This window comes from Mycoplana sp. BE70, from assembly GCF_031455855.1.
In the GTDB taxonomy this organism is placed as follows: Bacteria; Pseudomonadota; Alphaproteobacteria; order Rhizobiales; family Rhizobiaceae; genus Mycoplana.
In genome coordinates, this window is the sequence record NZ_JAVDTM010000013.1 from 1 (window position 1) to 57,370 (window position 57,370).

Annotated in this window: 51 protein-coding genes, 6 tRNA genes and 2 pseudogenes (1 of these 59 cut by a window edge); 25 read left to right on the forward strand and 34 right to left on the reverse strand. The window is 62.3% G+C overall.

The window, feature by feature from the left end; translation table 11 throughout:
* Positions 1-9 precede the first annotated feature (9 nt).
* The 10 genes from J2Y48_RS25405 (at position 10) to J2Y48_RS20950 (ending at position 10,851) form a co-directional block, all read left to right on the forward strand.
* Entirely contained in the window at positions 10-147 is a 138-nt protein-coding gene (locus J2Y48_RS25405) for a DUF982 domain-containing protein (protein WP_405030275.1), read from the forward strand.
* Between the two features lie 21 nt (positions 148-168).
* Positions 169-420, forward strand: coding sequence for a DUF982 domain-containing protein (locus J2Y48_RS25410; protein ID WP_405030272.1), 252 nt, complete (start codon positions 169-171; stop codon positions 418-420).
* 176 nt (positions 421-596) lie between these two features.
* Positions 597-1,091 (forward strand): ferritin-like domain-containing protein, encoded by a 495-nt coding sequence (locus J2Y48_RS20920; RefSeq protein ID WP_310421999.1) that lies wholly within the window; start codon positions 597-599, stop codon positions 1,089-1,091.
* Positions 1,092-1,658: 567 nt separating this feature from the next.
* Positions 1,659-1,745 (forward strand): potassium-transporting ATPase subunit F, encoded by an 87-nt coding sequence (locus J2Y48_RS25415; protein ID WP_405030276.1) that lies wholly within the window; start codon positions 1,659-1,661, stop codon positions 1,743-1,745.
* Positions 1,746-1,769: 24 nt separating this feature from the next.
* Positions 1,770-3,479 carry a potassium-transporting ATPase subunit KdpA gene (kdpA, locus tag J2Y48_RS20925; protein WP_310422003.1) on the forward strand — a complete coding sequence of 570 codons (1,710 nt, stop codon included), beginning with the start codon at positions 1,770-1,772 and terminating at the stop codon, positions 3,477-3,479.
* A gap of 14 nt (positions 3,480-3,493) precedes the next feature.
* Entirely contained in the window at positions 3,494-5,536 is a 2,043-nt protein-coding gene (kdpB, locus tag J2Y48_RS20930) for a potassium-transporting ATPase subunit KdpB (RefSeq protein ID WP_310422007.1), read from the forward strand.
* A 2-nt stretch (positions 5,537-5,538) separates the two neighbouring features.
* Positions 5,539-6,111, forward strand: coding sequence for a potassium-transporting ATPase subunit KdpC (kdpC, locus tag J2Y48_RS20935; protein ID WP_310422009.1), 573 nt, complete (start codon positions 5,539-5,541; stop codon positions 6,109-6,111).
* Positions 6,112-6,126: 15 nt separating this feature from the next.
* Positions 6,127-8,823, forward strand: coding sequence for a sensor histidine kinase KdpD (locus tag J2Y48_RS20940; protein WP_310422012.1), 2,697 nt, complete (start codon positions 6,127-6,129; stop codon positions 8,821-8,823).
* Positions 8,820-9,512, forward strand: coding sequence for a response regulator transcription factor (locus tag J2Y48_RS20945; protein WP_310422015.1), 693 nt, complete (start codon positions 8,820-8,822; stop codon positions 9,510-9,512). The genes J2Y48_RS20940 and J2Y48_RS20945 overlap by 4 nt, the downstream gene beginning before the upstream one ends.
* Positions 9,513-9,834: 322 nt before the next feature.
* Positions 9,835-10,851 carry a DUF4105 domain-containing protein gene (locus tag J2Y48_RS20950; RefSeq protein ID WP_405030273.1) on the forward strand — a complete coding sequence of 339 codons (1,017 nt, stop codon included), beginning with the start codon at positions 9,835-9,837 and terminating at the stop codon, positions 10,849-10,851.
* A gap of 111 nt (positions 10,852-10,962) precedes the next feature.
* Here J2Y48_RS20950 and J2Y48_RS20955 read toward each other — a convergent pair.
* From J2Y48_RS20955 to J2Y48_RS20970, 4 genes and pseudogenes are all read right to left on the reverse strand, one after another.
* Positions 10,963-11,370: pseudogene (locus J2Y48_RS20955) on the reverse strand (tyrosine-type recombinase/integrase); the annotation flags it as partial.
* Positions 11,371-12,039: 669 nt separating this feature from the next.
* Positions 12,040-12,113 (reverse strand) — tRNA-Cys (locus J2Y48_RS20960).
* A gap of 282 nt (positions 12,114-12,395) precedes the next feature.
* Positions 12,396-12,965 (reverse strand): NADPH-dependent FMN reductase, encoded by a 570-nt coding sequence (locus J2Y48_RS20965; RefSeq protein ID WP_310422019.1) that lies wholly within the window; start codon positions 12,963-12,965, stop codon positions 12,396-12,398.
* Between the two features lie 171 nt (positions 12,966-13,136).
* Positions 13,137-13,421: a hypothetical protein gene (locus tag J2Y48_RS20970; RefSeq protein ID WP_310422022.1), complete on the reverse strand. Its 285-nt coding sequence runs from the start codon at positions 13,419-13,421 to the stop codon at positions 13,137-13,139.
* A 164-nt stretch (positions 13,422-13,585) separates the two neighbouring features.
* Between J2Y48_RS20970 and J2Y48_RS20975 the strand changes: the two genes are divergently transcribed.
* From J2Y48_RS20975 to J2Y48_RS21015, 9 genes are all read left to right on the forward strand, one after another.
* Positions 13,586-13,660: transfer RNA gene (locus J2Y48_RS20975), tRNA-Asn, on the forward strand.
* Positions 13,661-13,843: 183 nt separating this feature from the next.
* Positions 13,844-14,149, forward strand: a complete 306-nt coding sequence (locus tag J2Y48_RS20980) for a helix-turn-helix transcriptional regulator (protein ID WP_310422025.1) — start codon at positions 13,844-13,846, stop codon at positions 14,147-14,149.
* On the forward strand, positions 14,149-15,594 hold the full coding sequence (locus tag J2Y48_RS20985) for a deoxyribodipyrimidine photo-lyase (protein ID WP_310422028.1): 1,446 nt from the start codon (positions 14,149-14,151) through the stop codon (positions 15,592-15,594). The genes J2Y48_RS20980 and J2Y48_RS20985 overlap by 1 nt, the downstream gene beginning before the upstream one ends.
* 129 nt (positions 15,595-15,723) lie before the next feature.
* Positions 15,724-16,764, forward strand: a complete 1,041-nt coding sequence (locus J2Y48_RS20990; RefSeq protein WP_310422031.1) for a cysteine synthase A — start codon at positions 15,724-15,726, stop codon at positions 16,762-16,764.
* Between the two features lie 3 nt (positions 16,765-16,767).
* Positions 16,768-17,511 carry an alanyl-tRNA editing protein gene (locus tag J2Y48_RS20995; RefSeq protein ID WP_310422034.1) on the forward strand — a complete coding sequence of 248 codons (744 nt, stop codon included), beginning with the start codon at positions 16,768-16,770 and terminating at the stop codon, positions 17,509-17,511.
* Positions 17,512-17,523: 12 nt separating this feature from the next.
* Positions 17,524-18,378, forward strand: a complete 855-nt coding sequence (gene sseA, locus J2Y48_RS21000; protein WP_310422038.1) for a 3-mercaptopyruvate sulfurtransferase — start codon at positions 17,524-17,526, stop codon at positions 18,376-18,378.
* Positions 18,379-18,382: 4 nt separating this feature from the next.
* The gene (locus J2Y48_RS21005) at positions 18,383-18,949 is read left to right on the forward strand and encodes a GNAT family N-acetyltransferase (RefSeq protein ID WP_310422041.1); all 567 of its coding nucleotides are present in this window, start codon (positions 18,383-18,385) and stop codon (positions 18,947-18,949) included.
* Positions 18,950-19,239: 290 nt separating this feature from the next.
* Positions 19,240-20,190 (forward strand): phosphotransferase, encoded by a 951-nt coding sequence (locus tag J2Y48_RS21010; protein WP_310422044.1) that lies wholly within the window; start codon positions 19,240-19,242, stop codon positions 20,188-20,190.
* Between the two features lie 91 nt (positions 20,191-20,281).
* Positions 20,282-20,746 (forward strand): DUF1203 domain-containing protein, encoded by a 465-nt coding sequence (locus J2Y48_RS21015; protein WP_310422047.1) that lies wholly within the window; start codon positions 20,282-20,284, stop codon positions 20,744-20,746.
* Positions 20,747-20,804: 58 nt separating this feature from the next.
* Here the strand turns inward: J2Y48_RS21015 and ald are convergent, their stop codons facing one another.
* Positions 20,805-21,923 (reverse strand): alanine dehydrogenase, encoded by a 1,119-nt coding sequence (ald, locus tag J2Y48_RS21020; RefSeq protein WP_310422050.1) that lies wholly within the window; start codon positions 21,921-21,923, stop codon positions 20,805-20,807.
* A 170-nt stretch (positions 21,924-22,093) separates the two neighbouring features.
* Here ald and J2Y48_RS21025 point away from each other — a divergent pair, with 170 nt between their 5' ends.
* The gene (locus J2Y48_RS21025) at positions 22,094-22,555 is read left to right on the forward strand and encodes an Lrp/AsnC family transcriptional regulator (protein ID WP_310422052.1); all 462 of its coding nucleotides are present in this window, start codon (positions 22,094-22,096) and stop codon (positions 22,553-22,555) included.
* 110 nt (positions 22,556-22,665) lie between these two features.
* Here the strand turns inward: J2Y48_RS21025 and J2Y48_RS21030 are convergent, their stop codons facing one another.
* Both J2Y48_RS21030 and ilvA read right to left on the reverse strand, forming a co-directional pair.
* Positions 22,666-22,980 (reverse strand): HlyU family transcriptional regulator, encoded by a 315-nt coding sequence (locus J2Y48_RS21030; protein ID WP_310422055.1) that lies wholly within the window; start codon positions 22,978-22,980, stop codon positions 22,666-22,668.
* A gap of 48 nt (positions 22,981-23,028) precedes the next feature.
* Positions 23,029-24,273 (reverse strand): threonine ammonia-lyase, encoded by a 1,245-nt coding sequence (gene ilvA / locus J2Y48_RS21035; protein ID WP_310422058.1) that lies wholly within the window; start codon positions 24,271-24,273, stop codon positions 23,029-23,031.
* Between the two features lie 112 nt (positions 24,274-24,385).
* On the opposite strand from ilvA, the gene J2Y48_RS21040 reads away from it, so the two are divergent.
* Both J2Y48_RS21040 and J2Y48_RS21045 read left to right on the forward strand, forming a co-directional pair.
* Positions 24,386-25,840, forward strand: coding sequence for a TrkH family potassium uptake protein (locus J2Y48_RS21040; RefSeq protein WP_310422061.1), 1,455 nt, complete (start codon positions 24,386-24,388; stop codon positions 25,838-25,840).
* 65 nt (positions 25,841-25,905) lie between these two features.
* Complete coding sequence (locus tag J2Y48_RS21045; protein ID WP_310422064.1) at positions 25,906-26,487, forward strand: hypothetical protein; 582 nt, start codon at positions 25,906-25,908, stop codon at positions 26,485-26,487.
* Positions 26,488-26,534: 47 nt separating this feature from the next.
* On the opposite strand, the gene J2Y48_RS21050 is transcribed toward J2Y48_RS21045, so the two are convergent.
* Together J2Y48_RS21050 and dnaE are read right to left on the reverse strand one after the other, a co-directional pair.
* Positions 26,535-26,619: transfer RNA gene (locus J2Y48_RS21050), tRNA-Leu, on the reverse strand.
* Between the two features lie 84 nt (positions 26,620-26,703).
* Complete coding sequence (gene dnaE / locus J2Y48_RS21055; protein WP_310422067.1) at positions 26,704-30,189, reverse strand: DNA polymerase III subunit alpha; 3,486 nt, start codon at positions 30,187-30,189, stop codon at positions 26,704-26,706.
* 388 nt (positions 30,190-30,577) lie between these two features.
* Here dnaE and J2Y48_RS21060 point away from each other — a divergent pair, with 388 nt between their 5' ends.
* Complete coding sequence (locus J2Y48_RS21060; protein WP_310422070.1) at positions 30,578-31,156, forward strand: hypothetical protein; 579 nt, start codon at positions 30,578-30,580, stop codon at positions 31,154-31,156.
* 72 nt (positions 31,157-31,228) lie between these two features.
* On the opposite strand, the gene J2Y48_RS21065 is transcribed toward J2Y48_RS21060, so the two are convergent.
* From J2Y48_RS21065 to J2Y48_RS21185, 25 genes and pseudogenes are all read right to left on the reverse strand, one after another.
* Positions 31,229-31,915, reverse strand: coding sequence for an ABC transporter ATP-binding protein (locus tag J2Y48_RS21065; RefSeq protein WP_310422073.1), 687 nt, complete (start codon positions 31,913-31,915; stop codon positions 31,229-31,231).
* A gap of 9 nt (positions 31,916-31,924) precedes the next feature.
* Positions 31,925-33,232 carry a lipoprotein-releasing ABC transporter permease subunit gene (locus J2Y48_RS21070; protein ID WP_310422076.1) on the reverse strand — a complete coding sequence of 436 codons (1,308 nt, stop codon included), beginning with the start codon at positions 33,230-33,232 and terminating at the stop codon, positions 31,925-31,927.
* A gap of 113 nt (positions 33,233-33,345) precedes the next feature.
* Positions 33,346-34,674: a proline--tRNA ligase gene (gene proS / locus J2Y48_RS21075; protein ID WP_310422079.1), complete on the reverse strand. Its 1,329-nt coding sequence runs from the start codon at positions 34,672-34,674 to the stop codon at positions 33,346-33,348.
* A gap of 144 nt (positions 34,675-34,818) precedes the next feature.
* Positions 34,819-35,619, reverse strand: a complete 801-nt coding sequence (locus J2Y48_RS21080) for an ion transporter (RefSeq protein ID WP_310422082.1) — start codon at positions 35,617-35,619, stop codon at positions 34,819-34,821.
* 779 nt (positions 35,620-36,398) lie between these two features.
* A complete protein-coding gene (locus J2Y48_RS21085; protein WP_310422085.1) occupies positions 36,399-36,668 on the reverse strand; it encodes a DUF1467 family protein in 270 nt (89 codons plus the stop codon).
* Positions 36,669-36,888: 220 nt separating this feature from the next.
* Positions 36,889-37,293, reverse strand: a complete 405-nt coding sequence (gene mce / locus J2Y48_RS21090) for a methylmalonyl-CoA epimerase (RefSeq protein WP_310422367.1) — start codon at positions 37,291-37,293, stop codon at positions 36,889-36,891.
* Between the two features lie 99 nt (positions 37,294-37,392).
* Entirely contained in the window at positions 37,393-39,060 is a 1,668-nt protein-coding gene (locus tag J2Y48_RS21095) for a ribonuclease J (protein ID WP_310422088.1), read from the reverse strand.
* A gap of 17 nt (positions 39,061-39,077) precedes the next feature.
* Positions 39,078-39,818, reverse strand: a complete 741-nt coding sequence (locus tag J2Y48_RS21100; RefSeq protein ID WP_310422370.1) for a biotin--[acetyl-CoA-carboxylase] ligase — start codon at positions 39,816-39,818, stop codon at positions 39,078-39,080.
* A gap of 23 nt (positions 39,819-39,841) precedes the next feature.
* Positions 39,842-41,284 carry an NADH-quinone oxidoreductase subunit NuoN gene (gene nuoN, locus J2Y48_RS21105; protein ID WP_310422091.1) on the reverse strand — a complete coding sequence of 481 codons (1,443 nt, stop codon included), beginning with the start codon at positions 41,282-41,284 and terminating at the stop codon, positions 39,842-39,844.
* A 17-nt stretch (positions 41,285-41,301) separates the two neighbouring features.
* On the reverse strand, positions 41,302-42,813 hold the full coding sequence (locus J2Y48_RS21110) for an NADH-quinone oxidoreductase subunit M (protein WP_310422094.1): 1,512 nt from the start codon (positions 42,811-42,813) through the stop codon (positions 41,302-41,304).
* A complete protein-coding gene (gene nuoL / locus J2Y48_RS21115; protein ID WP_310422097.1) occupies positions 42,813-44,810 on the reverse strand; it encodes an NADH-quinone oxidoreductase subunit L in 1,998 nt (665 codons plus the stop codon). The genes J2Y48_RS21110 and nuoL overlap by 1 nt, the downstream gene beginning before the upstream one ends.
* A gap of 6 nt (positions 44,811-44,816) precedes the next feature.
* Complete coding sequence (nuoK, locus tag J2Y48_RS21120; protein WP_310422100.1) at positions 44,817-45,125, reverse strand: NADH-quinone oxidoreductase subunit NuoK; 309 nt, start codon at positions 45,123-45,125, stop codon at positions 44,817-44,819.
* A gap of 26 nt (positions 45,126-45,151) precedes the next feature.
* Positions 45,152-45,766, reverse strand: a complete 615-nt coding sequence (locus J2Y48_RS21125) for an NADH-quinone oxidoreductase subunit J (protein ID WP_310422103.1) — start codon at positions 45,764-45,766, stop codon at positions 45,152-45,154.
* 139 nt (positions 45,767-45,905) lie between these two features.
* The gene (nuoI, locus tag J2Y48_RS21130) at positions 45,906-46,397 is read right to left on the reverse strand and encodes an NADH-quinone oxidoreductase subunit NuoI (RefSeq protein ID WP_310422106.1); all 492 of its coding nucleotides are present in this window, start codon (positions 46,395-46,397) and stop codon (positions 45,906-45,908) included.
* A gap of 37 nt (positions 46,398-46,434) precedes the next feature.
* Positions 46,435-47,481, reverse strand: coding sequence for an NADH-quinone oxidoreductase subunit NuoH (nuoH, locus tag J2Y48_RS21135; RefSeq protein ID WP_310422108.1), 1,047 nt, complete (start codon positions 47,479-47,481; stop codon positions 46,435-46,437).
* Positions 47,482-47,499: 18 nt separating this feature from the next.
* On the reverse strand, positions 47,500-49,578 hold the full coding sequence (gene nuoG / locus J2Y48_RS21140) for an NADH-quinone oxidoreductase subunit NuoG (protein WP_310422111.1): 2,079 nt from the start codon (positions 49,576-49,578) through the stop codon (positions 47,500-47,502).
* Positions 49,579-49,870: 292 nt separating this feature from the next.
* Complete coding sequence (gene nuoF / locus J2Y48_RS21145) at positions 49,871-51,175, reverse strand: NADH-quinone oxidoreductase subunit NuoF (RefSeq protein ID WP_310422114.1); 1,305 nt, start codon at positions 51,173-51,175, stop codon at positions 49,871-49,873.
* A gap of 13 nt (positions 51,176-51,188) precedes the next feature.
* Positions 51,189-51,938, reverse strand: a pseudogene (gene nuoE, locus J2Y48_RS21150) (NADH-quinone oxidoreductase subunit NuoE); the annotation flags it as partial.
* 15 nt (positions 51,939-51,953) lie between these two features.
* A complete protein-coding gene (locus J2Y48_RS21155) occupies positions 51,954-52,226 on the reverse strand; it encodes a hypothetical protein (RefSeq protein WP_310422117.1) in 273 nt (90 codons plus the stop codon).
* On the reverse strand, positions 52,226-53,416 hold the full coding sequence (locus tag J2Y48_RS21160; protein WP_310422119.1) for an NADH-quinone oxidoreductase subunit D: 1,191 nt from the start codon (positions 53,414-53,416) through the stop codon (positions 52,226-52,228). Before J2Y48_RS21160 ends, J2Y48_RS21155 begins: the two co-directional genes overlap by 1 nt.
* Positions 53,417-53,463: 47 nt before the next feature.
* On the reverse strand, positions 53,464-54,069 hold the full coding sequence (locus J2Y48_RS21165) for an NADH-quinone oxidoreductase subunit C (protein ID WP_310422122.1): 606 nt from the start codon (positions 54,067-54,069) through the stop codon (positions 53,464-53,466).
* An 18-nt stretch (positions 54,070-54,087) separates the two neighbouring features.
* On the reverse strand, positions 54,088-54,666 hold the full coding sequence (locus J2Y48_RS21170; protein WP_108004645.1) for an NADH-quinone oxidoreductase subunit B family protein: 579 nt from the start codon (positions 54,664-54,666) through the stop codon (positions 54,088-54,090).
* A complete protein-coding gene (locus tag J2Y48_RS21175; protein WP_310422127.1) occupies positions 54,657-55,022 on the reverse strand; it encodes an NADH-quinone oxidoreductase subunit A in 366 nt (121 codons plus the stop codon). Before J2Y48_RS21175 ends, J2Y48_RS21170 begins: the two co-directional genes overlap by 10 nt.
* A 396-nt stretch (positions 55,023-55,418) precedes the next feature.
* Positions 55,419-55,495: transfer RNA gene (locus J2Y48_RS21180), tRNA-Asp, on the reverse strand.
* Between the two features lie 54 nt (positions 55,496-55,549).
* Positions 55,550-55,626 (reverse strand) — tRNA-Asp (locus J2Y48_RS21185).
* A 475-nt stretch (positions 55,627-56,101) separates the two neighbouring features.
* On the opposite strand from J2Y48_RS21185, the gene J2Y48_RS21190 reads away from it, so the two are divergent.
* Both J2Y48_RS21190 and J2Y48_RS21195 read left to right on the forward strand, forming a co-directional pair.
* A tRNA-Val gene (locus J2Y48_RS21190) sits at positions 56,102-56,177 on the forward strand.
* 130 nt (positions 56,178-56,307) lie between these two features.
* Positions 56,308-57,370, forward strand: partial view of an amidohydrolase family protein gene (locus J2Y48_RS21195; RefSeq protein WP_310422130.1) — the 5' portion only. It continues 137 nt past the right edge of the window; only the first 1,063 of its 1,200 coding nucleotides appear in the window; it begins with the start codon at positions 56,308-56,310; its stop codon lies beyond the right edge, outside the window.

Consider the following 57,370-nt stretch of genomic DNA (forward strand, 5'->3'; position numbering starts at 1 on the left):
GAATGCCTTATGGAGCTTTGGCCCACGTTGGATGGTGTCGCGTTCCACCGTGCCCTGGTTGTTTGTGCAACTGCCCTGGAGGGCGGCGCTGACGAAGCCTTCAGGGCAGCGGCAGAAGAAGCCGATATCCTCGTTCCGATCCATTGATCCTGCTGAGGAGCAAGGCGAATGGACCCGAGGTACTGGACCAAAAGTGTAGGGTTGGAGTTGGGAGGCCTGGCCCAGGTTGAAATTGTGCGGAGCACTCATCAGGCGGCCACCGTCCTCTCGCATTGGCCGCCTGGCAAACAAGGCGAGGCCTACATAGAAGCCAAGCGAGTCTGCCGGGCTGTTCTCAAAGATGATGCGCCTTCACAAATCGCCCGCGATGTCTTCATTCGCGCTGCTGAGGTAGCGGGAATCCTCATACGGAAGAAGTGAGGGTGCGAGGATGAGTTTTGACGTGTCTCCTGCCATACATATGGAGCCGATGCGGCGCAGTGCGCCTCCTGTGGCAGGGTGTCTATTGAATTTGACGTGTCGTTTGACGCGACGATTGGAACGTTTTCCACGCCAGCTGATTTCTCCGTCGCGTTTCATTGCCAAGGAGGAACACCATGAAATCGCTGGCTGAGATTTTCGAGCACACCCTGCAGGATGTCTACTACGCTGAAAATGCGATCACCACGGCGCTACCCAAGGTCGCCAAGGCTGCAAAGAGCGCCGACCTAAAGAAGGCCGCCGAAGAGCACCTCGCGGAAACGAAGGATCAGATCAAGAAGCTGGAACGGGTCTTCAAGTCAATCGGCAAGAAGGCCTCCGGCGAAAAGTGCGATGCCATCGAAGGGCTGATCAAGGAAGCCGACGGGCTGATGCAGGAGGCCGAGGGTACCGCGCTTGATGCCGGCCTGCTCGCTGCGTGCCAAGCTGTCGAGCACTACGAGATCGCACGGTACGGTTCGCTGCGCGAATGGGCGAAAGATCTCGGCCACGTCGAGGCGCATACGCTCCTGAGTGAAATCCTCGACCAGGAGAAGGCGACGAACAACAAGCTCACGAACCTCGCGGTGACGTCCATCAATAAGACGTCGTCCGCTACGAAGGCCGCTTAGCCGCTGCGCCCCGACCCTAGGTATCGCTGGATACGGAACCAGCGCCAGCAGCCAAGCTGGGAGGGAAGCCCGCTCAAACCAGTGCGTGAGTCGCCCAACAAAAACGGGCCACTAATTTGGGGGCGCAACTGCTCCAATATCGAGGGTCCATGGCAATCCTGCAGGCCCCTCATCAGGAGCACGGCCGCTTAGGGCCGAACGCAGTCGAGCCTTGTCCGCTTTGCGCCCCCATTCCCGCCATTCCGAGACCCTTGGCGACCACCCGAGATCAGACGTCGCCAGCGACAGGACTGGACGACTTCATTGCGCCAAAAGCGGACTAACCACCCATAGGATCATGAGTGGGCAGCCTGGCAGCTGCGTCCGCCTTTGCGGTCTTTATGTTTTCCTTATGTCCGCCGCCAATCATCACAATCGATATTTGATCTCACGAGCGTGCATCATCCGGACGTCAGAAAAGTCCGGAGGATGCACATGTCCGACATCGTTTTTCTTGCCGCCGGCATCGGCGGTTTTGTCGTGCTTGCGCTCTACGCGCGCACGCTCAGCCGGCTCTAGGAGGGATCGATGATCGAACCTCTTATCGGCCTGTTCGTCGCCATTTCGCTTGCCGCCTATCTCGTCGTGACCCTTGTCCGGCCTGAACGGTTTTGACCCGTCCTCTGCGGAGATTTTCCCATGACCGTCATCGGCTGGCTGCAGATCAGCCTCCTCTTTCTCGCCGTCCTGATCGTCATCAAGCCGCTGGGGCTTTACATGGCGAGCGTCCTTTCTGGCGAGCGCAGCGTCTTTTCGCCAATTCTCGCCCCTGTCGAGCGCGGCCTCTATGCGGCCGCCGGTGTCGACCCGGCGAGAGAACAGGGCTGGCTCGGATACACGCTGTCCATGCTCACCTTCAGCCTGGTCGGCTTCATCTCGCTTTACGCGATCCTGAGATGCCAGGCATGGCTGCCATTGAACCCGCAGGGCTTCGGCAACGTCCCTCCCGACCTTGCATTCAACACGGCCGTCAGCTTCGTCACCAATACCAACTGGCAGAACTACGCCGGTGAGACGACGATGAGTCACTTCAGCCAGATGGCAGGGCTGACAGTGCACAACTTTGTTTCGGCCGCGACCGGCCTCGCCATGGCGCTTGCCGTGACGAAGGCCTTTGCGCGCTCGGCCACCTCGACGGTCGGCAATTTCTGGGTCGATCTCGTCCGCGGAACCCTCTATATCCTCTTGCCGATTGCCACCGTCGTGGCGCTCGCCTTCGTGGCGATGGGCCTTCCGCAGACGCTCGACGCGTCGGCGGATGCGACGACGCTCGAGGGCGCAAGGCAGGCGATCGCGTTCGGGCCGATTGCCAGCCAGGAGGCGATCAAACAGCTCGGCACGAACGGCGGCGGCTTCCTGAATGTCAACGCCGCGCATCCGTTCGAAAATCCGACAGCGCTTTCGAACTATCTCAACATTTTCGCGATGCTGTCGATCTCGGCGGCGCTCCTCTACACCTTCGGCCAGCTCGTCGGCAATCGCCGCCAGGGCTGGACCTTCGTCGCCGTGACGTTTTCGTTCCTGATTGTCGGTGCCGGCGTCATCTATTGGGCGGAGGCGGCGGGCAATCCCATCCTGACGGCCCTTGGTCTCGATCCGGCGCTCGGCAACATGGAAGGCAAGGAGGTCCGCTTCGGCGAGGCGATGACGGCGCTTTACGCGGCGGTCACGACTGGCCTATCCGATGGCGGCGTCAACGGCATGCATGGGTCGTTCACCGGCCTTGGCGGTCTCGTACCGATGTTCCTCATGCAGCTCGGTGAAGTTCTGCCCGGCGGTGTCGGCTCCGGCCTCTACGGCCTGGTTGTCTTTGCGATCCTTGCCGTGTTCGTTGCCGGCCTGCTGGTCGGCCGCACCCCGGAACTGCTGGGCAAGAAGATCGAGGCGCGCGAGATGAAGTATGCGATGTTCGCCGTGCTCATCCTGCCCGTCGCGATCCTCGGCTTTACGGCCATCTCCGCGATGCTGCCGTCGGCCGTTGCCAGCGTCGGCACCGCCGGGCCGCACGGGCTCTCGGAGATCCTCTATGCCTTTACATCCGCCACCGGCAACAACGGTTCGGCCTTTGGTGGGCTCTCCGGCAACACACCTTGGTACAACACCACACTCGGTATTGCGATGTTGCTGGGCCGCTTCGCCTATGCCGTTCCAGTGCTTGCCATTGCCGGATCGATCGCCGCCAAGACGCGCGTGCCGGCGTCGAAGGGGACGTTTCCGACCGACACGCCGCTCTTCGTCGGCCTGATGATCGGCATCATCCTCATCCTCGGCGGGCTTCAGTTCTTCCCAGCGCTCGCCCTCGGCCCGATCATCGAGCATTTCGCCATGCTTTCTGGCCAGACCTTCTGAAGGAAACCAGGCATATGTCCAGGAAACCCCTCGCACCCCGCCTCTTCGATCCAGCGATCTTTCTGCCGGCAGCCAAGGCCGCCGTCTTCAAGATCGACCCGCGCCAACTCCTCCGCAATCCGGTGATCTTTGTGACCGAGGTCGTGGCGGCGGTGGTCACCCTGTTCTTCGTGCGCGACCTCATCGCCAACGGAGGCAGCCCGTTCTTCTCGGGCCAGATCGCCGCGTGGCTTTGGTTCACGGTGCTGTTCGCAACCTTCGCCGAAGCCGTTGCCGAAGGGCGCGGCAAGGCGCAGGCCGACTTCCTGCGCCGCTCCAAGTCGGAGCTGACGGCGCGCAAGCTCCTGTCTTCCGAGAGGCGCGAGACGCAGGACGTCCCGGCCACCACGCTGAAAATCGGCGATCTCGTTCTCGTCGAAGCCGGTGAGTTGATCCCCGGCGACGGCGAGATTGTCGACGGTGTCGCATCGGTCAACGAGAGCGCGATCACGGGCGAATCGGCTCCGGTGATCCGCGAAGCCGGCGGCGACCGGTCCGCCGTCACCGGCGGCACCCAGGTCCTTTCCGACTGGATCAAGGTCCGAATCACGACCGCTCCGGGCTCGACCTTCGTCGATCGCATGATCGCCCTGATCGAGGGAGCACAGCGCCAGAAGACGCCGAACGAGATCGCGCTCTCGATCCTGCTCTCCGGCCTGACGCTGATCTTCCTGATCGCCGTTGTCACCCTCTGGGGCCTCGCCGGCTATTCGGCGACCGTTCTCTCGGTCACGGTGCTCTCCGCATTGCTGGTCACGCTGATCCCGACCACGATCGGCGGGCTCCTCTCGGCGATCGGCATTGCGGGCATGGATCGGCTCGTGCGCTTCAACGTCATCGCCACCTCGGGCCGCGCCGTCGAGGCGGCCGGCGACGTCGACACACTGCTGCTCGACAAGACCGGCACGGTCACCTACGGCAACCGCATGGCGAGCGATTTCCTGCCCGTTCCGGGTGTCACGGAACAGGAACTCGCCGATGCGGCGCTGCTGGCGAGCCTGGCGGACGAGACGCCGGAAGGCCGCTCGATCGTGGCGCTTGCCACCGGCGAATTCGGCCGGCGCGCGCCGGCGGAAAAGATGGATGCGATCATCCCGTTTGCCGCCGAAACCCGGCTTTCCGGTGTCGACCATGCAAGCCGTCGGCTGCGCAAGGGCGCGGTCGACTCGGTCCTGAAGTTCGCCGGCCTTTCCGAGGCGGCGGTCCCCGCCGTGTTCCGGCAGGCCGTCGACAAGATCGCCCGCACCGGCGGCACGCCGCTAGCTGTGGCGGACGGCAACCGACTGCTCGGCGTCATCCACCTGAAGGACATCGTCAAGCCGGGCATCAAGGAGCGCTTCGCCGCGCTGCGGGCGATGGGCATCCGAACCGTGATGGTGACGGGCGACAATCCGATCACGGCCGCCGCAATCGCATCCGAGGCCGGCGTCGACGATTTCCTTGCCGAGGCCACGCCCGAGGACAAGCTCGCCTTCATCCGCAAGGAACAGAGGGGCGGCCGGCTCATCGCCATGTGCGGCGACGGCACCAACGACGCCCCGGCGCTCGCCCAGGCCGATGTCGGCGTCGCCATGCAGACGGGAACGCAAGCCGCCCGCGAGGCGGCCAACATGGTCGACCTCGATTCGAGCCCCACCAAGCTCATCGAGATCGTCGAGATCGGCAAGCAACTGCTGATGACGCGCGGCTCGCTCACCACCTTCTCGATCGCCAACGACGTGGCGAAATATTTCGCCATAATCCCAGCACTGTTCGTCACAACCTATCCCGCGCTCGCGGCGCTCAACGTCATGGGACTCGGATCGCCGCAGTCCGCCATCCTTTCCGCCGTCATCTTCAATGCGCTGATCATCGTTGCGCTCATTCCGCTCGCACTGAAAGGCGTCAAATATCGCCCCGTCGGCGCGGCCGCGCTGTTGCGCCGCAACCTGCTGGTCTACGGCCTCGGCGGCCTCCTGCTGCCCTTCGTCGGGATCAAGGCCATCGACGTCGTCGTCTCCACCCTCAATCTGGTGTGACCATGCTCAGTCAACTCCGTCCCGCCCTTGTTCTTACCCTGGCCCTGACCGTGATCACGGGCCTGGTCTATCCGCTGGTGATCACCGGTATCGCGCAGGCGCTGATGCCACGGCAGGCGAATGGCAGCCTGGTCCTCAAGGATGGAGCCGTCATCGGTTCCGAACTGATCGGCCAGAACTTTGCCTCCGCACAATACTTCTGGCCGCGTCCCTCGGCGACCGCACCGGAACCTTATAATGCCAGTGCTTCCACCGGCTCCAATCTCGGCACCACATCCGCCAAGCTCAAGGAGCGCGTGGGCGCGGACATCGCACGACTGCGTGCCGCAGGTGTCATGGGCGACGTTCCGGCCGACGCCGGCACGGCATCGGGATCGGGCCTCGACCCGCATATCTCGCCTGAATTCGCGAGGGCCCAGGTTGCACGCGTCGCCAGGGTGCGCGGCCTTCCGGAACGGGAGGTCACCGCTCTCGTCGAGAAGTCAATCGACGGTCGCCTGTTCGGTTTCATAGGCGAGCCCCGTGTGAATGTGCTAGAACTGAACCTCGCCTTGGCTGCTTCAAAGAACCGATAAAGCTCGAGACATTGCATGCCTGAGAATGACCGCGAGCGAACAAGCCGCCCTGATCCCGATGCCCTGCTTGCGCTGGTCGACCGTGACACGAGAGGAAAGCTCACGGTCTTCCTTGGCGCTGCACCTGGTGTCGGGAAAACCTATGCCATGCTTACGCGGGCGCGACGCCTCAAGGCAGAGGGCGTGGATATTGTCATCGGGCTCGTCGAGACGCACGGACGCAACGAGACGGCAGCGCTCCTCGAAGGACTGGAGGTCCTGCCGCGCCGCGAGGTGATCCACAGCGGCCGGACGCTGTCGGAATTCGACCTCGACTCCGCCTTGGGCCGTCATCCGCGGATCATCGTCGTCGACGAACTCGCCCACACCAATCTCGGCGACAGCCGCCACCCGAAACGCTACCAGGACATCGAGGAACTGATCGCGGCCGGCATCGATGTCTGGACCGCGGTCAACATCCAGCATCTCGAAAGCCTTTCGGATGTCGTCTCGCAGATCGCCGGAGTGCAGGTACGCGAGCGCATTCCCGATACGGTGCTGAACCGTGCCGACGACGTGCTCCTGGTCGACCTGCCGCCGACAGAACTGATTGAGCGGCTGAAGGAGGGCAAGGTCTATCTGCCCGACAGCGCCAAGCGCGCTATTGATCGCTTCTTCCGGCTGGGCAACCTGACGGCCTTGCGGGAGCTCGCGCTCAGGCGCACGGCCGACCGGGTCGACGACCAGATGGTCGACTACCTCAAGCAACACGCCATCGAAGGGCCGTGGGCGGCCGGCGAAAGGCTGCTCGTCTGCATCGGCCCCGATTCCCTGTCGGAAAAGGTGGTCAGGACGGCAAGCCGTCTTGCTTCGGGCCTCAACGCCGAGTGGATCGTCGTCTCCATCGACCGTGCCGACGGCGAGGACGGTGACCGCGAGGCAATGCGGCAGCTCGATGATACGTTCCGCCTAGCCGAGCGACTGGGGGCGCAGACGCGCCGCGTCATCGGCAACGATTTCGTCGAGGAAATCCTCAGATTCGCGCGACGCGAGCACGCGACGCAGATCATCATCGGCGCACGGCAAATTCGGTTTCCCTTTCGGCTCTTTCGTCGTTCGCTGCCCGATGCCCTGGCAGCCCGGGCAGCGGGCATCGGCGTTCATCTGATTACCGACAGGGAGAGCCCCTCTACAAAGCCGAAGCATCCGCGCCCCCGTGTATCGGCGAAAGAGCTTGCTCGCTGGCTCGGTATTGCCGCTACCGCCGTTGGGTCGGCGACGGTGGCCGGCCTCGTGATCGAACGCTTCGTCATCCTGCAGAACATATCGCTTCTCTACCTGCTCGCGGTGCTGGTCTCGGCCACCTATGCCGGCTACATCGCCGCGATCGCCGCGGCGCTATTTTCCGGCCTCGCCTATAATTTCTTCTTCATCGAGCCGGTCGGCACGTTCACCATCGCCGAACCGCACGAGGTCTTCGCGTTCTTCGTGTTCCTCGTGGTCGCCACCCTTGTCGGCAGCCTGGCATCCCGCATTCGGCAACAGGCGAAGGCCGCCCAGCGGCGGGCGACGGCCGTGCAGGCGCTTTACGACTATTCCCGTACGCTGTCCGGTACCGTCGACGTCGAAGACGTGCTCTGGGCTGCCGTCACCCAGACGCAGAAGATGCTGAGGCGCAACGCGGTGCTGCTGCTGCCGGAGGACGGCGATATTGCCTTGAGCGTCGCCTGGCCGCCGGACACCGAACTCGGCGTCACCGACATGACGGCCGCCCGCTGGGCCTTCGAACGGAAGGAGGCAGCCGGCAACGGAACCGGCACGCTGCCAAAAAGCCTGTTCCAGTTCAGGCCGCTGATGACCCCGAACGGTGTCGTCGGCGTTTGCGGTTACGTGCAACGGGACAAGCCACTGGAGATCAACGAGGAGCGGGCACTGGCAGCGATTCTCGACCAGACGGCGATCGCCGTCGACCGCGCTCGGTTATCGCGCGAAACTCTCGATCAGGCGGCACGCCTCGAAGGCGAGAAGTTCCGCGCCGCGTTGCTTTCGTCCATTTCCCACGATCTGAGGACGCCGTTGGCGACGATCATGGGCGGAGTGACGAGCCTTCGCCAGCTCGGCGATCGGATGCCGGTGGATAGCCGCAACGACCTCCTGCAATCGATCGAGGAGGAAGGCGGCAGGCTGACGCGCTTTGTCGCCAACCTGCTCGACATGACCCGCATCGAGGCGGGAACATTGAATGCCAAGCGCGACTGGGTCGACGTCGCCGACGTTGTGCGCGTGGCCATCGAGCGGGCGCGAAAATACTTCCCCAACCGCGCCTTCGAGACGAGCATCGCGTCCGATCTACCGTTGATGCGCGGCGACAGCGTGCTGCTCGGCCAGGTGCTGTTCAACCTTCTCGACAACGCCGACAGGTTCGGCGGCGACGATCCTGTCAGCATCTATGCCCGGCGGGAGGGAAACGAGATCGTGCTTTCGGTGACCGACCTCGGTACGGGGATCGCACCTGCCGATCTCAAGCATGTGTTCGATAAATTCTTCCGGAAAGGAAAGCCGGATGGACGCGCGCGCGGCACCGGCCTCGGCCTTGCGATCAGCAAGGGCTTTGTCGAGGCGATGGGCGGGCAGATCAAGGCCGAGAGCCCGGCAATCAAGCGCCGCGGCACGCGCATTTCCATGCGCTTTCCGGTCGCGGTCGCCGAATTGCCCAGGAAGGATTGGGAATGACGGCTGAACGTATCCTCGTGGTCGACGACGAGCCGCAAATCCAGCGGTTTCTTCGTCCAGCGCTCGGGGCGGCGGGCTATGAAGTTGTCGAGGCTATGACCGGCGGTGAAGCCATCAAGGCAGCAGCCACGAGCGCGCCCGACGTCATCATCCTCGATCTCGGCCTGCCCGACATGGACGGCAAGGATGTTGTCGCCAACATCCGCGCCTGGTCGCAGTTGCCAATCATCATCCTCTCAGCGCGCGACCGGGAAAGCGAAAAGATCGCCGCGCTGGATCTCGGCGCTGACGATTACATCGAAAAACCCTTTGCCATCGGCGAGCTGACCGCGCGCATTCGCGCCGCGCTTCGCCATCGCGTCCAGATGCACGGGAGCCAGGCGCAGCTCTCTACCGACGGCCTTTCGATCGACATGATCAAGCGGACGGTAATCCGTGACGGCGAGCCACTGCGGCTTACGCCGAAGGAATACGATCTGCTCGTCATGCTCGCCCGCCACGCGGACCGCGTCGTGACCCACAAGACGCTGCTCACCTCCGTCTGGGGTGTCGCCCATGGCGAGGACCTGCATTATCTGAGGGTGTTCATCGGTCAATTGCGCGGCAAGATCGAGCGCGATCCCGCAGACCCGAAGATCATCCGCACAGAACCGGGCGTCGGCTACCGCTTTGTCAGACACGACGACTGATGGGTGATGCAAGCCGACGGTCTGCTTGGGAGTGATCGCGTCCGGTCGCCTTTGCGAATTCCTGAAAGTTGGCGATCCGCTTTGGGCCATAAGCGGACGTCGCGCGGTCGTCCGCCGTGCGCCAATAGCAGGATTCCCGTTTCTGACGTTTGACACGTCGGACGTAATGCACGTCTGGATACGCCCACTGGGCTCTGCTAAATTTGGACATTGTCTCTAACGCGAAAGAGATAGCATGGCGCAGGTTTCGCAAGCCAGTGAGAGATGCTTCCAACTCATTCTGATCAAACCCTCACACTAGAATCCAGATCGGGGTAAGCATTTGCGCCGCATTGCAGGTATCTCCTTGGCATTGCTTCTCGCGCTTGTCATCGCGCTTGCCACCGCTTGGACCGCGCCAGCGCTCTGGTATCGGTTTCCGGGACCCGAGGTGGGGAGAGCTCTGGCAGCAGGTTTGTTTGTCTTGTTGGGATTGGCATCTGCTATCGGGATGTTTGGCCGTTTGCGCTTCCCGGCAATCATGCTCTTTGTGGTAGCTTTCGGCGCAGTTCTGATCTGGTGGAGTTCAATAACGCCTCCAGCCGATGCCAACTGGTCTGCGGACGTTGCCCGGCAAGTGACAGGATCACTCGACGGAAACATACTGACACTGACGAACGTTCGCGACTTCGAATGGCGCAGCGACAGCGACTTTACGGAGCGCTGGACAACACGCACATATGATCTCGATGAACTTAAAAGCCTCGACCTGTTCATGTCCTATTGGGCGGGACCAGAAATAGCCCATGTCATCCTGAGCTTCGGCTTCGAGGATGGGGACTATCTTGCCTGGTCCATTGAAGTGCGCCGCCGCAAAGGCGGGGAGTTCTCGCCTGTTGCCGATCTTTTCAAGAGCGATCCCTTGGTCATCATCGCGGCGGATGAACGCGATGTGGTCGGTGTCAGATCGAATGTTCGTGGTGAGGACGTACAACTCTATCGGCTCCGCACCGGACCTGACGCAGCGCGAAAACTACTCCTTGAGTATGTTGTCGACGCGAATGCGCTTTCAAAAAAGCCGGAATTCTACAATTCGCTAACAACCAACTGCACAACGACCATTGTGAAGATGATGCGGGCGGTCGGCGACAAAATCCCGCTCGACTGGCGTCTCATCGTCAACGGCTATCTTCCCGAATACGCCTATAACCGTGGCGCACTCGACACGCGGTTGCCTTTTGACGAACTGAAGGCGCGCGCACACATCGACCAGCGCGCACAAAAGGCAGGCTTGTTGCCTGACTTCTCACGCCTCATTCGCGTCGATGTTCCTTCGCCCCTTGATGGGAAAACGTCTTAGGATCATAGCCGGACTGGTTCCCGCCCGGCAGTTGTCAGGACTGCTGCCTTCGACCGCTCGGGCGCCCGTCTAAAGCTGCTTTGAATGCACTGCATTTTTTCAATAGAGGCATAGAATCTGGATTGCACGAAGATTGCCAGTCGCTTTGTAGATCATCGCTGCCTTCGTGCGTCGAAGCGAGTGTGTGCCGTAGTCTTCGCGGCGTAGCCCAATCGCAGTGACCCACTCATCGACCAGTCTGGCACAACGGCGAGTGCTGAGATGATCAGCATGATCAACCCGAATGGGAAAGGCGAAGTCATCGATGGTGCCACCTCTTCGTTCAAGCCATGCAAGCAAACTTGCCCTGACGTCACCCGTGATCTCAAACTGGACAGGGCGTCCGGTTTTTTGCTGGATGACCATGGCACGGGTTCGGATATCCTGGCCTGTGACGAGGGTTCCAATCTTAATCTTAGCCAGATCGCAGCCTCGGAGCTTACTGTCGATTGCGAGATCAAACAGCGCTCGGTCTCGCATGCGCCCCTCCCGATCTAGGAGGAAGCGGATCGCAAAAATCTGGCGCTGCTTCAGGGGCTTCTTGACGCCGACTTTCCGGCCGGCGTTGCGAGAGGGGCTAAGTTCATGCCCTACATCGAGAAATATGCCATTTTCGACAATCTGGACGAGACCCTTTTGCTCAATATTGAAGACCTGAACCGGTATTCCGACAGCGCGCAGACAGTGGCATTGTCGTGGGGAAGCCCAGATTTGCCTAGAAACGGGCCAACGTCCTCATGACCGCCCCCCTAAGTCTCGACGTAGGAACGTGGCACAGAAGCTCGCAGATTGAGGCGATCCTTCGCGAATGGTGCCAAGAGCAAGAAGTCGAATTCACCGGCTGGGGCGACCTGGATAGTCGAAAGTTTTACGGCATTGGTGTTCTACGGGGGACTTGAGCGTACAGCGTGATGGGCCCTTATACCCTGTCCGGCTTCAGCTGTTGTGAGGACAAATGCCCCGTCAATTTCAAAACATCGGAACCGTTGTTCTCATCTGGCCATGTTGCATTTATGTCGCATGGAATCGCCGCGAGCATTTGAAAATGCCCGCAAATGCTGGGTACGAGGAAGAAATAGGCACACGAAACGAAACCTGCGCTCAAACGACGGCTCCTCCCTAAGCCTTTGTTTGCTTTAGGGAAAAGAGTGGAGGCCTCGCCCGGAATCGAACCGGGGTGCAAGGATTTGCAGTCCTCTGCGTAACCACTCCGCCACGAGGCCGTCCGTTTGCTTAAAAGCGAGTGGTGGGCGGCGTTTAGAACGAATTCGATGAGGAAGCAAGGGGGCTCATTCTGAAATTGTGCCTTGCCGATGAGAAACGCTGTTTCCCACAGCCTGTCGATCGGTTCCCCAACGCCAGGGCGGCGGGGTCACCCCTCCCCTCCCCCCCTAAGTTGCTGGCAAACCACGGCGAATTACGCATCACTGCCGCGCAGGCAGCGTCGGCTGCGCCAGGGCAGACCGGGCGCTCCGCTCCTCGAAGGCTTTGCGTGGCTCCGGCATTCATTCGCGCGGCAGCACCGTCCGCACCCTTATGATGAAGGCATGGAATTCGGCCATGTAGTTGCGCAGGAAATCCGTGGTCGAATCCACCGTGACTTCACCGTCGTCGGTTATCAGTCCCGGCGTGAACTGGATGTAGGCTTCTGGCGCATTCATCTGCGGCGCATTGCAGAAACTCAAGACGCTGCGAAGGCTTTGCTGAGCGACCGCCGTGCCGATCGAGCCAGGCGACGTGCCGATGACCGCCGAGGCCTTTCGGGCAAAGGCGTTGGTGCCATATGGCCGGCTTGCCCAGTCGATCGCGTTCTTCAAGGCGCCGGGGATCGACCGGTTGTACTCTGGCGTGACGAAAAGAATCGCATCCTTGCTGGTTATCGCGTCCTTGTATGCACGGGCAACCGGCGGATAGTTCGCATCGTAATCCGGGCTATACAGCGGCAGATCGCGGAACGAAATTTCCTCGAACTCCAACTCCTTCGGTGCAAGCCGCACCAACGCCTTTGCGAGCTTGCGGTTGAGCGACGTGCTGGAAAGACTCCCGACGAAATATCCGACATGGTAGGTGGTCATCGACTTCCTCCTTGGGCAGCCCCGACCAATCTACATATAGCCGAAGTGCGCTGAATCGAGGGCGCCGACACCTGAATTGCGACCGCCCTCGCCGGCCTGCCGGCAGACCGGCGATCGCCTGCGACCTCTTGCAAACGGCCAATGGTTCAAGTCCAGGGAAAACCTGCCGGCCTACTCGCGGCGGCGCATCTTACGCGTCGCCCACCAGACGGCGAGCTTGCGCCGCTGCCGGCGGATGAGGGGGGAATCGTGCGACAGAACGAGAAGACCCAGCGGAATCATCCAGAAACCGAGCACCGGCAGGAAGCCGAGCAGACCGAAGAAGATCAGCACGATCCCGACCAGCGTGCGCAGCATGCGCGACTGCGGCAGCCGCTGGCGGAACGGTCCGATGACGATCTCATGGGTTCGGTGATCGATGCCGAAGCGGGTTTTGGTCGTCTCTTTCGATTTCATCCGTGCAGGTCACAATTCCGTAATGCTGGATTTCCAGGGGGTTCAGCCTGTCATCTGGGCCTTTCTCCACAATCAATCAAGGAACTTGCGCTTTTTTCTCAAAAAGCGCTTGGCAAATCGGTCCAGCATTTGTATTACCCGCTCACTCCGCAGCGAGCGGATGATCCCTGGTAGCTCAGCGGTAGAGCATTCGACTGTTAATCGACAGGTCGCCGGTTCGAATCCGGCCCGGGGAGCCAGTTTCAGAGGGGCTGCGCGACAATCGCGCGGCCCCTTTTTCGTTTCAGGCCGGTTTCCCAAGGTTTCGCCCGGCCCGAGCCGACCGGTTCGCGCGTGCGACCATTGCCGCCATTGCGGCTACGGTCAAAATACCGATAATCCAGGCTTCGTTTCTTCCGCAACGCCAATGTCGCGAGGCCGTTATGATCACCCCTGCCCAATGTCGTGCCGGCCGAGCCCTGATCGACTGGACGAAGGATAAGCTTGCGGAAGCGGCGAACGTTTCGGCACGCACCATCTCGGATTTCGAGCGCGGCAAGAGGATCGCAAGCGAAGCCTCCCGCGAAGCGATCGAGAGGGCGTTCTTTGAGGGCGGCGTTTTGCTGGTCGGCGAAGACGAGGCCGGCGTCGGTGTGCGTCTGAAGTTCACGCGCCGGGAGGTCAAGGCCATCGACGTCCTTGAGAACGAGGGCGGACCGACCGGGGAAGACGATCAGCTGCCGCGATGATGTCGATTCCGCACCGTGCGCCTGTCATCGTCTGGTTCCGACGGGATCTGCGACTGGCCGACAATCACGCTCTCGCTGCGGCAGTCTCGAGCGGCCACCCGGTGATTCCGCTGTTCATCCTTGAACAAGGGAACGACGGCGCCCTGCCCTACGGAGCGGCGCAGGGCTGGTGGTTGCATCACTCGCTTTCAGCGCTCGGCGGCAGCCTCGCGGCGGCGGGCAGCCGGCTGATGTTGCGGCGCGGTGTGGCGCTGGAGGTTCTGCAAGCGATCATGGCGGAGACCGGCGCATCTGGACTGTACTGGAACCGCCGGCACGATCCCGACGGCGTGAGGGTCGACAGTGCTGTCAAGGCATGGGCCCGCGCGAGCGGCGCGCAGGCCAGCAGCTTCGCCGGTCAGTTACTGCACGCCCCCTCGCGGCTGAAAACCGCCAACGGCGGGCCATACAAGGTCTTCACGCCGTTTTGGCGGGCGTTGTCCGGCGGTGGCGAGCCGGACACGCCGATCGACGCGCCATCACATATCCCCGCCCCGGAGCAATTCCCGCAGAGCGAAAGGCTGGACGACTGGGGACTGCGGCCGCAGAAGCCGGACTGGGCCAGCCGCTTCGGCGAGACCTGGACGCCGGGAGAGGCGGTCGCACGGGAACAGCTCGCAGGATTCGCCCGGGAACGACTTAGTCAATACGGTCAAGCGCGTGATTTTCCGGCGATCGACGGCACATCAAGGCTGTCGCCGCACCTCGCTTTCGGCGAAATCTCGCCGGCACAAGCCTGGCATGCGGCGCGGATCGCTTCGGACGGATCGGATGCAGAGGGCGTCGCCTCCTTCCGCAAGGAGCTGGCCTGGCGCGATTTTTCCTATCACCTGCTGTTTCACAATACGCAGCTTGCGAGCGACAATCTCGACCGTCGCTTCGACGCCTTCGATTGGCGCGACGACGCGCCGATGCTCGACGCCTGGACCCGCGGCATGACCGGCTACCCGATCGTCGACGCCGGCATGCGCCAGCTCTGGGCGCACGGCTACATGCACAACCGGGTCCGGATGATCGTGGCCTCCTTCCTGGTCAAGGATCTCATGATCGACTGGCGCAGCGGAATGTCCTGGTTCCGGGACACGCTCTTGGACGCCGATCCCGCCTCGAACGCGGCCAGCTGGCAATGGGTGGCCGGATGCGGGGCGGACGCCGCCCCGTTCTTTCGCATCTTCAACCCCACGCTCCAAGGCGAGAAGTTCGATCCCGAAGGCCTGTACATAAAGAGACACGTTCCCGAACTTTCCCGCGTGCCGCCGAAATACATACACTGCCCTTCCAAGGCACCCGCTTCGGAGCTCCAGACGGCCGGCGTGCGGCTCGGCACCGACTATCCTTATCCAATCGTCGATCATCGCCTGGCCCGAATCCGGGCCCTGGATGCCTTCAGCCGCATCAAGGCTTGATCGGCTCGACGCGGCGCGAAAATATGCCTCCGCACGACCGGGACAAGGAACGGTATTTCTTGCAAAGCATTGCTTGCGGTCCGAAAAGTCGCTGCCTAATCTAGATGCAAAGTGCGAGGTTCGCAGGCCATGGCTATTCTCCCTTCGGTGTTGGACGCAATCGGCAATACGCCGCTGATCCGGCTGAAAGGCGCATCCGAAGCAACCGGCTGCACGATCCTCGGCAAGGCCGAGTTCCTGAACCCGGGCCAGTCGGTCAAGGACCGCGCGGCGCTGTGGATCATCCGCGCGGCGGAGAAGGCCGGCCAGCTGCGGCCGGGCGGAGTGATCGTCGAGGGCACCGCCGGAAACACCGGCATCGGTCTTGCGATGGTCGCACAGGCGCTCGGTTACCGCACCGTGATCGTCATCCCGGAAACGCAGAGCCAGGAAAAGAAGGACGCGCTGAAACTGCTTGGCGCCGAACTCATCGAAGTGCCCGCCGTCCCCTACAAGAATCCGAACAACTACGTGAAGCTTTCCGGCCGCCTAGCGGAGGAGCTTGCCAAGACGGAACCCAATGGGGCGATCTGGGCCAACCAGTTCGACAACGTCGCCAATCGCGACGCACACATCGAAACGACCGCTCCGGAGATCTGGCGCGACACCGACGGCAAGGTCGACGGTTTCATCTGCGCCGTCGGCTCGGGCGGCACGCTTGCCGGTGTGGCGGCCGGCCTGCGCGCGAACAACCCGAACATCAAGATCGGACTTGCCGATCCCGAGGGTGCAGCTCTCTATAACTACTATGCGCACGGCGAACTGAAGGCATCCGGCAGTTCCATCACCGAGGGGATCGGACAGGGCCGGATCACCGCCAACCTGGAGGGATTCACTCCGGATTACTCCTACCAGATCCCCGATTCCGAAGCGGTTCCACTCGTCTTCGACCTGATCGAGCACGAGGGCCTGTGCGTGGGCGGCTCGTCGGGCATCAACATCGCCGGTGCAATCCGACTGGCGAAGGACCTCGGACCCGGGCACACGATCGTGACGATCCTCTGCGACTATGGTAACCGGTACCAGTCCAAACTGTTCAATCCGGACTTCCTCGATTCGAAGGGCCTGCCCGCACCGGTCTGGCTCAAGACGACATCGGGAATCAAAGTCCCCTATCAGGCCGTTGAATGATCCATGACCCAGCCCGTTGCCCCGCTCTTTCGTGACGATTTCTACCTTTCGACGACTGAGGCGGTGGTGACGGCGGTTCACGAGGACGGCGGCATCGAGCTCGACCAGACCTGCTTCTACGCAACGTCCGGCGGCCAGCCGGGGGATACCGGGTTCTTCGAGCGCGCCGACGGCAGCCGCATCGCGCTCGGCCCGACCGTCCACGGGGCGACGAAAGACATTATCATCCATCGGCCGCTGGAGGGCGCGCCGCTGCCGATCGTCGGCGAAAAGCTGGTGCTCCATATCGACTGGCCACGCCGCTACCGGCTGATGCGCATGCACACCGCCTGCCACCTGCTTTCCGTCGTCTGCCCGTTCCCGATCACGGGTGCTGCGGTCGGTGAGGAGGAAAGCCGCGTCGATTTCGACATGACCGAAACGATAGACAGGGATGACGTCACGGCGAAGCTCATGGAACTGGTCGCGGCCAACCATCCGGTCTACGTGCAGTGGATCACCGACGCGGAACTTGCCGCCAATCCGGGCATCGTGAAATCGAAGAACGTCCGCCCGCCGATGGGCATGGGGCGCGTTAGCCTCGTGTGCATCGGCGAAAACTCGGCGGTCGACAGCCAGCCCTGCGGCGGAACGCACGTCTCCGAAACGCAGGAAGTCGGCGCCATCCACATTTCGAAGATCGAGAAGAAGGGCAAGGAAAACCGGCGATTCCGAATCCAGTTCGGTTCGCCCACGTCCGCGGCCTGAGGAGGACCATCCGTGACCGCCGCCAGAAGCAAATACGTCGTCACCGCCGATTGGGTGCAAAAGCAGCTCGGCGCGCCGGAATTCAGGATCATCGACGCATCCTGGTATCTTCCGGCTCAGAACCGCAACGGTGCCGCCGAATATGCGGGCGGGCACATTCCAGGCGCCGTCTTCTACGATCAGGACGCCATCGCCGATCTCTCGACCGGGCTGCCGCACAGCATCCCCTCGCCCGAGGAATTCGCGATCGCCGTGGAGAAGCTCGGAATTTCCGATACCGACACCATCGTCGTCTACGACGGTCCCGGCATCTTCACCGCACCGCGCGTATGGTGGCTGTTGCGGACCATGGGCGCGAAGAACGTCTACGTCATGGACGGCGGCCTCGACGGCTGGAAGAAGGAAGGTCGGCCGCTCGAGACCGATCTTCCGGAGCCGGCGCCAGGGCATTTTCGCCCCCACTTCAACCCCGCGGCAGTGACGTCTTTCGACGAGATGCACGACATCGTGTCGTCAGGCTCGCGCCAGATCGCCGACGCCCGCGGTGCCGGACGCTTCACCGGGGAAGAAGCCGAACCGCGCGCCGGAATGCGCTCCGGGCACATGCCGGGCGCACGCAGCATGCCATCGGGCATTTTCTCGGTCGACGGCAGGCTGAAGGACCTGGATGCGCTCAAGACCACGTTCTACAGCGCCGGAATCGACCTGGATGCACCGGTCGTGACCACCTGCGGCTCGGGGATCACCGCAGCCATCATCACGCTTGCACTTCATTCTCTCGGTCATGAGAACAATACGCTCTATGACGGCTCGTGGTCGGAATGGGGCGCTAGGGCCGATACGCCGGTGGTGACCGGACGAGACTGACGCCATGGCATCCCGCAACCAGCCGGCACCGATCCCGGTCCACATCACCGAACTGCGCATGAGCGCACCGCCGAAGCAAAGCCTGCCGGTGCCGGTCAATATCCAGACCGCCATCATGCGCGTGCCCGGAGTCCCGACGGCGTTCTATCGCTTCCTCTACACCCAGGTCGGCCGCCGCTGGCACTGGGTGGAGCGGTTGAGGATGGACGACGAAGTCCTTGCTGAAATTCTCAACGACCGCCGCACCAATGTGACGGTGCTCTATGTCGAGGGCGCGCCAGCCGGTTTCTTCGAGCTGTTCCAGCGCAACGCCGAGAGGACGGAGCTCGTGCATTTCGGTCTGTTCGAGCACGCACTCGGGCTCGGGCTCGGCAAGTGGTTCCTGCTCCAGACACTCTATGCGGCCTGGTCGACCGATCCGACGTCGCTCAGCGTTACCACGAACAACCTCGATCATCCCCGCGCGCTGCAGCTCTACCAGATGTTCGGCTTTTCCCCCGTCAGCACGCGCGAGGCGACAATCCTGCCGCTGTCCGATGCCGAACTGCTGGAGCTTGCCCGCCGCAGCTAATCACACGCGGTCGCGAGTCTCCCCGCGAAGTCCCAGGTCGATCAAACGCCCGCACCTTGCTTCATACTGCCGCGCCGCGAACGAAAGGCGGGATGCGGCCTTGCCGCGACTGGAAACGGCCGCGCGTTTAGGTCATATACGAACCCGACCACAGGCTCCGGGTCAAGGCACCCCCGCACTGGAGCGCACGACATCAGGACGCATCGCTTCGCATGATCAACCGCCATCCCAGCATAAGCGAATTGCTCGCCGGGCAAGCCGACGTCCTGCATTCGAAATGGCGTTTCAACATGCAGAAGCGCATTGTCGAGCTGAACCAGCAGCAATACGTCCTCTACCGGTTCCGCACGAAGCGGACGATGGAGCATTTCGAACAGACGATCCAAAGACTCGATAGCGCCGGAATCGCCGTTCAATCCATCTGCGCGCGGACATCGTCTTTCGGAGAATATCTGCGCCACGGCCATTGGATCGCTCTGTCCTATCTGCCGGGACGCCACCTGTCCGGCAAGGCGAATCGCGACGGCCTCGTCTCTCTGGGGCAAACGATGGCGAAGCTGAATTCGCTCGAGGGACCGCCCCGGCGCGCGCTCTTTGAGCGAAAGCGACCGAAGCTGCCGCATGAGGCCTATATCGCCGGCGAAACGCAACTGACCGACAAGCAAAGAACCTGGATCAGGGAGAGCATGGACCGGTTGCGCGGACTGCCTGCCACGCAACTGACCCACGGCGACCTCTTCGGCAAGAACATCATCCAGAACGACGACCAATCCGTTGGCCTGATCGACTACGAACTGCTTGCCTATGACCTGTCGGGTATCGAGCTCGCCGCGACCTTGCTGCGCCCCTTCTGCCGGCGCGTGCAGAAGCGGCGCATTCTTATGCGAGCCTACCTGCGCTCCTGTTCGCCGCAACTCCGCCAAACCTGGAACCAGTACGGACGTGACCTCGTATTTGCCGCCGCAGCGCGCCTCGCCCTTGCCCGGCAGGATCGGGTGCGCCACGTCACGCGCAAAAACCGCCTGTTGAGGATCGGGCAATGGCTACCGAACCGCTCCGTGCGGGACGCGGCAACGCGGCAACTGGAGGCGAATATCGCCATCATTCGCGCGGCAAGGCGGAACGAAGCCTACTATCTTAACATAACCCGGACGATCATCGACCTCGCCCTTGCCGATCCCGACACCGGTCCGATCAACCTGCTCCGGCAATGCGACCTGCTTTTCGTCAAACCGCTCTGATGCCGCGGCGCGTAGCGGAAGCGGCAAGAAACGGGTGTCGCCGGCCATGAACTAGGACCATGGTGATCCGATCGACAGCCGGAGAACACTTATGGCCATCCGTTTTCATCCCATCCCGACCGACACCGCCGCCGCGCTGTGGAATGGCGGCACCGACTCCTACGGCATGCGCCCGGAGCGCCGGATCTCAGACGGGGACGGTGTGCCATGCCGCCATTGCCTCGAAGGGGTGCGCGCCGGAGAGCCCTATCTCGTTCTTGCCCACAGGCCCTTCCCGGAGTTGCAGCCCTATGCGGAAACCGGGCCGATCTTCCTCCATGCCGAACCTTGCTCGGCGTTTTCGGGCGTCGGGGTACCATCGATGCTTGACAGCCGGGACTACATCGTGCGCGGCTACGATGGGCACGACCGGATCGTCTACGGCACCGGCGCAGTGACGCCGACGGAGGAAATTCCGGCCTACGCGGAGACGCTGCTGGCCCGGTCGGACATCGCCTATGTTCATATCCGCTCGGCCCGCAACAACTGCTACCAATGCAGGATCGAGCCAGCGTAGGGGCGGCGCCGTTCGGGCCTGGATTGCTCCAGGCCCTCGTGGATCCACAACCGCAAGGCTATGCCACGTTCAGGACCGCCTCCGGGGAGACCATCTCGTAGCCGAGCGCTTCGGCCACCGCAGTGTTGGCAATGCGGCCGCGGTGAACATTGAGGCCGGCGCGCAAATGCCGGTCCTCGGCGAGCGCCTTCAACCCTTTGTCGGCCAGTTGCAGACCATATTGGAGGGTCGCGTTGTTGAGCGCCTGGGCCGAGGTGATCGGCACCGCGCCGGGCATGTTGGCCACGCAATAGTGGATGACACCGTCGACCTCGAAGGTCGGATCGGAGTGGGTCGTGGGATGAGAGGTCTCGAAGCAGCCGCCCTGGTCGATGGCTACGTCGACAATCACCGAGCCCTTCTTCATCGCCGACAGCATTTCGCGGGTGACGAGCTTGGGCGCCGCCGCACCGGGTATCAGCACCGCACCGATCACGAGATCGGCGGCGAAAACCTCTTCCTCGAGCGCGTCGATCGTCGAATAGCGCGTATGGACGCGGCCGTTGAAGATATCGTCGAGCTGGCGCAGACGCGGGATCGACCGGTCGAGAATGGTGACATCCGCCCCAAGACCCGCCGCCATCCTGGCCGCATGCAAGCCGACGACGCCGCCACCGATCACCGCAACCCGTGCCGGTTCGACACCGGGCACACCGCCAAGGAGAATTCCCCGCCCGCCATTTGCCTTCTGCAGGGCTGTTGCGCCGGCCTGGATCGATAGCCGTCCCGCCACCTCGGACATCGGTGCCAGCAGCGGCAGACCGCCGCGATCGTCCGTCACGGTCTCATAGGCGACCGCCGTGACACCGGACTTGAGCAACCCCGCGGCCTGTTCCGGATCGGGCGCGAGATGGAGATAGGTATAGAGGATCTGGCCTTCGCGGAGTTGGGCCCATTCGCCGGGCTGCGGCTCCTTCACCTTGACGACCATGTCGGCCTTTTCGAAGATCTCCTTCGCTGTCGTCACGATCCGGGCGCCGGCGGCACGGTAGGCGTCGTCATCGGCACCAATCCCGGCACCGGCTTTGGTTTCGACCAACACCTCGTGTCCGTGTGCCACGTATTCGCGCACCGCACCCGGCGTCAGGCCGACACGATATTCATGGTTCTTGATTTCCTTCGGGCATCCGACACGCATTCTTGCGTTCCTCTCTCCATTCGTGTGCCAATCTTGATAAGCCGCCACTCCCTGCGGATCTGAAGATTGGAGCAGAACTCCCGCGCAATGTCCTTGCGAAGAAACTTGGAATGGATCGGCTTTTTCGAATATGCTTGTGCCCGCTCAGTCTTCTCTCGAAGGAAATGGCGTTGAGTGCACTCGACACAATAGATACTGCGATGTTGCGGATTCTCCAGCACTACGGGCGCATCTCGAATGCCGAGCTTGCCGACCGTGTCGGGCTCTCGCCGTCCGCCTGCTCGCGCCGTCTCGACATTCTGGAGAAATCCGGCGTCATCAGCGGCTATCATGCCCACCTGTCGCAGAAGGCGCTCGACTACACGATGATCGCCATCGTGCATATTTCGCTCTCGGGACAATTCGCCAAGACACTTGCCGAGTTCGAGGCGGCCGTAAAACTCTGCCCGAACGTCCTCGTCTGCTATCTCATGTCCGGGGAATACGACTATATCCTGCGCGTCGCGGCCAAAGACCTGGCCGACTACGAGCGCATTCATCGCGACTGGCTTTCCGCCTTGCCGCACGTGGTCAAGATCAATTCGAGCTTCGCGCTCCGCGAGATTATTGACCGCCCGAATGTCGGCGTCTGAACACCGCTCGCTGTGCCAGAAGCGCGGCCGTCCGGATGGCGATCTGCTTCAGGCTAGAATCGGTCGGCTTGTAGAATTGTCATCGCAACCTGCCGGAGACGGCGACAGCCTCAGACCGCGCGTGACTGCGCCCCGTCGGCGAAAAGCGACGTGCCGTTCTGGTCGGCGATCTGGCGGGCCTTGCGGAAGGCTGCAGCCACCGTGTCGTCGCGGCTTGTAAACATGTCGGCGCGAATAAAGGTCCGAACGAGGAGGACGTCGCCATCCTGCTTCTCAATCCGGCCCGCTAGCCGGAACTGCGAGCCCTCCGCCATCGGCGTCGCGACGAGGACAAGATCCTTGTAGATCTCTTTTTCCTCCGGCGTTACCGTGGGTGCCTCGGTGTTGCCGGACCGGCCGAAGAGCTTTGAAAGAAATGATGCCATGGCGGAGTGGTAGCACAGCGTGCCCCGCTGTCAACGACCATAGGGCGATCAGATGATCAGGTTCGCCAGAATCTCGTTCTCGGTAATATCCTGATATCGCAGGCCCGCGCGATCGAACGCCTGCTTGAGAACTGCAAAATTGTCGGGCGACTTCGTCTCGATGCCGATCAGGATCGAGCCGAAATTCCGCGCCGACTTCTTCAGATATTCGAAGCGGGAGATGTCGTCCTCGGGACCGAGCAGATTGAGAAAATCGCGCAACGCCCCGGGACGCTGCGCCATGCGCAGGATGAAGTACTTCTTCAGGCCGCGATGCCGCATCGCCCGTTCCTTGACGTCCGGCAGCCGCTCGAAATCGAAATTGCCGCCGGAGACGACGGCGACAACCGTCTTGCCTTGAAGTCTCTCCCGGCCAAGCGCTTCCAGGGCAGTGATCGAGAGCGCGCCGGCCGGCTCCAGCACCACGCCTTCCACGTTGAGCATGTCGATGATCGTCACACAGATCGCGTTCTCCGACAGCAACATCGCCTGTTCCGGCTTGAATTTTTTGAGCGCAGCGAAATTCAGATCGCCGATTCGCCCGACCGCGGCGCCGTCGACGAAGTTGTCGACCTGATCGAGCGTGACCACCCCGCCCGCTTCCAGGCTTCGGCGCAGGCTCGGCGCTCCTTCCGGCTCACAGAAGAGGAAGCCCTCCGGGGCGACATGATCGCCCATGTACCCGGTGACGCCCGCCGCCAGCCCGCCACCACCGACGGGCAGGACCACGAGATCCGGCCGGTCATCGCCCAGTTGCGCCAAAATCTCGGCGGCGACGGTCGCCTGCCCCTCGATGATGTCTGGATGATCGAAGGGCGGCACCATCACCGCGCCGCTATCGCGCGCATGCTCCTGCGCGGCCTGATAGCACTGATCGAAGATGTCGCCGACGAGGCGAATCTGCACGAAGTCGCCACCGAATATCCGCGTCTTGTCGATCTTCTGCTGCGGCGTAGTCACCGGCATGAAGACGACACCCTGCACGCCGAAATGTCGGCATACGAAGGCAAAACCCTGGGCATGGTTGCCCGCCGAAGCGCAGACGAACGACGCCGCCTTCTTTCCGTCTGCAAGGATCTTGCGGAAGAAATTGAAGGCGCCGCGGATCTTGTAGGACCTGACCGGCGTAAGATCCTCGCGCTTCAGAAAGATGCGCGCGTCGTAACGCACACTCAAATGCTCGTTCAACTGAAGCGGCGTTTCGGGAAAAAGTGTGCGCACGGCTAGGGTTGCGCGATCCACATCCTGTTTCATGGCCTTGCTGCTGTTCTTGAGTTTGCCTATTGCTCCCGCTATTGCATATCGCAGCCGCGGAGGCCACCCGCCGTTTGACAGCGGATCGTGCCAGCAAAAACGAGACGCCCCCTTGAACGCCACGATCTACCGCTCCGCCATCAACATCGCTGCCACCTGCGGGCTCTACCTGTCGCTTGCGATGCTCGTGCCCCTGGTGGTCGACCTCTATTACGGGCACCCCGACTGGAAGGTCTTTGCGATCTGCGGCTTCGCGATGGGCGGGCTCTGCCTCATCACGGTTGCCGCCACGCGAGCCGGCCCTCCACCGTTCAGCAAGAAGATGAGCTTTCTCGTCGTCAACCTGCTTTGGCTCGTCAGCTGCCTGATCGGCGCAATGCCGTTTTGGATGTCGTCGCTCAAGATGGACTTTGCCGCGTCGTTCTACGAATCGGTCTCCGCTGTGACGACCACGGGCTCGACCGTGATCGTCGGTCTCGACAACGCTCCACCGGGCATATTGATGTGGCGGTCGCTGCTGCACTGGCTCGGCGGCATCGGGATCCTTGCGCTCGGGCTCTTCATCATGCCCTACCTGCGGGTCGGCGGCCTGTCCTTCTTCAAGCTGGAATCAACGGACACCGGCGACAAGCCGTTTGCCCGCATGGCAAGCTACATCCGTGCCTTCCTGGTGATCTACGTCTTTCTGACGTTTGTCTGCGCGATCACCTACAACGTGCTGGGCATGAACCGTTTCGACGCGATCAACCATGCGATGTCGACGGTGGCAACCGGCGGTCTTTCCACCCGCGACGCTTCCTTCGCCTACTACAACAGCCTGCCGATTCTCTGGGCCGCGTCGTTCTACATGACGCTCTGCAGCCTTCCCTTCTCCATCCTGATCCTGTTCATCGTGCGTGGACGACTGCACAGCCTGAAGGATCCGCAGATCGTCGTCTTTCTCGGCTACGTGCTGTTCTTTGCCCTCGCTGCCAGCCTTTACCAGCGACTGCAGAACGGCGTGCCGTTCCACGAGGCCATGGCGCATTCCTTCTTCACCGTAACCTCCATTCTCTCGACCACCGGCTTTGTCAGCGACGACTATACGGCCTGGGGCAGCTTCATCGTCGTGCTGGCCTTCGTGGCGACGTTCATGGGCGGCTGTTCCGGCTCGACCGCGGGCGGCATCAAGGCCTACCGCATCATCATCCTCTTCAACTTCGTTCGCTCCGGCCTCAACCGGCTGATCTACCCGAACGGCATTCACGCCGTGCGTTACGGTTCAATGACGGTGGACGCAGACGTCCAGCGCAACGTGTTCCTCTACTTCATCAGCTACATCATGCTGTGTGCGGCCGGCAGCATCGTCATGGGACTGCTCGGCTACGACGCGCTGACCGCGATCTCCGCGGCCGCCACCGCCCTTTCCAACGTCGGCCCCGGGGTCACCCCTGCGATCGGGCCGGTGGGCAACTTCGCCAATATGAACGATCCCGCCCTCTACACGCTCTCGTTCCTGATGCTGCTCGGCCGCCTCGAAGTGCTGACCGTGCTCGTCATCCTGACGCCGTTGTTCTGGAAGAGCTAAAGCACCTTCTTGACTGCCCGCCGGCACCTGCGCATCCTTCGCGGACAACGATCCGGGGGAGCCGCATGCCAGCCAAACCTTGTGTGTTGATATCGCTTGCCGTCGCGGCCGGATTGTGGGGGTCGGCGGCCCAGGCCGGCCCTCTGGTCGACGCGGCGACAAAGGCGGAGCAACTGGCAACCTCTGGCGATCCGGTCGGGGCCCACGGCACGATGCGCGACGCGTTCGGTATCTTTGCCGCCACGCTTCCCTTCACGATCGGCAAGGCCGCCTTCGTGGCCGAGCCGCCCGAGGGTTACGGCATGTATGCGCCGCGGCCGACGTCCACCTACAAACCCGGAGAGCCGCTGATCTCCTATGTCGAGCCGGTCGGTCTCAGTTGGCGGCCGATCGAGGGTGGCCGGATGGAGGCGCAGTTCACGGTCGACCTCGAGCTCTTGAACAACAAGGGCGACACGCTCGCCGAACAGAAGGCCTTCGGCTCCTTCACCTTCCGCGGGTTCGTGCGCAACCAAGAGGTCTTCGCCAAGCTGACGCTGAACGTCGAGGGCCCTCCGGCCGGCGACTACGTGCTGCGCTACCGCTTTCGCGACGCGCTCAGCGGCGCCGTTGCCCTGTCAGACCAGAAGTTCTCGATCGCCCCTTGAGGCAAGTCGCGCCGGGCAACATCACAGCTGTTTCTACAGTTTGATCTTGGTGCGGACGACGGGGGTCGAACCCGTACGGATCACTCCGAGGGATTTTAAGTCCCTTGCGTCTACCAGTTTCGCCACGTCCGCCTGGATGCGTCGGTAGCCGAGGTCTCCGGCCGGATCAAGAGGCTCGTCGGCTTATTCGGCACACAAGCCTGGCAGATGCCGCCATCACACCACCTCCACGTCGATGACACCGGGTGCGGAGCGCAGGGCGGCAGCGATTTCCGGCGAGATACGATAGCGCTCGCTCAGTTCCACCTCGATCTCCCGCTGGCCGTCGTCCTTGATGACGATGAAGGACACCAGGCCGTCACCCTTGGCGTTGAGATGGGCGGCGATCGAGCGCAACGGCCCCGAATCGCGGACATAGACCCGTAGCGCCTTCTGTTGCTGCAGCGCCTCCTCCTCGAGCGAGCGCAGCGTCTGGATCCGCAGGCCGATGCCCTCGGGACGCTCCTCCGCCTGCACCGTCATCACCAGCGACTTGCCCGGCTCGAGCAGGTCGCGATACTGGTGCAGCATTTCGGAAAACAGCACCGCCTCGAACTGGCCGGACGCGTCCGAGAACGCGACGATGCCCATCTTGTTGCCGGTGCGGGTCTTGCGCTCCTGCTTCGAAGTCACGGTGCCCGCCAGCCGGCCCGCGGTCGCGCCCTGTTTCACCGCGACCGCGAAATCGCCGAAGTTCTGCACCCGCATCTTCGACAGCATCGCATTGTAGGTGTCGAGCGGGTGGGCGGACAGGTAGAAGCCGAGCACCTGGAACTCGCGATGCAGCTTCTCCGAGGCCAGCCACGGCGCGTAGGAGGGAAACGAGATCACCTCCGGCCCGGTCGCGGCACCCGCCCCGAACATGTCGCTCTGGCCGCTCGTCTTGTTCTCCTGGGCGCGCTGGGCATAGCCGAGCAGCCGGTCGAGGCCGGCGATCATTGCGGCGCGGTCGTGGCCGAAGCAGTCAAAGGCGCCGGCGCAGATCAGGCTCTCAAAAACCCGGCGATTGACCTGCTTCGGGTCGATCCGCAGGCAGAAATCCTCGAGACTCTCGAACGGCCGATCGCCGCGCACCTCGACAATGTGCTGCACCGCCCCCTCGCCGACGCCCTTGATGGCGGCGAGCGCATAGTAGATGCGATTCTCGCCGGTCTCGAAATGGGCGTAGGAGGTCTGGATCGACGGCGGCACGACCGTGATGCCGAGGCGGCCGGCATCCTGGCGGAAATCGTTCAGCTTGTCCGAGTTCGCCATGTCGTAGGTCATCGACGCGGCGAGGAACTCGACCGGATAGTGAGCCTTCAGATAGGCGGTCTGGTAGGACACGATCGCGTAGGCGGCGGCGTGCGACTTGTTGAAGCCGTAGTTGGCGAACTTGGCGAGGAGGTCGAAGATGAGGTCGGACTGCGGCTTCGAGACGCCGTTCTTCACCGCGCCGTCAACGAAACGGGCGCGCTGCTTGTCCATCTCCTCCTTGATCTTCTTGCCCATGGCGCGGCGCAGAAGGTCGGCCTCGCCGAGCGAGTAGCCGGACAGGACCTGGGCGATCTGCATCACCTGTTCCTGGTAGACGATGACGCCCTGGGTCTCCTTCAGGAGATGGTCGATCATCGGATGGATCGACTCGATCTCCTCTTCGCCGTGCTTGCGGGCGTTGTAGACCGGAATGTTCTCCATCGGCCCCGGCCGGTAGAGCGCGACGAGCGCGATGATATCCTCGATGCAGTCGGGCCGCATGCCGATCAGCGCCTTGCGCATGCCGGCACTTTCCACCTGGAACACGCCGACCGTTTCACCGCGCGAGAGCATCTCGTAGGTCAGCTCGTCGTCCAGCGGCAGGCTTTCGAGCTCGATCTCGATAGCGCGCTTGCGGGCGAAGTCGACGGCCGTCTTCAGCACCGTCAGCGTCTTCAATCCGAGAAAGTCGAACTTCACCAGCCCCGCCTGCTCGACCCACTTCATGTTGAACTGGGTGACGGGCATGTCGGAACGCGGATCGCGATACATCGGCACAAGCCGTGACAGCGGCCGGTCGCCGATCACGATGCCGGCGGCATGCGTCGAGGCGTGCCGGTAGAGCCCTTCGATCTTCTGGGCGATGTCGAGCAGGCGGGCGACAACTGGCTCGTTCTCCGCCTCCTCCTGCAGCTTCGGCTCCTCCTCGATCGCCTTCGACAGCGGCGTCGGGTTGGCCGGATTGTTCGGCACGAGCTTGCAGATCTTGTCGACCTGGCCATAGGGCATCTCGAGCACGCGGCCGACGTCGCGCAATGCGGCGCGCGCCTGCAGCGACCCGAAGGTGATGATCTGCGCCACCTGCTCGCGGCCGTACTTGCGCTGGACGTAGCGGATCACCTCTTCGCGCCGGTCCTGGCAGAAGTCGATGTCGAAGTCCGGCATCGAGACGCGTTCCGGATTGAGGAAGCGCTCGAACAGCAGCGAGAAGCGCAACGGATCGACGTCGGTGATCGTCAGCGCATAGGCCACCAGCGAGCCGGCGCCGGAACCGCGTCCCGGACCAACAGGAATGTTCTGGTCCTTCGCCCACTTGATGAAGTCGGCAACGATCAGGAAGTAGCCGGGGAACTTCATGCGTTCGATGACGCCGAGTTCGAAATCCAGCCGCTCGCGGTAATCCTGCTCGCTGAAACCTGACGAAAGGCCGAGCGAGGCCATGCGCCGCTCCAACCCCTCCACCGCCTGGCGGCGCAGTTCCGCAGCCTCGGCCCGCTCGGCTTCCTCCGGATCGGCCGTGGCGCCGGTGAAGCGCGGCAGGATGGGCGCGCGCGTGTTGAGCACAAAGTTGCAGCGCTGGGCGATCTCGACCGTATTCTGGAGCGCCTCCGGCAGATCGGCGAACAACTCCGCCATCGCAGCCCGGCTCTTCAGATAATGGTCCGGCGACAGCCGGAAGCGATTGTCGTCCGACACCATGGCGTTGTGTGCCACCGCCATCAGCGCGTCATGCGCCTCATAGTCGTCCGGCGACGGGAAGAAGGGCTCGTTCGTCGCAACGAGAGGCAGATCATGGGCATAGGCCAATTCGATCATCCGCCGCTCGTGCCGCCGGTCATAGCCGGCGTGGCGCTGCAGTTCCACGTAGAGCCGGTTGCCGAACCGATGCTTGAGTTCCCTTAGCCGGTCCTCTGCCATCGCGGGCTGCCCGGCAGCAAATGCCATGTCGACCGGTCCGGTGGACGCCCCGGTCAGGGCAATCAGTCCCTCCGTGCCCTCGTCGAGCCACGACCGCCGAATATGGATCGCCTGGCCGCCCTCGCCCTCCAGATAAGCGCGGCTGACAAGATCCATCAAACGCGCGTAGCCGGCATCGGTGGCGACCAGAATGACGAGGGACGGCAGCTTGGCAAGCGTCTGCGCCGGGCTGCGCCGCTCCCCCTCGCCCTCGTCTTCCATGTCGATTGCAAGCTGGCATCCGATCAGCGGCTGGATGCCGTCCGCCACCGCCTTCTGCGAAAACTCGAGGGCGGCGAACAGGTTGTTCGTGTCGGTGATTGCGATCGCCGGCTGGCCGTCGCTGACGGCCTTGCCGAGGATCTTCTTGATCGGCAGCGCGCCTTCGAGCAGCGAGTAGGCCGAATGCACGCGCAGATGCACGAACTGCACGTCTCCGCGCCCTGCTTCCGTCGCCGCTATATCCGCCATGCTCGCCACCTCGATTCAACAAGCCGGAAGGATAAGCGGATTCCTGCAGCGAATGTCCAGCGGGACGCCGATCGGGCGACATTTATCCCCTGCTCGCACCGGGGCTGGACCTGGAAGAGGACACCGACGCCGGATGCCCTTACAACCCGAGGGCCAGCACCGTGAGGCTCGCTACAAACATTGTAATGGAGGCAAAAGCTGCGACATCACGCATGAATTCGGTCATCGTATGGCTCCTTTTCTCAACATGAATCTATTTTGTTCTTGTTTTGTTCCCGCGTCAAGTCCTCGTTTGTTCGGCGAAGGCGTTTCTGCATCCTGGGGTCGCAGCTGGACCGCATCGGCACAATTTTCTATGCTGATTGCCCGATCGACGCGGGGTGACCTGATGAAGTTCTTGCTACCACTCATGATTGCCATGCTGGCCCCATGCGCTGCCGCGGCCGAGGGCTTTCCCGCGGACCGGATCGTCGCGGCGGCAACCGGTGACTGGAACAGGGACGGCAATACCGACCTGGCGCTGATCGCCCGCCCGGCCGATGGAAGCGACGAGGACAACGGCGTCTTTATCTACCTCGCTAACCCTAGCGAATCGCGGCTTGAACTGAAGGTTTCGGCCCCGAACAAAATCTGGGGCAACCTGACGATGTTCGGCCAGGAGCCGGCCGTCGCAGCACTGGCGAACGGTTCGATCAAACTCACTTCACAGAACAGTTCGGTCGGGCGGGATCGCTGGAGCCAGAGCCTGACACTCGCCTATCGCAGCGGCCGGTTCGTCGTCGCCGGCTACACCTATTCGTCCTACGACACCCTCGATAACGATAACACGAGGGAATGCGACCTCAACGTCCTGACGGGCAAGGGCACCGCGAACGGAAAGCCGATCACCACGGCGGGTGCGCAGATCACGTTGGAGGATTGGAACGACGAGACCGGCCAGAGGGCTTGCGGCTTCGCATCACAATAGACGGATCCGATCTCCGAAAACGGGCCAGCTATTGCGGGGCCTGCCCCGATCTTTACCGAGACCCGGATCCCGTCAGGTCAACTCGCGGACCTTGCCATCCTCGATCGTCACGCGGCGATCCATCAGGGATGCGAGTTCGTGGTTGTGGGTGGCAATCAGCGCGGCAAGGCCCGATTGACGAACAAGGGCTTCTAGCGCCTCGAAGACATAGCCAGCGGTTTCCGGGTCAAGGTTGCCGGTCGGCTCGTCGGCCAGCAGCACCAGCGGGGCATTGGCCACAGCGCGAGCGATCGCCACGCGCTGCTGTTCGCCGCCCGACAGTTCCGACGGCCGATGCTCGGCGCGATGGCCGATCCGCATGTAGTCGAGCAACTGGCTCGCCCGCTCCCGCGCCTCAGCCTTGGGAAGCCCCGCGATCAGTTGCGGCATCATGATGTTCTCCAGCGCGGAGAATTCCGGCAGGAGGTGATGGAACTGGTAGACGAAGCCGATATCGTTGCGGCGGATGGCGGTGCGCTGGTCGTCGTTCAAACCCGCGCAGGGGCGGCCATTGATGACGACATCCCCGGCATCCGGTTTTTCCAGCAGGCCCGCCACGTGCAGCAGCGTCGACTTGCCCGTTCCCGACGGCGCCACCATGGCGACGGTCTCGCCGCTGCGCAGCTCGAAATCCGCTCCCTTGAGGATGCTCAGGAGCGTGTCGCCCTGGCCGTAATGGCGCTCCACGCCGGAAAGCTGCAATGTGACGCGCGCGTTCATCGTGGTTTCCTATTCGTACCGCAGGGCCTGGACCGGATCGAGCTTCGAGGCGCGCCAGGCGGGAAAGATGGTCGCCAGGAACGACAGCGCCAGCGCCATCACGACGATCGAGACCGTCTCGCCCAGGTTCATGTCGGCCGGCAGCTGACTGAGGAAGTAAAGCTCGGGGTCGAACAGGGTCTGACCGGACAGCCATGAAAAGAACTGCCGGATCGATTCGACGTTGAGACAAACCACCACGCCGAGAATGACGCCGGCGATCGTGCCGACGGTCCCGATCGTCGCCCCCGTCATGAAGAAGATACGCATGATGGCGCCCGAGGTTGCCCCCATCGTCCGCAGAATGGCGATGTCGCTCCCCTTGTCCTTCACCAGCATGATCAGCCCGGAAATGATGTTGAGCGCAGCGACCAGGACGATCAGCGTCAGGATCATGAACATGACATTGCGTTCGACTTCGAGCGCGGAAAAGAACGTCCGGTTGCGCTGCCGCCAGTCGGTCACATAGATCTGGCGCTCGGCGGCGGCCTCGATCGGCTGGCGCAGCGCGTCGACGTCGTCAGGATTGTCGACGAACAGCTCGATCGACTGCACCAGACCGTCGGCGTTGAAATAGAGCTGCGCCTCCTCGAGCGGCATGTAGATGATCGAGGCATCATATTCCGACATGCCGATCTCGAAGATCGCCGAGACCGGATAGGTCTTCACACGGGGATTGACACCCAGCGGGGTCACGTCGCCTTCGGGTGCGACCAGCGTGATCGTATCGCCGGCGACGATGCCGAGTTGTTCGGCCATGCGGGCACCGATCGCAAGACCGGTACCGGCGGCGAAGCCGACGAGGTCGCCCGACTTGATATGGTCGGAAACGGCCTTCATCTTCGCCAGGTCGTCGGCGCGGACGCCACGCACGAGCGCTCCGGTTCCTGCCCCCCCCTTGCCGGAGGCCAGCGTCTGTCCCTCGACCAGTGGAATTGCCAGCTTGATGCCGGGCACCTTGGAAAACCGTGCAGCCAGATCCGCGTAATTGTCGAAGGGCCCGTCGATCGGCTGGACGATCATGTGGCCGTTGATGCCAAGGATGCGGGAAATGAGTTCAGTGCGGAAACCGTTCATCACCGCCATGACGATGATCAGCGTCGCGACGCCGAGCATGATGCCGATGAAGGAGAACCCGGCGATGACCGAGATGAACGCCTCCTTGCGCCGCGAGCGCAGATAGCGCCAGGCAACCATGCGCTCGAAACCGGAAAACGGCCGGATCGCGGGCGTTTTTTCCGCCGGTCCCACGGTGCCCTCGCCCGTCGCTTCCGCCATGATGCCTCCGGATCAGTCTCTATTTGCGCTGCGCGTCCGGCCGGACGCGCAAGGAATCTGTATCAGCTGCAATCGGAGCGCTCCTTGCGGAATGTTCGGCTCCGATTTTCAGATCAAACGCCAGTCGTCAGTCGGGCGATTGCCGCATCGATGGTGAGCGTTTCGCGCGCTCCGGTCTTGCGGTCCTTCAGTTCGACCTCGCCAGCGGCGACCGAACGCGGACCAACGATGACCTGGAACGGCGCGCCGATCAGGTCGGCGGTGGCGAACTTCGTGCCGGCCCGCTCGTCCTTGTCGTCCAGGAGCACGTCGACGCCGGCCTTCAACAGCGCGCCATACAGCGTTTCGCAGGCCGCATCGCAGGCGGCATCACCGGCCTTCATGTTGATGATGACGACCTCGAAGGGCGCCACGGACTTCGGCCAGATGATGCCGTTTTCGTCATGCGAAGCCTCGATGATCGCCGGCACCAGGCGCGTCGGCCCGATGCCGTAGGAGCCCATATGCACGATATGTTCCTTGCCGTCCGGCCCCTGCACCTTGGCGCCCATGGCTTCGGAGTACTTCGTGCCGAAGTAGAAGATGTGTCCGACCTCGATACCCCTAGCGGAAACGCGCTCGCCTTCCGGAATCGCATCGAACTCGGCCGCGTCGTGCATCTCCGAAGTCGCTGCGTAGCGGGAGGTCCACTTGTCGAAGATCGCCTTGAGACCGGCGACGTCGTCGAAGTTCGTGTCCACGCCCGGAATGTCGAAGCCGAGGAAGTCCTTGTGGCAGAACACTTCGGATTCGCCGGTGTCGGCCAGGATGATGAACTCATGGCTGAGATTACCGCCGATCGGGCCGGTATCGGCGCGCATCGGAATGGCGCGCAGTCCCAGGCGCGTGAAGGTGCGCAGATAGGCCGCGAACATGCGGTTATAGGCGTGCTCGGCGCCTTCGCGGGTCAAGTCGAAGGAATAGGCGTCCTTCATCAGGAACTCGCGCGAACGCATGGTGCCGAAGCGCGGACGGATCTCGTCGCGGAACTTCAGCTGGATATGATAGAGGTTCAGCGGCAGGTCCTTGTAGGACTTGACGTAGGAGCGGAACACGTCCGTGATCATCTCCTCGTTGGTCGGGCCGTAGAGCATCGGCCGGTCCTGCCGGTCCTTGATGCGCAGCATCTCCTTGCCATAGGCGTCGTAGCGCCCGCTTTCCTGCCAGAGTTCGGCCGACTGCAGGGTCGGCATCAGCAGTTCAATGGCGCCGGAACGGTTCTGCTCCTCGCGGATGATCGCATTGACCTTGTCGAGAACGCGCTTTCCCAACGGCAGCCAGGTGTAGATGCCTGCGGATTGCTGCTTGATCATCCCCGCGCGCAGCATCAGCCGGTGCGAGACGATTTCCGCCTCCTTGGGGTTTTCCTTGAGGATGGGCATGAAGAAGCGGGAAAGGCGCATGACGGGTTCCAAAAAGACAGGTTTCGCCTAGCTGGGGAATCGGGCGAAAAGACGTTGGTTTGATGCGTACATAAACGCTTCGCTGGCGGAAGGAAACCCGCACGGCTGCGACGAAAGCATCGCCAAACCCGACACGCCCTTTCCTCAGGCGTGTTCGTGCTCGCGCTCCCGCCGCAGTTGCCGGACTTCCTGGCGGAGGGCCCGGATTTCGTCGAGCAGAAGGCTCGCCTCGGAATGCATCGAAGCGCGATCCGCCTCCGCCACCGTTTCATGCTGATCCTGCATCGCCGAAACGATCACGCCGATGAACAGATTGAGTACCGTGAAGGCCGTGCAGGCGATGAACGGCACGAAAAAGGTCCACGAGTTGGGGTAGACCTCCATCATCGGGCGCACGATATCCATCGACCAGCTTTCCAGCGTCATGATCTGGAACAGCGTGTAGTACGAAGCGCCGATGGTCCCGAACCACTCAGGGAAGGCCGCACCATAAAGATTGGTGGCCATGACCGCAAAAATATAAAAGACGAGCATCAGCAAGACGAAGATCGAGGCCAGTCCCGGCAGAGAGACGATCAATCCGCCAACGACTTTGCGCAGCGAAGGAATGACGGAGATGAGCCGGAGCACCCGCAGGATGCGCAAGGACCGGAGAACCGAGAATGCACCGGACGTCGGGAAAATCGCGATTGCCACAATGGCAAAATCGAAGAGACTCCACGCATCCCGGAAGAAGGACGATCGGAACGCGAAGAGCCGGAGGCCGATCTCCAGGACAAAAAAGCCGAGGATCACATGGTCGACGAGATGGAGAAGCCTCCCATAGTCGGCCATAATGACTGCGGACGTCTCCAGTCCCAGCGTGATCGCGTTTGCGAGAATGACTGCAATGACAAATTGCTCCCAGCGATGGGAGACGAGAAGCTCTGAAAGTCTGTCGCGCATTGCACGAGTGTCCGTTTGATTTCGATGGGCGAGGAAAATCGAAACAAAATCAACAAGTCAAGAATTTCAAGACAGCGGAGGCCCCACCAACCGCTCGAGCCGGACGCTCCGCAGGGTTGCAACCACCAACAACGAAAATCCGCCTGCCCGGTTCGACGCCTCACACCAAAAAAGGCCCGGAAAGGAACCGGAACCATCACAATCCCGTCAACGGAAAAAATTTTTGTCGCGGTGTGTCAAATATGCAAAAAACCAGATGACAACGCCCAACCTTTGGGCTAGCTTCAGCCCACAAAAGAGGCAGGGAGTGCAAATCCTTGCCATTTCGCGGTCAAGTCTTGGGAGGATCAGATCTTTGGCGCGCGCAGACGCTGCCACCGGCAACGGATAAAGATCACGCGACACTTTAAGAACAAGGCTTTTAGCCTTGTTTTTTTTTGCTCTCTTACGGCGCTATGCGCCGCTCCAGACACGTTCCGGTCTTAGACCCGTTTGCCGCGTTGGGCTTTCGCATGTCTTTGTCTCTCCAATCGGAGACACGCTTTAGATGGCTTCCATGACGCTGGGATGACTGTCTCTGGGGGCTTCGGCCATGGGGCGACTTTTCGGCTGAGGACTGTGCCCCTACTTTTCCCGCACGTCGGCGGCCAGTTTCGGCCTACAGTCGCCGTTCCCTAAAGAGCGTCGCGATCTTTCAGATTCGCTTGTCGCTCTTTTGGTCCTGGTTCTTTCGCATGTCTGCCGAAACCGGCTCCACTTTCGGCAGACGGCTATAGCGATCAATCGAACCGCGGGTAGAACTGCGGAATTGCGTCGATTCCATATCCCAGTTCGACCGACAGCACCCACCAGACCGCATAAATCACCGCAGCCACAACCGTGGTAGTGAACACGACCTTGCCACCGCGGAACTTCGACGGTGCGCTTTCCGTCGTCCCCAGCACCACGTCGTTCTCTTCCGCCTGCGTGCGCATCCCGAAGGGTAGGACAAGGAACAACGTCAGCCACCATATGATGAAATAGACGGCCAGGATCGAAAACAACTGCATGGCTATACCCGTTGCGCCGCGCCCTCGGGCAAACGGCAGTGGCGTTCAATGGTCGCTGTGCGGCGCGCCGCCAGGTTGGCGGAGCACGTGATGCTGCGAAGACGAACAGCTCCGCTCTGACCGGCGACCCTCATTCGCGAAGATGCCGCGGCGCCGGACAACTCGTCCCTTCTACCCCCACGGTTGACGTAATTCAAATTCCGTGTCGAGCGGCGCACTGTCACACTTCTTCCAGCTCGATCAACGTGCCGAAGAAGTCCTTTGGGTGCAGGAACAGGACCGGCTTGCCGTGCGCACCGATTTTCGGGCTGCGGTCGCCGAGAACTCGCGCACCGCCGGCAATGAGCCTGTCGCGGGCGGCGATGATGTCGCTTACCTCGTAACAAATGTGATGCATGCCGCCGGCGGGCGATTTCTGGAGGAAAGCGGCAATCGGCGATGCCTCGCCGAGCGGTTCCAGCAGTTCCACCTTGGTATTGGGCAGCTCGACGAACACCACGGTGACCCCGTGCTCAGGCAACGCCTGTGGCGCGGTCACGCGTGCACCCAGCACATCGCGGTAGGAAGCGACTGCGGACGCCAGATTGGGGACTGCAATGGCTATGTGATTAACACGTCCAAGCACCTGACACTCCTTCCTCTGCCGCACCGCGTCTGATGGACGGCTCGGAGCCAGCGAACTCCATTCCGCACCTTCGGGCTGCGGGGGCATCGTTCACCCCAACTAAACCCTTGTCACGAAGACGGTCACCACGGGCTTCTTGCCCCAGACCTCGTTGGCCGTGGCACGCACGGCGCGGCGAACGGCCTCGCGGACCGTTTCCAAATCCTTGCGCCGTGTCCGCGGGATGCTTTCGACCGCGCCGAGAACGGCGTCATAGAGGGTGTCGCCCATGTCCTCGCCCTCGTCGTCGAACTGTGGCAGCCCGTAAGGCTCGACCTCGGGATCGCCGAGAAAATCGTGACGCGAATCGAGCACGATGTTGACGGCGACATGGCCGACGAAGGACAGCTTGCGGCGGTTGCCGATCCCCATTTCATCATAGTCGCCGACGAGGTTGCCGTCCTTGAAGATGCGGCCGTATTGCACGTCGTCGATCACCTCCGGCAGCCCCGGCGCAAGCCGCAGCATGCGCCCGTCGCGCACACGGGGAACGTTGGCGATGCCGGATTGCTCTGCGAGTTCGGCGTGGGCGACGAGGTGAGCCGCCTCCCCGTGGACCGGTACCAGGATCTGCGGCCGCGTCCAGGCATACATCTGCTGCAACTCGGTGCGGCGGGGATGGCCGGAAACATGCACCAGCGCCTCGCTGTCGGTCACGACATGAATGCCCTGGTCGATCAGCCCGTTCTTGATGTCGTTGATCGCCTTCTCGTTGCCGGGAATGGCGCGCGAGGAAAAGATGATCGTGTCGCCGGCGACAAACGCGACATTGCGCATCTCGTCGCGCGCGATCTTCGCCAGCGCGGCACGCGGCTCACCCTGGCTGCCGGTGAGGATGACGACCATCTTGTCACGCGGGACGTAGCTGAATTCGTCTTCGTCGATGAACGGCTTGATACCCTCCATCAAGCCGATGTCGCGTGCGACATTCATCACCCGCTTCATCGAACTGCCCAGCAGCAGCACCTCCCGCCCTGCAGCTTCGGCGGCCTTTGCCACCGACCGAATGCGGCCGACATTGGAGGAAAAGGTCGTGATCCCGACACGCCCCTCCGCGCTTTCGATAATCTTCGTCAGGCTCTCGGAAACCTCCAGTTCGGACGGCGATACACCGTCGCGCAGCGCGTTGGTGCTGTCGCAGATGAGCGCCAGGACGCCCTCGTCGCCGAGTTGGCGGAGACGGTGCTCGTCCGTCAAGGGGCCGAGCGAGGGTTCCAGATCGATCTTCCAGTCGCCGGTGTGGATCACCGTTCCGAGCGGCGTCTTGATCGCCAGCGACATCGGCTCGGGGATCGAGTGGTTCATGCCGATCGCCTCGATCTCGAACGGTCCGACATTGATCCGGTCGCCCTGCTTGAAGATCGTCACCGGGATCTCGGTGCGGCTACGCTCGTAGTCGCGCTTTGCCTCCAGCATGCCGGCGGTGAAGGGCGAGGCATAGACCGGCACGTTCAGCCCCGGCCAGAGATCGTTCAGCGCGCCGTAGTGATCCTCGTGCGCATGGGTGATGATGATGCCTTTGAGGTTCTTGCGTTCCTCGGCGAGGAAGCGGATGTCCGGGAGCACCAGGTCGACGCCCGGCAGGTCGGGACCGGGAAAGGTCACGCCGCAGTCCACCATGATCCATTTTCGATTGCCCGGTGTGCCATAGCCATAGAGCGCGAGATTCATGCCGATCTCGCCAACGCCGCCGAGCGGCAGGAACACCAGGTCTTCTTGATTTGCCATTGTGCGTAAAGGTCCGATTACTCAAAAAAAACATCGCCGGCCGCGATCAGCCGCGTGCCGCCATCATCGGTCTGCAGTTTCAGCAGACCCGTATCGTCAATTCCGACGAATCGCCCGGAAATCGACTGGTTCGGTAGATTGACCGTTATGATTTCCCCAATGCCACCGGCAACCGCGCGCCATCTGGCGACGATCTCTCCGATACCGTTGGCGCTGTCCCACAAGCGGAGAATATCGGCCATCTCCCGAAAGAGATGAGCGAAGAGATCAGCCGGCGAGACCGTACAACCATAATCCGAAAGCCTGGCTATCGGATAGAGGCCCGCGTCCGGCGCTACCGCGACATTGACGCCGCAGCCGATCACGATCGCCTGCCGTCCATCGGCAAGCGTCTCGCTCTCCACTAGAATGCCCGAGACCTTCTTGCGCTCGACCAGGATGTCGTTCGGCCATTTGATGCGCACCGGCGGCGAGCCGGGCGGCATGATAGAAGCAATGGCCGCCTGCACGGCGACGGCAACCGCAAGCGGAAGCGAACCGAGCCGATCGATTGGCGCCGGGTCGATCAGCAGCAGCGACGCATAGAGATTGCCGGCATCCGACGTCCATGGGCGACCGCGCCGTCCCCTGCCCCCGGTCTGGCGCGCCGCCGTGACCCAGAGACCGGAAAGCGCGCCCTTGCGGGCGCGCTCGAAACATTCCGTATTCGTGGAACTGGCTTCGACCAAGGCTTCGTGCCGGAAATCATCCAGCGTCAGCCGGCCGGTTCCCGCCCCGCGCGTCAAAAGAAGGTCCGCGCGGCGGCTTCGGCTGCGTCGCCGATCGGACCGCCGATCAGCACGTAGCCCAGGACGAACAGCCCGGCGAGGCCGAAGACCAGCTTCAACTCGCCCGGGGTGCGGGCGAACTCGTCGGTCGCAGCGTCGAACCACATCACCTTGACGATGCGAAGGTAATAGTAGGCGCCGACCACCGAGGAAAGCACGCCGATGATGGCAAGTGCGTAGAGGTGTGCCTCGATCGCCGCCATGAAGACGAAATACTTGGCAAAGAAGCCTGCCATCGGCGGAATGCCGGCCAACGAGAACATCATGACCGTCAGCACCGATGCCATGAACGGGTTCGTCGTCGACAGGCCGGCGAGATCTTCAATGCCCTCGACATTGCCGCCCTGGCGACGCTGCATCGCGAGAATGCAGGCAAACGTGCCGAGCGTCATGACCATGTAGATCAGCATGTAAAGCGCCACGCCGCGCACACCGGCCATCGAGCCGGCAGCAAGGCCGACCAGCGCATAGCCCATGTGGCCGATCGACGAATAGGCCATCAGGCGCTTGATGTTGCGCTGACCGATCGCGGCGAAGGAGCCGAGCAGCATCGACGCAATCGAAATGAACACGATGATCTGCTGCCAGTCGGCGACGATCGGCTCGAACGCCTCGATGACGATGCGCACGATCATGGCCATGGCCGCCACCTTCGGCGCTGCGGCGAAGAAGGCCGTCACCGGCGTCGGCGCACCTTCGTAGACGTCCGGCGTCCACATGTGGAACGGCACCGCCGAGATCTTGAACGCCAGACCAGCGAGAATGAACACCAGGCCGAAGACGAGGCCAAGCGAACGCCCCTCGGCGGAAAGCGCTGCCGCGATCTGCTCGAAACCGATGTGGCCGGTGAAGCCATAAACGAGCGACATGCCGTAGAGCAGCATGCCCGAAGACAGCGCGCCGAGCACGAAGTACTTCAGGCCGGCCTCGGTCGAACGGACGCTGTCGCGGTTGATTGCCGCAACGACGTAGAGCGCCAGCGACTGCAACTCCAGCGCCAGGTAGAGCGACAAAAGGCTGTTGGCCGATATCATCAGCATCATGCCGAGCGTCGCAAGCACGATCAGAACCGGGAACTCGAAACGATCCATCTGTTCCGAGCGCGCGTGGCCGACGGTCATGACCATCGCCGTGATCGAACCGATCAGCGTCAACACCTTCATGAAGCGTGCGAACGGATCGGATACGAAGGCGCCGCCATAGGCCAGGCCGTCCCCGCCGCGCATCACCAGCCACAAGCCGGCGAAAATCAGAAGCGCAACCGCAAGCCCGGTCACGGTCGTCGCCGACCGTTCTCCGGAGAAGACGCCGATCATCAGCAGCGCCAGCGCGCCGGCGGCTAATATGACCTCGGGCGTCGAGAGCTGAAGGCTGGCAAGAATAAGTTCAGCAGTCATTTCGAAAGATCCCGTCGTCAGTTCGCCGAGAGCGCAACGGATTGCGCTGCTTCGAGGGCCGCAGTGTAGTTGTTCAGCAGCGCATCAACAGAGGCTGCAGTCACGTCGAATACCGGTATCGGATAGACGCCGAAGAAAATCGTCAGCGCGACCAGCGGGTAGAGGATCGCCTTCTCGCGCGCCGACAGGTCGAGCAGCGCCTTCAGGCTTTCCTTCTCCAGCGCTCCGAAGATCACCCGGCGGTAGAGCCACAGGGCGTAGCACGCCGAAAGGATGACACCGGTCGCCGCGAACAGGGCAACCCAGGTGTTGACCCGGAAGACACCGATCACTGTCATCACTTCGCCGATAAAGCCGGAGGTGCCGGGCAGGCCGACATTGGCCATGGTGAAGATCATGAAGGCGACCGCATATTTCGGCATGTTGCTGACCAGGCCGCCATAGGCGGCGATATCACGGGTGTGCAGCCGGTCATAGACCACGCCGACGCAGAGGAAGAGCGCGCCGGAGACGATACCGTGCGAAAGCATCTGGAACAGCGCACCCTGAACGCCCTGCACGTTCGCCGCGAAGATGCCCATGGTGACGTAGCCCATGTGGGCGACCGACGAATAGGCGATCAGCTTCTTGATGTCCTCCTGCACCAGCGCGACCAGCGAGGTGTAGATGATCGCGACGACCGACAGCGTGAAGACGAACGGTGCGAAGAAATCAGACGCAAGCGGGAACATCGGCAGCGAGAAGCGCAGGAATCCGTAGCCGCCGAGCTTCAGCAGGATGGCGGCCAGGATGACCGAGCCCGCCGTCGGCGCCTGGACGTGCGCGTCCGGCAACCACGTGTGAACCGGCCACATCGGCATCTTCACCGCAAACGAGGCGAAGAAGGCCAACCACAGCCAGGTCTGCATCTGGCGCGGGAAGTCATAGGCCAGCAGTTCCGGAATGCTGGTCGTACCGGCCTGCCAGTACATCGCCATGATGGCAAGCAGCATCAGCACCGAGCCGAGCAGCGTGTAGAGGAAGAACTTGTAGCTGGCATAGACGCGATCCTTGCCACCCCAGACGCCGATGATGAGGAACATCGGAATCAGGCCGGCCTCGAAGAACACGTAGAAGAGGACGATGTCGAGCGAGACGAACACGCCCACCATGAACACTTCCAGGATCAGGAAGGCGATCATGTATTCCTTCAGACGCTTCTCGATCGATGTCCAGCTAGCCAGGATGCAGAAGGGCATCAGGAAAGTCGTCAGGATGACGAAGAGCATGGAGATGCCGTCTACGCCCAGATGATAGGCAATGCCGGTGCCAAGCCACTCATGCTTCTCGACCATCTGGAAGCCGGGGTTCGAATAGTCGAAGCCGACCCAGATGAAAAGCGACAGAACGAAGGTGAACACCGTCGTCAGCAGCGAGACGTTGAGAATGTTCCGCCGCCCATAGGGGCTATCCTCACGCGTCAGCAGCAGCAGCGCCACGCCGACCAGCGGAAGGAAGGTGACCGCGGAAAGAATAGGCCAATCGGTCATCAGAGGGAACTCCCGAGCATCATCCAGGTAACGAGTGCCGCAATCCCAAGCAGCATCGCAAAGGCATAGTGATAAAGGTAACCGGTCTGCAGGCGAACCACGCGGTTCGTCACGTCGAGAACGCGGGCCGCGACACCGTTCGGCCCCAGGCCGTCGATGACCGCTCCGTCGCCGCCCTTCCACAGCAGCCGGCCGAGCCAGAGCGCGGGACGGACAAACAGGAAGTCGTAGAGTTCATCGAAGTACCACTTGTTCAAAAGGAACTGGTAGAGGCCGCGATGCTGGTCTGCCAGGTACTTCGGCAGGTCCGGACGCCGGATGTACATGTACCAGGCGGTGAACAGGCCGAGCGCCATCGCGACGAACGGGCTCCACTTCACCCACAGCGGCACATGGTGGAATTCCTCCAGCAGCTTGTTCTCCGGACCGGTGAACAGCGCGCCCTGCCAGAACTCGGCATAGTGGTGACCGTAGAAGTAATCGACGGCAATGAAGCCCGAGAAGATCGCACCGACCGCCAGCAGATAGAGCGGCACCAACATCACCGCCGGCGATTCATGCACGTGGTGCATGACGTCGGAGGAGGCGCGCGGCTTGCCGAAGAAGGTCATGAAGGCCAGGCGCCAGGAATAGAAGCTGGTGAACAGCGCTGCAACGACAAGCAGGGTGAAGGCGAAGCCAGCAACCGAGCTGTGCGAGGCAAACGTCGATTCGATGATCGCGTCCTTCGAGAAGAAACCGGCGAAACCGATCATGGTGCCCGGGATGCCGACGCCGGTCAGCGCCAGCGTACCGATCGTCATCATCCAGAAGGTGATTGGGATATGCGTGCGAAGGCCGCCCATGTAGCGCATGTCCTGTTCGCCATCGACGGCGTGGATCACCGAGCCGGCGCCAAGGAACAGCAGTGCCTTAAAGAAGGCGTGGGTGAACAGGTGGAAGATCGCCGCGCCGTAGGCGCCGATGCCGAGTGCGACGAACATGTAGCCGAGCTGCGAGCAGGTCGAATAGGCGATGACGCGCTTGATGTCGTTCTGCACGAGGCCGACGGTGGCGGCGAAGAAGGCCGTGATCGCACCAACAATGGTGATGACGGTCAGCGCGTCGGGCGACAGTTCGAACAGCGGCGACATGCGGGCGACGAGAAAGACGCCGGCGGTGACCATGGTTGCGGCATGGATGAGGGCCGAGACGGGTGTCGGGCCTTCCATGGCGTCCGGAAGCCAGGTGTGCAGCAGGAACTGCGCCGACTTGCCCATTGCACCCATGAAGAGCAGCAGGCAGGCGCCCGTCAGTGCATCGGCCTTGTCGAGTTGCATGCCGAACAGTGTGATGACGGGATTCGTGGCGTCAGCGGCGCCCTCGGCCGGAAGATAGGTGGCCGCCGTGGCAAAGATCGTCTCGAGGTTGACCGAGCCGAACAGCACGAAGACGGCGGCGAGGCCGAGCAGGAAACCGAAGTCGCCGACGCGGTTGACGATGAACGCCTTCATCGCAGCCGCGTTAGCCGAAGCCTTCTTGTACCAGAAGCCGATCAGCAGGTACGAGGCGAGGCCCACGCCTTCCCAGCCGAAGAAGATCTGCAGGAGGTTGTCCCCCGTGACCAGCATCAGCATCGCGAAGGTGAACAGCGACAGATAGGCGAAGAAGCGCGGGCGATGCGGGTCGTGGTGCATGTAGCCGACCGAATAGACATGCACGAGCATCGACACGGTGTTGACGACGACGAACATCACCGCCGTCAGCGTGTCGACGCGGAACGCCCATTCGACGTCGAAGCTGCCGGACTGGATCCAGCGCAGCACCGAGACCTTGATCAGTTCCTCTTCGCCGAGCCCCACCTGAAAGAAAACCAGCCAGGACAGCGCACAGGCGATGACCATGAAGGCGCAGGTGACGAACTCGGACGCTTTCGCGCCGATCGTGTTGCCGCCGAGACCCGCGATCAAAAAGCCGATCAGCGGAAGGAAGACGATTGCCTTGATGATGGTATCCATACCCGATCAACCCTTCATCACGTTGACGTCTTCCACGGCGATGGAGCCGCGGTTGCGATAGAAGACGACGAGAATTGCAAGACCGATCGCCGCTTCTGCAGCCGCGACCGTCAGGATGAACAGCGCGAAGACCTGGCCGACGATGTCGTTCAGGAAGGCCGAGAAGGCGACCATGTTGATGTTGACGGAAAGCAGGATCAGTTCGATCGACATCAGGATGACGATGACGTTCTTCCGGTTGAGGAAGATGCCGAAGACGCCGAGCGTGAACAGGATGGCGCTGACCGTGAGATAGTGGGAAATACCGATTTCCATGATGCGAATTCCTTAAGTCCGGCGCCTCAGATACCCTGGCCCGGCTTGACCTTGACCACCTCGACGGCGGTTTCCGGCGAGCGGGCGACCTGCCTGGAAACATCCTGGCGCTTGACGTTGTCGCGATGACGCAGCGTCAGCACGATCGCGCCGATCATCGCGACCAGAAGCACGAGGCCGGCGATCTGGAAGAAATAGACGTAGTGCGTGTAGAGTACGTCGCCGAGCGCCGCCGTGTTGGTGCGTTCCGTCACCGGCGGGATCGGCATCGCCGAATTGCTCGCGATCTCCGGCGAAAGCGTCGATCCACCGACGACGACGATCAGTTCAACCGCCAGCACCAAACCGACCAGCGCGCCCACCGGGGCGTGCTCGATCACGCCCGAGCGCAGTGCGGCGAAATCGACATCCAGCATCATGACGACGAAGAGGAAAAGGACCGCGACCGCGCCGACGTAGACCACAAGCAGGATCATCGCCAGGAACTCGGCGCCGGTCAGCAGGAAAAGCCCGGCGGCGTTGAAGAACGTCAGGATCAGAAAGAGCACGGAGTAAACCGGGTTCCTCGCCGCGATCACCATGAACGCGGACGCCACCGCCACGAAGGCGAAGAGATAGAAAAAGAGAGCCTGCAGACCCATGTTGGTGCCTTTTCGTCTTCCCCGGAAGGGTCGGCCTCGTTGCCGCCTTTCCTTCGAAGCTTGGCGGCCCTGCGCCACCAAGCACGTAACTCAACTCGATCGTCCGTCGCCCCAAGAGCGATCGAACCTGCCCCGCGACTTAACGGTAGGGCGAATCCATTGCAATGTTGCGGGCGATTTCCCGCTCCCAGCGGTCACCGTTATCGAGCAACTTCTCCTTGTTGTAGTAGAGCTCTTCACGGGTCTCGGTGGCGAACTCGAAGTTCGGCCCCTCGACGATGGCATCGACCGGGCAGGCTTCCTGACAGAAACCGCAGTAGATGCATTTGACCATGTCGATGTCGTAGCGCACCGTGCGGCGGGTGCCGTCGTTGCGGCGCGGACCGGCCTCGATGGTGATAGCCTGCGCCGGACAGATCGCTTCGCACAGCTTGCAGGCAATGCAGCGTTCCTCGCCGTTCGGGTAGCGGCGCAGCGCATGCTCTCCGCGGAAGCGCGGCGATACCGGCCCCTTCTCGAAGGGATAGTTCAGCGTCGCCTTGGGCCGGAAGAAATAGCGCATCGACAGCATGAACGCGCCGACGAACTCCTTCAGGAACAGCGAATTAACCGCTTGCGAGAGACTAGCCATTAGCGAACTCCAATGCAGCTGAAACCTGGGGCGCCCGTCATGCGGTCCACCCGGTGAGCTTCAGCACGAATGCAACGATGACAACCATGGCGATCGACAGCGGAAGGAAGACCTTCCAGCCGAGACGCATCAGCTGGTCGTAGCGGTAGCGTGGCACGAAGGCCTTTACCATCGCGAACATGAAGAAGACGAGCGAGGCCTTGAGCACGAACCAGACGATGCCCGGCACCCAGTTGAAGAGCCAGAAGTCGACCGGAGGCAGCCAGCCGCCGAGGAACAGGATCGTCGTCAGCGCGCACATCAGGCAGATGGCGGCGTACTCGCCGAGCATGAACATCATGTAAGGCGTCGAGCCGTACTCGACCATGAAGCCGGCAACGAGTTCGGATTCAGCTTCCGGCAGGTCGAAGGGCGGGCGGTTCGTCTCGGCGAGCGCCGAGATGAAGAACACGATGAACATCGGGAACAGCGCCAGCCAGTGCCAGTCCAGGAAAGACGCCGGCAGACCGAGCATCGTGCCGACGCCGGTGCTCTGCGAGTTGACGATATCGGTCAGGTTCAGCGAGCCGACGCACAAAAGCACGGTGACGATGACGAAGCCGATCGAGACCTCATAGGAGATCATCTGCGCAGCCGAGCGCAGCGCGCCGAGGAAGGCATATTTCGAGTTGGAGGCCCAACCGCCCATGACGATGCCATAAACCTCGAGCGAGGAGATGGCGAAGACGTAGAGGATGCCGACGTTGATGTTGGCGATCACCCAGTTCTCGTTGAGCGGAATCACGGCCCAGGTGGCCAGCGCCAGCACCACCGAGACGAGCGGCGCCAGCAGGAAGATCGCCTTGTTGGCGGAGGCCGGAATCACCGGCTCCTTGAAGACGAACTTCAGAAGGTCGGCGAACGACTGGAACAGCCCCCACGGGCCCACCACGTTCGGACCGCGGCGCATCTGCACGGCGGCCCAGATCTTGCGGTCGGCCAACAGGATGTAGGCGATGAAGAGAAGCAGTGCGACCAGCAACAGCAGCGACTGGGCGATCATGATGACCGCGGGCCACACATAGCTCGAAATGAAAGCGTCCATAGTGCCTATTCCCTGCGCTTATTCCGCCGCGGCTTTGAAGTTGTTGCGGGCGAGTGCCGAGCATTCGGCCATGACCGCAGAGGCGCGCGCTATCGGGTTCGTCAAATAGAAGTCTTTGACCGGAGAAGCAAATCCGGATTTGGTCATCTTCCCGCCTTTTTTCGCAAGTGCCGCAAGATCTGCGCCGTTGCCCGCAGCGATCTCGTTGATCTCGGCGAAATGCGGATGGGCCGCATAGAGCTTGGCGCGCAGCTGCGCCAGCGAATCGAACGGCAGTTTCTTGCCGAGTACGTCGGAAAGCGCACGCAGGATCGCCCAGTCCTCGCGAGCCTCGCCCGGGGCGAAGCCGGCGCGATTGCCCATCTGGGACCGGCCCTCCGTATTCACCCAGGTGCCCGATTTTTCCGTATAGGTCGCACCCGGCAGGATGACGTCGGCGGCATGCGCAGCGTTGTCGCCGTGCGAGCCGATATAGACGGTGAAGGCGGTCTTCTTCGAGAAGTCCATTTCATCCGCACCGAGCAGGAACAGAACGTCGGTCTCGGTCAGCATCTCGGAAGCCGTCTTGCCCCCCTCGCCCGGCACCAGACCGAGGTCGAGGCCACCGACGCGGGACGCTGCCGTGTGGAGAACCGCCAGCCCGTTCCATTCGCCGGAAATCGCACCGACACTTTCCGCGAGCTTCACGACATTGCCCAGCACCGCCAGCCCGTCGGCGCGCGAAAGGGCGCCCTGGCCGACGATGATCATGGGGCGCTTCGCGTTCTTCAGCGTCTCGCCGAACTTGTTTGTCCCGTCCAGCAGCCCGGAAAGCGTCTCCGGTCCGGAGCCCAGATATTCGTAGCCATAACGCAGCTCAGCCTGCTCGCCGATCACGCCGATCGGGAAGCCATCCATGCGCCAGCGCTTGCGGATACGGGCGTTCAGCACTGCCGCCTCAACGCGCGGATTGGCGCCGACGATCAGCAGCGCATCGGCCTGCTCGATGCCGGCGATGGTCGGGTTGAAAATGTAGCTGGCGCGGCCGAAGGCCGGGTGCAGCGCGGTGCCGTCCTGGCGGCAATCGATATTGGCCGAGCCGAGCGAAGCCACCAGTTCGCGCAGCGCATACATTTCCTCGACCGAAGCGAGATCGCCGGCGATCGCACCGATCCGCTCACCCGGCTTGCCTGCTACGGCTGCCTTGATGGCGCCAAAGGCTTCCGCCCATGTCGCCGGCTGCAGGCGACCGTCCTTGCGGACATAGGGGCGGTCGAGACGCTGGGTTCTGAGGCCGTCCCAGATATAGCGGGTCTTGTCGGAGATCCACTCCTCGTTGACGTCCTCGTTGATCCGCGGCAGCACGCGCATGACCTCGCGGCCGCGAGTATCGACGCGGATTGCCGAGCCGACGGCGTCCATCACGTCAATCGACTCGGTCTTGTTCAACTCCCAGGGACGCGCGGTAAAGGCGAACGGCTTGGAGGTCAGCGCACCGACCGGGCAGAGGTCGACGATGTTGCCCTGCAACTCCGAGGTCATCGCCTGTTCGAGATAGGTGGTGATTTCCGCGTCTTCGCCACGGCCGATCAGGCCGAGCTCGCTGATGCCGGCGACTTCCGTGCTGAAACGGACGCAGCGCGTGCAGTGGATGCAGCGGTTCATGATCGTCTTGACGAGCGGCCCGATGTACTTGTCCTCGACGGCGCGCTTGTTTTCCTGATAGCGCGAACTGTCGATCCCGAAGGCCATCGCCTGGTCCTGCAGGTCGCATTCGCCACCCTGGTCGCAGATCGGGCAATCGAGCGGATGGTTGATCAGCAGGAACTCCATCACCCCTTCGCGGGCCTTCTTGACCATCGGCGTCGTGGTGAAGACTTCCGGTGCCTCGCCGTTCGGGCCGGGGCGCAGGTCGCGCACGCTCATCGCGCATGAAGCGGCCGGCTTCGGCGGACCACCCTTCACCTCGACCAGACACATGCGGCAGTTGCCGGCCACCGACAGCCGCTCGTGGAAACAGAAGCGCGGAACTTCGGCACCGGCCTCCTCGCACGCCTGCAACAGCGTGAAATGATCCGGAACCTCGATCTCTTTTCCGTCGACTTTCAGTATTGCCATATCCGTCTTCCCGCTTTCCACGCGAGGCTTGCAAACTTGCAAGCGCCATATCCTTTGCGGCCGTTACAGGTTCTCACCCGCCCCGACCGCGCCAGTTCGTTCCGTTGCCGTCTCAGGCGAGCTTCAGCTCCATGCCTTCGCCAGCTTGCCTGCTCCACCCGGCGTCGCGGGCAACAGCGCCCGTCGATGCCGAGTTCGGCTGGATCCTTCAGGTCTTCGGCCACACCGGCGTCAGATCCGCCAGCCGGACCTGGATCGCTGCTGCTTCCAGTCCGCCGGCTTCGTCACCGCCCTACTCCGCCGCCTCGAGCACAGCCCCGTGCGCCATCGCCCTGTGGGTGTACTGATCGATCCGCTTTTCGATTTCCGGGCGGAAGTTGCGGATCAGACCCTGAACCGGCCAGGCCGCAGCGTCGCCGAGCGCGCAGATCGTGTGACCCTCGATCTGCTTGGAAACGTCGAACAGCATGTCGATCTCGCGCTTCTGCGCATGGCCCTTGGCCATCCGCTCGAGCACGCGCCACATCCAGCCGGTGCCTTCGCGGCACGGCGTGCACTGGCCGCAGCTCTCGTGCTTGAAGAAGGCCGAGATGCGGGCAATCGCCTTGATGATGTCGGTGGACTTATCCATCACGATCGCTGCCGCGGTACCGAAGGACGACTTCACCTCACGCAGGCCGTCGAAATCCAACGGGCAGTCGATGATGTCCTCGGCCTTGACGACCGGACAGGACGCACCGCCGGGGATCACGGCGAGCAGGTTGTCCCAGCCGCCGCGGATGCCGCCGGCATGCTTGTCGACCAGTTCGCGGAAGGTGATGCCCATCGCCTCTTCGACCGTGCAGGGACGGTTGACGTGGCCGGAGAGCATGAACAGCTTCGTGCCGACGTTGTTCGGGCGGCCGATCGACGAGAACCAGCTCGCCCCGCGCCGCAGGATAGTCGGGGCGACGGCGATCGATTCGACGTTGTTGACCGTCGTCGGGCAGCCGTAGAGGCCCATATTGGCGGGGAACGGCGGCTTCAGGCGCGGCTGGCCCTTCTTGCCCTCGAGGCTTTCCAGCAGCGCGGTTTCCTCGCCGCAGATGTAGGCGCCGGCGCCGTGATGGAGGAAGACGTCGATGTCCCAGCCGTTTTTGTTGTTCTTGCCGAGCAGGCCGGCGTCATAGCACTCGTCGATGGCTGCCTGCAGCGCCTCGCGCTCGCGCATGTATTCGCCGCGGATGTAGATGTAGGCGGTATGGGCGCCCATGGCGAAGCTGGCGATCACGCAGCCTTCGATCAGCGTATGCGGATCGTTGCGCATGATGTCGCGGTCCTTGCAGGTGCCGGGCTCGGACTCGTCGGCGTTGACGACGAGATAGTGCGGCCGGCCGTCGCTCTCCTTCGGCATGAAGGACCACTTCAGGCCGGTCGGGAAGCCGGCGCCGCCGCGACCGCGAAGCCCGGAGGCCTTCATCTCGTTGATGATCCAGTCCCGGCCCTTTTCGAGAATCTGCTTGGTGCCGTCCCAATGGCCGCGCGCCATTGCTCCCTTCAAGGACTTGTCCTTCAGGCCATAGAGATTGGTGAAGATGCGATCTTGATCCTTAAGCATGATTCACCTTTCAGCGCGGCTTCTTGGGCGTCTTGAGCGCCGGGTTCGTCTCGGCCGCGTCCGTCTTGACGCGCGCAGCCTTCGACGGAGGAACGCTCACGGCCTCCTCGGCGCTCTTTTTAGAGCGCGGTGCGGACTTTGCGGCCGAGGGCTCGTCTCCGTTCAACGTGGTCGGGCCGCCCTCAGGCGCCGAAAGAACGCGATCGACCTGCGGACCCGGCTTGACCTCTGCACCGCGACCGGCCTCGAACTGATTGATGATCTCTTCAAGCCGCGCAGGCGTCAGGTCCTCGTAGGCGTCCTTGAAGATCATGACCATCGGCGCATTCACGCAGGCACCCTGGCACTCGACCTCTTCCCACGACAGCGTGCCGCCGGCATTGGTCTCAAACGGCTCCGGATGGATCTTGTGCTTGCAGACATTGATCAGGTCCTCGGCGCCGCGCAGCATGCACGGCGTCGTGCCGCAGACCTGAACGTGCGCACGTGTCCCGACCGGCTTCAGCTGGAACTGGGTGTAGAAAGTCGCCACTTCCAGGACGCGGATATAGGGCATCCCGAGCATGTCGGCGATCGCCTCGATCGCCACCTTGGTGACCCAGCCGTCCTGCTCCTGCGCCCGCATCAGAAGCGGAATCACGGCCGACTGTTCGCGGCCCTTCGGATATTTCTTGATCGTTTCCTTCGCCCAGGCCGCATTCTCCTCGGAGAAGGCGAAGCTTGCGGGCTGGACGGCCTCATCGGCCAATCGACGAACAGACATTCTTTCGCGCCTTATTCAGTTGATCAGCCCGCAGCGCGTCGTCGTCACGGTGACGAACTGACAGGCATAGGCCGACTTCTCTTTCTGCATGAACACAATGTAACGGCTGCTGGCTTGAGCAGTGCCCTTGATCTCGTAACCATCGGCGAGGAGCTGCGCCATCGTGGTATTCTGCGCCTGCGAGCCGCCCTGCCCGGTCACGGCATCGAGACCGGTTCCGGCGTCCTGGGCGCTAGCCGCGTATGACGAGGCGATCAATGCTGCGAGGGCAAAGCTCAAGCGACGCATCAGCGGTCCACCTCACCGAAAACGATATCGAGAGACCCGAGGATGGCGGAGACGTCCGCCAGCATGTGCCCCCGGCAGATGAAATCCATAGCCTGCAGATGCGCATAACCCGGAGCGCGGATCTTGCAGCGGTACGGCTTGTTGGAACCGTCAGCGACGAGATAGACGCCGAACTCGCCCTTTGGCGCCTCGACCGCGGCATAGACCTCGCCCTCAGGCACGTGATAACCCTCGGTGTAGAGCTTGAAGTGGTGGATCAGCGCTTCCATCGACCGCTTCATCTGTCCGCGCTTCGGCGGCACGATCTTGCCGTCGAGCGAAGAGACCGGGCCGACCCTGGCATCGCCCAGCAGGCGATCGACGCACTGGCGCATGATCTTCGCCGACTGGCGCATCTCGATCATGCGGATGACATACCGATCATAACAGTCGCCGTTCTTGCCGATCGGAATATCGAAATCGAGCTCCGAATAGCACTCGTAGGGCTGCGAGCGACGCAGGTCCCAGGCAGCTCCGGAACCACGGACCATCACGCCGGAGAAGCCCCAGGCCCAGCAGTCTTCCAGACTTACGACGCCAATATCGACGTTGCGCTGCTTGAAGATGCGGTTGCCGGTCAACAGTTCATCGATGTCATCGACCGTCTTCAGGAACGGATCGATCCAATTGCCGATGTCCTCGACGAGCTGGTCCGGAATATCCTGATGGATGCCGCCGGGACGGAAATAGGCCGAGTGCATCCGCGCGCCACTGGCGCGCTCGTAAAACACCATCAGCTTTTCGCGCTCCTCAAAGCCCCAGAGCGGCGGCGTCAGCGCGCCGACGTCCATGGCCTGTGTGGTGACGTTGAGAAGATGCGACAGGATGCGGCCGATCTCCGAGTAGAGCACGCGGATCAACTGGCCACGGATCGGCACCTCGACGCCAAGCAGCCGCTCGACTGCGAGCGCGAAGGCATGCTCCTGATTCATCGGCGCCACGTAGTCGAGGCGGTCGAAATAGGGAACGGCCTGCAGGTAGGTCTTCGTCTCGATCAGCTTCTCGGTGCCGCGATGGAGAAGGCCAATATGCGGATCGACGCGCTCGACAACCTCGCCGTCCAGCTCAAGCACGAGGCGAAGAACGCCATGCGCCGCAGGATGTTGTGGGCCGAAGTTAATGTTAAAGTTGCGGACGTTGTGTTCCGTCATACCGCTGCTCCAATGGGCGCCGCATCAACCGATGCGCGCCACAGAAATCAATTCGTCTTCGCCTTCTCATCGCCTGGCAGCACGTAGTCCGTGCCTTCCCAGGGCGACAGGAAGTCGAAGTTGCGGAATTCCTGCCGAAGGTGCACCGGTTCATAGACAACTCGCTTGACCGCGTCGTCATAGCGAACCTCGACGAATCCCGTGGTCGGGAAATCCTTGCGAAGCGGATAGCCCTCGAAACCGTAATCCGTCAGGATCCTGCGGAGGTCGGGATGGCCGGTGAACAGGATGCCGTACATGTCGTAGGCTTCACGCTCGAACCAGTCGGCACCCGGATAGACACCGCATGCGGAGGGAACCGGCTCGTCCTCGCCGGTCGCGACCTTTACCCGCACACGAATGTTCTGCCGCGGGGAAAGCAGGTGATAGACGACGTCGAATCGCTCTTCGCGCGCCGGCCAATCGACGCCGCAGACATCGATGAGGTTGACGAAGCCGCACTGCACGTCGTCGCGCAGGAACGTCAGAAGCGCGATGACATTGTCCCGGGTCGTCGTCAGGGTCAGTTCGCCATAGGCAAGCTTGGTGGCAGAAATCAGCTTTCCGCGCACCTCACCGAGATAGGAAGCAAGTTCCTGAAGAGCTTCGCTCATTGTGTCTGTCCCCTGCCCTTAGCGCTCGATCGTGCCGGTGCGGCGGATCTTCTTCTGCAACAGGAGCACGCCGTAGAGCAGCGCTTCCGCCGTCGGAGGACAGCCCGGCACATAGATGTCGACCGGCACGACGCGGTCACAGCCGCGCACCACCGAATAGGAGTAGTGGTAATAGCCGCCGCCGTTCGCGCACGAGCCCATCGAGATCACGTAGCGCGGCTCGGGCATCTGGTCATAGACCTTGCGCAGCGCCGGGGCCATCTTGTTGGTCAGCGTGCCGGCAACGATCATGACGTCCGACTGGCGCGGCGAGGCGCGCGGCGCAAAACCGAAGCGCTCGACGTCATAGCGCGGCATTGACATCTGCATCATCTCGACCGCACAGCACGCAAGGCCGAAGGTCATCCACATCAGCGAGCCGGTCCGCGCCCAGTTGATCAGTTCGTCCGTGGACGTGACCAAAAAGCCCTTGTCAGCCAGTTCGTTGTTGATCTCGCCGAAGAACGCGTCGTCGCTGCCAACCGGCTTGCCGGTCGCGGGATCGATGATCCCCTTGGCCCGCGGGGCCACGAGCGTGGTGCCGGAGGTCAATTCCATTCCAGCGCTCCCTTCTTCCATTCGTAGATGAAGCCGATGGTGAGCACCAGGAGGAAGACCATCATCGACCAGAAGCCGAACCAGCCCAGATCATGGAACGAGACCGCCCAGGGAAAGAGAAACGCGACCTCGAGATCGAAGATGATGAAGAGAATCGACACCAGATAAAAGCGGACGTCGAATTTCATGCGCGCATCGTCGAAGGCGTTGAAGCCGCACTCATAGGCCGAAAGCTTTTCCGAATCGGGGGCCTTGTATGCGACGGCAAAGGGCGCAATGAGCAGCGCGATGCCGATCACGAGGGCGATACCGATAAAGATGGCGATCGGGATGTAGGATCCGAGAAGTTCAGTCATTGTCGTCCGTCCTGCTTGCGTCGGGCGCGGGATGAGCGCCCCCGGGCCTGATGACCGCAAGCCGAGAAAGTATGTTGCAACGGCACGTCGTTAGCGCAGTGAGCGCCCCCGCGCAAGGCTTTGGTCCGGCATTACCCCGATCATTGCGCACAATTCGCCGGCCCCGCGCCTCGGCGAGAAATGGAACCTGACAAACATCATGGGCAAGCGCCGAAAGCACCGAGCATCGCCTGTCGCCGCGGCGGGCCACAAAGATGTGCGCCGCCTCCCTAGAACGCGCACCACGTTCCGCTCGACTCAGCCAGGAGCCCGAAGCTGCGGACGCCAAAAGAAACAGCGCCCGTCGCGCTGCCTTACCACTTCCGACAGAGATCAGATCGACTATGGGAAATACGATGGCGCGAGTGACGGGGCTCGAACCCGCGACCTCCGGCGTGACAGGCCGGCACTCTAACCGACTGAGCTACACCCGCGCATGTTGGCCGTTGCGGCCATGATACCCCTTCAGGCGATCAGGACAAGTGAAATGGCGCGAGTGACGGGGCTCGAACCCGCGACCTCCGGCGTGACAGGCCGGCACTCTAACCGACTGAGCTACACCCGCATTTCTTTCAAACGTCCGATGCCGAGGCACCTCCCGAAGCGGCCGAAGCCGTTCGATGAGCGGCTAACTAAGGGGTTCGCTTTGGGGTGTCAAGCGGGTTTGAAAACAAAACGATGACACGGCGCGAATTGTTGAAAACCTCGCACGGATATCCCTAGCGCACCCGTGCGTGAGGCGCCGACAATTGCCAGCGAGAATACGAAGCCGCTGAACGTCGCGGCCGCCGGATGGGCAAGCGGACACTTATCCACATCTCGCCTCGGACCCCGACGCCCTGCCCCCGGCTCCCTGCCCCAGGGCGGCGAAGTCCGCTCGATCAACCGGATGCCGGCGATTTTGAGCGGGGATCGACCTACAGAGTTGCCAACGCCATTATCCCGTCCGCTCAGCCGGCCGCAAAAAAATCCTCAAAAAACATCATCAGGGCTCTTGCGGTTTCATTCGGTTCCGCATAGATCACGGCCACCAACGCGGCGGGCGATTAGCTCAGTTGGTAGAGCGCCTCGTTTACACCGAGGATGTCGGGAGTTCGAGTCTCTCATCGCCCACCACTTCTTCTTCCTATAAGCTGACTGTGTGCAGACCCTGCCAAACCCCGGCGGGGAACAGGTTTTGCGCGCGCTGTGAAGATGCGCGCGGCTGCAGCGGCGGCACGCCCTGCACATCGTCCAGGAGATTCCAATGACAACCGAAACGACCTTTCGTAACGCCAGGCAGACTGATGGACACCTGGTGGACATTCGTGTCTCCAACGGCACGATTCGGGCGATCGAAAGCACGGGAGTGCCGGCCGTCGGGGAAACATCGGTGGACCTGCTCGGGCGCCTCGTGATTCCCGGCCTCGTCGAGGGGCACATCCATCTGGACACCAGCTTCTATGGCGACGAATGGAAGCCGCACCGTCCCTGCACCAACGGATTCGACGTCCGCGAGCGGGTCGCGTTCCAGGCGGACAACATGGCGAAGGCGGCGCCGATGGGGGTGAGAGCCCGCAACCAGCTCGAACTGTGCATTGCCAACGGCGCCACGCACATGCGCAGCCATGTGATGGTCGACGGCTCGGTCGGCCTGAAGTCGCTGGAGACGATTCTCGCCGTGCGTGACGAATATCGCGACCGTATCGACATTCAGCTCGTCGCCTTTCCGCAAAGCGGCATCCTCTCCAGTCCGGGCACGCCGGAATTACTGGACGAAGCGATTGGAATGGGAGCCGACCTCGTCGGCGGGCTCGATCCGGCGAGCTTCGACCGGGACGTCGAGCGGCACCTCGACGTCGTGTTCGGTGTTGCCGAGAGGCGCGGCGTCGGTGTCGACATCCACCTGCACGACATGGGAACGCTCGGCATCTTCGAGATCGAACAGATTTGCGCACGGACACAGGCGCTCGGCATGAACGGCAAGGTGGCGATCAGCCACGCCTATGGCCTTGGCGACGTAGTTGAAGATCTTGCGAAACGCACCGGCGCCCTGCTCGCCCGATCCGGCGTCGCGATCATGACCAACGCGCCGGGCGACCACGCCTTTCCACCGGTGGCACTTCTTCGACGCGAGGGCGTGACCGTTTTCTCCGGCAGCGACAACATCCGCGATTCGTGGTGGCCGTTCGGCGACGGCGACATGCTCAGCCGGGCCTCGATCATCGCCTATCGCTCCGGCTTCTATACCGATGACCTGCTGTCCGCCGCGTTTGACGTCGTGACCGCGGCCGGGGCAAAGGCGCTCGGCATCGAGAACTACGGCATCC

Coding starts and splice junctions, on each gene's coding strand:
- J2Y48_RS21155 (WP_310422117.1), bottom strand. CDS start 52,226: ATGCGTCGCTTGAGCTTTGCCCTCGCAGCATTGATCGCCTCGTCATAC.
- J2Y48_RS20995 (WP_310422034.1), top strand. CDS start 16,768: ATGACCCAGCCCGTTGCCCCGCTCTTTCGTGACGATTTCTACCTTTCG.
- J2Y48_RS21010 (WP_310422044.1), top strand. CDS start 19,240: ATGCAGAAGCGCATTGTCGAGCTGAACCAGCAGCAATACGTCCTCTAC.
- nuoN (WP_310422091.1), bottom strand. CDS start 41,284: ATGACTGCTGAACTTATTCTTGCCAGCCTTCAGCTCTCGACGCCCGAG.
- dnaE (WP_310422067.1), bottom strand. CDS start 30,189: ATGGCGGATATAGCGGCGACGGAAGCAGGGCGCGGAGACGTGCAGTTC.
- J2Y48_RS21170 (WP_108004645.1), bottom strand. CDS start 54,666: ATGGAATTGACCTCCGGCACCACGCTCGTGGCCCCGCGGGCCAAGGGG.
- kdpB (WP_310422007.1), top strand. CDS start 3,494: ATGTCCAGGAAACCCCTCGCACCCCGCCTCTTCGATCCAGCGATCTTT.
- J2Y48_RS21015 (WP_310422047.1), top strand. CDS start 20,282: ATGGCCATCCGTTTTCATCCCATCCCGACCGACACCGCCGCCGCGCTG.
- J2Y48_RS21065 (WP_310422073.1), bottom strand. CDS start 31,915: ATGAACGCGCGCGTCACATTGCAGCTTTCCGGCGTGGAGCGCCATTAC.
- ald (WP_310422050.1), bottom strand. CDS start 21,923: ATGCGTGTCGGATGCCCGAAGGAAATCAAGAACCATGAATATCGTGTC.
- J2Y48_RS21045 (WP_310422064.1), top strand. CDS start 25,906: ATGCCAGCCAAACCTTGTGTGTTGATATCGCTTGCCGTCGCGGCCGGA.
- nuoG (WP_310422111.1), bottom strand. CDS start 49,578: ATGGCAATACTGAAAGTCGACGGAAAAGAGATCGAGGTTCCGGATCAT.
- nuoK (WP_310422100.1), bottom strand. CDS start 45,125: ATGGAAATCGGTATTTCCCACTATCTCACGGTCAGCGCCATCCTGTTC.
- J2Y48_RS21175 (WP_310422127.1), bottom strand. CDS start 55,022: ATGACTGAACTTCTCGGATCCTACATCCCGATCGCCATCTTTATCGGT.
- J2Y48_RS21085 (WP_310422085.1), bottom strand. CDS start 36,668: ATGCAGTTGTTTTCGATCCTGGCCGTCTATTTCATCATATGGTGGCTG.
- J2Y48_RS21125 (WP_310422103.1), bottom strand. CDS start 45,766: ATGGGTCTGCAGGCTCTCTTTTTCTATCTCTTCGCCTTCGTGGCGGTG.
- J2Y48_RS20980 (WP_310422025.1), top strand. CDS start 13,844: ATGATCACCCCTGCCCAATGTCGTGCCGGCCGAGCCCTGATCGACTGG.
- J2Y48_RS25410 (WP_405030272.1), top strand. CDS start 169: ATGGACCCGAGGTACTGGACCAAAAGTGTAGGGTTGGAGTTGGGAGGC.
- J2Y48_RS21070 (WP_310422076.1), bottom strand. CDS start 33,232: ATGGCGGAAGCGACGGGCGAGGGCACCGTGGGACCGGCGGAAAAAACG.
- J2Y48_RS21060 (WP_310422070.1), top strand. CDS start 30,578: ATGAAGTTCTTGCTACCACTCATGATTGCCATGCTGGCCCCATGCGCT.
- J2Y48_RS20970 (WP_310422022.1), bottom strand. CDS start 13,421: ATGAAATCGAAAGAGACGACCAAAACCCGCTTCGGCATCGATCACCGA.
- J2Y48_RS20920 (WP_310421999.1), top strand. CDS start 597: ATGAAATCGCTGGCTGAGATTTTCGAGCACACCCTGCAGGATGTCTAC.
- J2Y48_RS25405 (WP_405030275.1), top strand. CDS start 10: ATGGAGCTTTGGCCCACGTTGGATGGTGTCGCGTTCCACCGTGCCCTG.
- J2Y48_RS21160 (WP_310422119.1), bottom strand. CDS start 53,416: ATGACGGAACACAACGTCCGCAACTTTAACATTAACTTCGGCCCACAA.
- J2Y48_RS21095 (WP_310422088.1), bottom strand. CDS start 39,060: ATGGCAAATCAAGAAGACCTGGTGTTCCTGCCGCTCGGCGGCGTTGGC.
- nuoI (WP_310422106.1), bottom strand. CDS start 46,397: ATGGCTAGTCTCTCGCAAGCGGTTAATTCGCTGTTCCTGAAGGAGTTC.
- J2Y48_RS20940 (WP_310422012.1), top strand. CDS start 6,127: ATGCCTGAGAATGACCGCGAGCGAACAAGCCGCCCTGATCCCGATGCC.
- J2Y48_RS21005 (WP_310422041.1), top strand. CDS start 18,383: ATGGCATCCCGCAACCAGCCGGCACCGATCCCGGTCCACATCACCGAA.
- J2Y48_RS20985 (WP_310422028.1), top strand. CDS start 14,149: ATGTCGATTCCGCACCGTGCGCCTGTCATCGTCTGGTTCCGACGGGAT.
- proS (WP_310422079.1), bottom strand. CDS start 34,674: ATGCGCCTTTCCCGCTTCTTCATGCCCATCCTCAAGGAAAACCCCAAG.
- kdpC (WP_310422009.1), top strand. CDS start 5,539: ATGCTCAGTCAACTCCGTCCCGCCCTTGTTCTTACCCTGGCCCTGACC.
- J2Y48_RS21080 (WP_310422082.1), bottom strand. CDS start 35,619: ATGCGCGACAGACTTTCAGAGCTTCTCGTCTCCCATCGCTGGGAGCAA.
- J2Y48_RS20965 (WP_310422019.1), bottom strand. CDS start 12,965: ATGACCACCTACCATGTCGGATATTTCGTCGGGAGTCTTTCCAGCACG.
- J2Y48_RS20990 (WP_310422031.1), top strand. CDS start 15,724: ATGGCTATTCTCCCTTCGGTGTTGGACGCAATCGGCAATACGCCGCTG.
- J2Y48_RS21030 (WP_310422055.1), bottom strand. CDS start 22,980: ATGGCATCATTTCTTTCAAAGCTCTTCGGCCGGTCCGGCAACACCGAG.
- ilvA (WP_310422058.1), bottom strand. CDS start 24,273: ATGAAACAGGATGTGGATCGCGCAACCCTAGCCGTGCGCACACTTTTT.
- J2Y48_RS21165 (WP_310422122.1), bottom strand. CDS start 54,069: ATGAGCGAAGCTCTTCAGGAACTTGCTTCCTATCTCGGTGAGGTGCGC.
- nuoL (WP_310422097.1), bottom strand. CDS start 44,810: ATGGATACCATCATCAAGGCAATCGTCTTCCTTCCGCTGATCGGCTTT.
- kdpA (WP_310422003.1), top strand. CDS start 1,770: ATGACCGTCATCGGCTGGCTGCAGATCAGCCTCCTCTTTCTCGCCGTC.
- J2Y48_RS25415 (WP_405030276.1), top strand. CDS start 1,659: ATGATCGAACCTCTTATCGGCCTGTTCGTCGCCATTTCGCTTGCCGCC.
- nuoF (WP_310422114.1), bottom strand. CDS start 51,175: ATGCTTAAGGATCAAGATCGCATCTTCACCAATCTCTATGGCCTGAAG.
- J2Y48_RS21110 (WP_310422094.1), bottom strand. CDS start 42,813: ATGACCGATTGGCCTATTCTTTCCGCGGTCACCTTCCTTCCGCTGGTC.
- nuoH (WP_310422108.1), bottom strand. CDS start 47,481: ATGGACGCTTTCATTTCGAGCTATGTGTGGCCCGCGGTCATCATGATC.
- J2Y48_RS20945 (WP_310422015.1), top strand. CDS start 8,820: ATGACGGCTGAACGTATCCTCGTGGTCGACGACGAGCCGCAAATCCAG.